At 69.8% G+C, this 55,124-nt stretch carries 58 protein-coding genes (2 of these 58 running past the window's edge); 38 read left to right on the top strand and 20 right to left on the bottom strand.

Features of this window, described 5'->3' with window-relative positions:
• The 9 genes from G406_RS0131550 to G406_RS0131595 form a co-directional block, all read left to right on the top strand.
• Nucleotides 1-188: the 3' end of an IclR family transcriptional regulator gene (locus G406_RS0131550; RefSeq protein ID WP_028936894.1), read on the top strand. 589 nt of this gene lie to the left of the window's left edge; 188 of the gene's 777 nt are visible here — the last part of the coding sequence; its start codon lies beyond the left edge, outside the window; the stop codon is at nt 186-188.
• Nucleotides 189-352: 164 nt separating this feature from the next.
• Nucleotides 353-988, top strand: a complete 636-nt coding sequence (locus G406_RS0131555) for a cytidylate kinase-like family protein (RefSeq protein ID WP_028936895.1) — start codon at nt 353-355, stop codon at nt 986-988.
• A 58-nt stretch (nt 989-1,046) separates the two neighbouring features.
• On the top strand, nt 1,047-1,739 hold the full coding sequence (locus tag G406_RS0131560) for a sugar transferase (RefSeq protein ID WP_245607284.1): 693 nt from the start codon (nt 1,047-1,049) through the stop codon (nt 1,737-1,739).
• A 286-nt stretch (nt 1,740-2,025) separates the two neighbouring features.
• Nucleotides 2,026-3,084, top strand: a complete 1,059-nt coding sequence (locus G406_RS0131570; protein WP_028936897.1) for a LacI family DNA-binding transcriptional regulator — start codon at nt 2,026-2,028, stop codon at nt 3,082-3,084.
• The gene (locus G406_RS51100) at nt 3,078-4,355 is read left to right on the top strand and encodes an MFS transporter (protein WP_051342946.1); all 1,278 of its coding nucleotides are present in this window, start codon (nt 3,078-3,080) and stop codon (nt 4,353-4,355) included. The genes G406_RS0131570 and G406_RS51100 overlap by 7 nt, the downstream gene beginning before the upstream one ends.
• The gene (locus G406_RS0131580; protein ID WP_028936898.1) at nt 4,352-5,545 is read left to right on the top strand and encodes a CaiB/BaiF CoA transferase family protein; all 1,194 of its coding nucleotides are present in this window, start codon (nt 4,352-4,354) and stop codon (nt 5,543-5,545) included. The genes G406_RS51100 and G406_RS0131580 overlap by 4 nt, the downstream gene beginning before the upstream one ends.
• Nucleotides 5,546-5,556: 11 nt before the next feature.
• Nucleotides 5,557-6,462, top strand: coding sequence for an HpcH/HpaI aldolase/citrate lyase family protein (locus tag G406_RS0131585; protein WP_028936899.1), 906 nt, complete (start codon nt 5,557-5,559; stop codon nt 6,460-6,462).
• Between the two features lie 12 nt (nt 6,463-6,474).
• Entirely contained in the window at nt 6,475-7,821 is a 1,347-nt protein-coding gene (locus G406_RS0131590; protein WP_028936900.1) for an LLM class flavin-dependent oxidoreductase, read from the top strand.
• Nucleotides 7,822-7,856: 35 nt separating this feature from the next.
• Nucleotides 7,857-8,795, top strand: a complete 939-nt coding sequence (locus G406_RS0131595) for an LLM class flavin-dependent oxidoreductase (RefSeq protein ID WP_028936901.1) — start codon at nt 7,857-7,859, stop codon at nt 8,793-8,795.
• On the opposite strand, the gene G406_RS0131600 is transcribed toward G406_RS0131595, so the two are convergent.
• Together G406_RS0131600 and G406_RS0131605 are read right to left on the bottom strand one after the other, a co-directional pair.
• Nucleotides 8,785-9,225, bottom strand: coding sequence for an SRPBCC family protein (locus tag G406_RS0131600; protein WP_028936902.1), 441 nt, complete (start codon nt 9,223-9,225; stop codon nt 8,785-8,787). The genes G406_RS0131595 and G406_RS0131600 overlap by 11 nt on opposite strands.
• Nucleotides 9,226-9,421: 196 nt before the next feature.
• Nucleotides 9,422-11,488 (bottom strand): SpoIIE family protein phosphatase, encoded by a 2,067-nt coding sequence (locus tag G406_RS0131605; RefSeq protein ID WP_028936903.1) that lies wholly within the window; start codon nt 11,486-11,488, stop codon nt 9,422-9,424.
• A gap of 152 nt (nt 11,489-11,640) precedes the next feature.
• Here G406_RS0131605 and G406_RS0131610 point away from each other — a divergent pair, with 152 nt between their 5' ends.
• Nucleotides 11,641-15,237: a HAMP domain-containing protein gene (locus G406_RS0131610; RefSeq protein WP_028936904.1), complete on the top strand. Its 3,597-nt coding sequence runs from the start codon at nt 11,641-11,643 to the stop codon at nt 15,235-15,237.
• The gene (locus G406_RS51105) at nt 15,234-15,791 is read left to right on the top strand and encodes a response regulator (RefSeq protein ID WP_051342947.1); all 558 of its coding nucleotides are present in this window, start codon (nt 15,234-15,236) and stop codon (nt 15,789-15,791) included. The genes G406_RS0131610 and G406_RS51105 overlap by 4 nt, the downstream gene beginning before the upstream one ends.
• A 15-nt stretch (nt 15,792-15,806) precedes the next feature.
• Here G406_RS51105 and panE read toward each other — a convergent pair whose 3' ends face one another.
• Both panE and G406_RS0131625 read right to left on the bottom strand, forming a co-directional pair.
• Nucleotides 15,807-16,730: a 2-dehydropantoate 2-reductase gene (panE, locus tag G406_RS0131620; RefSeq protein WP_028936905.1), complete on the bottom strand. Its 924-nt coding sequence runs from the start codon at nt 16,728-16,730 to the stop codon at nt 15,807-15,809.
• An 11-nt stretch (nt 16,731-16,741) separates the two neighbouring features.
• Nucleotides 16,742-17,101, bottom strand: coding sequence for a winged helix-turn-helix transcriptional regulator (locus tag G406_RS0131625; RefSeq protein WP_211241328.1), 360 nt, complete (start codon nt 17,099-17,101; stop codon nt 16,742-16,744).
• Nucleotides 17,102-17,177: 76 nt separating this feature from the next.
• On the opposite strand from G406_RS0131625, the gene G406_RS0131630 reads away from it, so the two are divergent.
• Complete coding sequence (locus G406_RS0131630) at nt 17,178-18,194, top strand: zinc-binding alcohol dehydrogenase family protein (protein ID WP_037079452.1); 1,017 nt, start codon at nt 17,178-17,180, stop codon at nt 18,192-18,194.
• A 211-nt stretch (nt 18,195-18,405) separates the two neighbouring features.
• Here G406_RS0131630 and G406_RS51110 read toward each other — a convergent pair whose 3' ends face one another.
• Nucleotides 18,406-19,584, bottom strand: coding sequence for an acyl-CoA dehydrogenase family protein (locus tag G406_RS51110; protein WP_051342948.1), 1,179 nt, complete (start codon nt 19,582-19,584; stop codon nt 18,406-18,408).
• 70 nt (nt 19,585-19,654) lie between these two features.
• On the opposite strand from G406_RS51110, the gene G406_RS59460 reads away from it, so the two are divergent.
• The gene (locus G406_RS59460) at nt 19,655-20,677 is read left to right on the top strand and encodes an acyl-CoA dehydrogenase family protein (RefSeq protein ID WP_028936908.1); all 1,023 of its coding nucleotides are present in this window, start codon (nt 19,655-19,657) and stop codon (nt 20,675-20,677) included.
• 38 nt (nt 20,678-20,715) lie between these two features.
• Here the strand turns inward: G406_RS59460 and G406_RS0131645 are convergent, their stop codons facing one another.
• Nucleotides 20,716-21,774, bottom strand: coding sequence for an aldo/keto reductase (locus tag G406_RS0131645; protein ID WP_028936909.1), 1,059 nt, complete (start codon nt 21,772-21,774; stop codon nt 20,716-20,718).
• An 80-nt stretch (nt 21,775-21,854) separates the two neighbouring features.
• Between G406_RS0131645 and G406_RS51115 the strand changes: the two genes are divergently transcribed.
• Nucleotides 21,855-22,709, top strand: a complete 855-nt coding sequence (locus G406_RS51115) for a helix-turn-helix domain-containing protein (protein ID WP_051342949.1) — start codon at nt 21,855-21,857, stop codon at nt 22,707-22,709.
• Between the two features lie 49 nt (nt 22,710-22,758).
• On the opposite strand, the gene G406_RS0131655 is transcribed toward G406_RS51115, so the two are convergent.
• The 3 genes from G406_RS0131655 to G406_RS0131665 form a co-directional block, all read right to left on the bottom strand.
• Complete coding sequence (locus G406_RS0131655; RefSeq protein WP_028936910.1) at nt 22,759-23,811, bottom strand: LLM class flavin-dependent oxidoreductase; 1,053 nt, start codon at nt 23,809-23,811, stop codon at nt 22,759-22,761.
• Nucleotides 23,811-24,332: an SRPBCC family protein gene (locus G406_RS0131660; protein ID WP_028936911.1), complete on the bottom strand. Its 522-nt coding sequence runs from the start codon at nt 24,330-24,332 to the stop codon at nt 23,811-23,813. Before G406_RS0131660 ends, G406_RS0131655 begins: the two co-directional genes overlap by 1 nt.
• A 77-nt stretch (nt 24,333-24,409) precedes the next feature.
• A complete protein-coding gene (locus tag G406_RS0131665; RefSeq protein WP_028936912.1) occupies nt 24,410-24,907 on the bottom strand; it encodes a winged helix-turn-helix transcriptional regulator in 498 nt (165 codons plus the stop codon).
• Nucleotides 24,908-24,973: 66 nt separating this feature from the next.
• Here G406_RS0131665 and G406_RS0131670 point away from each other — a divergent pair, with 66 nt between their 5' ends.
• The 3 genes from G406_RS0131670 to G406_RS0131680 are packed head-to-tail and all read left to right on the top strand — an operon-like array spanning nt 24,974 to nt 28,041.
• Nucleotides 24,974-25,297, top strand: a complete 324-nt coding sequence (locus G406_RS0131670) for an ArsR/SmtB family transcription factor (RefSeq protein WP_028936913.1) — start codon at nt 24,974-24,976, stop codon at nt 25,295-25,297.
• Nucleotides 25,290-25,742: an SRPBCC family protein gene (locus G406_RS0131675; protein ID WP_028936914.1), complete on the top strand. Its 453-nt coding sequence runs from the start codon at nt 25,290-25,292 to the stop codon at nt 25,740-25,742. Before G406_RS0131670 ends, G406_RS0131675 begins: the two co-directional genes overlap by 8 nt.
• Nucleotides 25,743-25,746: 4 nt before the next feature.
• Nucleotides 25,747-28,041 carry a WS/DGAT domain-containing protein gene (locus G406_RS0131680; protein ID WP_028936915.1) on the top strand — a complete coding sequence of 765 codons (2,295 nt, stop codon included), beginning with the start codon at nt 25,747-25,749 and terminating at the stop codon, nt 28,039-28,041.
• A 1-nt stretch (nt 28,042) separates the two neighbouring features.
• Here G406_RS0131680 and G406_RS0131685 read toward each other — a convergent pair whose 3' ends face one another.
• Nucleotides 28,043-28,825, bottom strand: coding sequence for an enoyl-CoA hydratase/isomerase family protein (locus G406_RS0131685; protein WP_028936916.1), 783 nt, complete (start codon nt 28,823-28,825; stop codon nt 28,043-28,045).
• 91 nt (nt 28,826-28,916) lie between these two features.
• Here G406_RS0131685 and G406_RS0131690 point away from each other — a divergent pair, with 91 nt between their 5' ends.
• From G406_RS0131690 to G406_RS51120, 3 genes are read left to right on the top strand one after another with little or no spacing between them, the layout of a single operon-like run.
• Nucleotides 28,917-29,369: a TIGR03618 family F420-dependent PPOX class oxidoreductase gene (locus G406_RS0131690; protein ID WP_028936917.1), complete on the top strand. Its 453-nt coding sequence runs from the start codon at nt 28,917-28,919 to the stop codon at nt 29,367-29,369.
• 9 nt (nt 29,370-29,378) lie between these two features.
• Complete coding sequence (locus G406_RS0131695) at nt 29,379-29,855, top strand: hypothetical protein (RefSeq protein ID WP_028936918.1); 477 nt, start codon at nt 29,379-29,381, stop codon at nt 29,853-29,855.
• Nucleotides 29,856-29,859: 4 nt separating this feature from the next.
• Nucleotides 29,860-30,519, top strand: a complete 660-nt coding sequence (locus G406_RS51120) for a DUF1345 domain-containing protein (protein ID WP_037079455.1) — start codon at nt 29,860-29,862, stop codon at nt 30,517-30,519.
• Here the strand turns inward: G406_RS51120 and G406_RS0131705 are convergent.
• Nucleotides 30,503-30,994, bottom strand: a complete 492-nt coding sequence (locus G406_RS0131705) for a DUF2127 domain-containing protein (protein ID WP_028936919.1) — start codon at nt 30,992-30,994, stop codon at nt 30,503-30,505. The genes G406_RS51120 and G406_RS0131705 overlap by 17 nt on opposite strands.
• A gap of 118 nt (nt 30,995-31,112) precedes the next feature.
• Entirely contained in the window at nt 31,113-31,301 is a 189-nt protein-coding gene (locus G406_RS0131710) for a helix-turn-helix domain-containing protein (protein WP_028936920.1), read from the bottom strand.
• A 316-nt stretch (nt 31,302-31,617) separates the two neighbouring features.
• On the opposite strand from G406_RS0131710, the gene G406_RS0131715 reads away from it, so the two are divergent.
• The gene (locus G406_RS0131715; RefSeq protein WP_028936921.1) at nt 31,618-32,070 is read left to right on the top strand and encodes a winged helix-turn-helix transcriptional regulator; all 453 of its coding nucleotides are present in this window, start codon (nt 31,618-31,620) and stop codon (nt 32,068-32,070) included.
• Between the two features lie 5 nt (nt 32,071-32,075).
• Here the strand turns inward: G406_RS0131715 and G406_RS0131720 are convergent, their stop codons facing one another.
• Entirely contained in the window at nt 32,076-33,014 is a 939-nt protein-coding gene (locus G406_RS0131720) for a cupin domain-containing protein (protein ID WP_051342950.1), read from the bottom strand.
• A gap of 220 nt (nt 33,015-33,234) precedes the next feature.
• Between G406_RS0131720 and yczE the strand changes: the two genes are divergently transcribed.
• Nucleotides 33,235-33,888 carry a membrane protein YczE gene (gene yczE, locus G406_RS57430; RefSeq protein WP_037079803.1) on the top strand — a complete coding sequence of 218 codons (654 nt, stop codon included), beginning with the start codon at nt 33,235-33,237 and terminating at the stop codon, nt 33,886-33,888.
• On the opposite strand, the gene G406_RS0131730 is transcribed toward yczE, so the two are convergent.
• A complete protein-coding gene (locus tag G406_RS0131730) occupies nt 33,863-35,389 on the bottom strand; it encodes an FAD-dependent monooxygenase (RefSeq protein WP_028936924.1) in 1,527 nt (508 codons plus the stop codon). The genes yczE and G406_RS0131730 overlap by 26 nt on opposite strands.
• A gap of 47 nt (nt 35,390-35,436) precedes the next feature.
• Between G406_RS0131730 and G406_RS0131735 the strand changes: the two genes are divergently transcribed.
• On the top strand, nt 35,437-35,976 hold the full coding sequence (locus G406_RS0131735) for a TetR/AcrR family transcriptional regulator (protein WP_028936925.1): 540 nt from the start codon (nt 35,437-35,439) through the stop codon (nt 35,974-35,976).
• A gap of 9 nt (nt 35,977-35,985) precedes the next feature.
• Here the strand turns inward: G406_RS0131735 and G406_RS51125 are convergent, their stop codons facing one another.
• Entirely contained in the window at nt 35,986-37,299 is a 1,314-nt protein-coding gene (locus G406_RS51125) for an MFS transporter (protein WP_064743104.1), read from the bottom strand.
• Between the two features lie 71 nt (nt 37,300-37,370).
• Here G406_RS51125 and G406_RS0131745 point away from each other — a divergent pair, with 71 nt between their 5' ends.
• Entirely contained in the window at nt 37,371-38,324 is a 954-nt protein-coding gene (locus tag G406_RS0131745) for a GlxA family transcriptional regulator (protein ID WP_028936926.1), read from the top strand.
• Here the strand turns inward: G406_RS0131745 and G406_RS51130 are convergent.
• Nucleotides 38,286-39,209, bottom strand: coding sequence for a LysR family transcriptional regulator (locus tag G406_RS51130; protein WP_037079457.1), 924 nt, complete (start codon nt 39,207-39,209; stop codon nt 38,286-38,288). The genes G406_RS0131745 and G406_RS51130 overlap by 39 nt on opposite strands.
• 74 nt (nt 39,210-39,283) lie before the next feature.
• On the opposite strand from G406_RS51130, the gene G406_RS51135 reads away from it, so the two are divergent.
• A complete protein-coding gene (locus tag G406_RS51135; protein ID WP_051343047.1) occupies nt 39,284-40,225 on the top strand; it encodes a DMT family transporter in 942 nt (313 codons plus the stop codon).
• On the opposite strand, the gene G406_RS0131760 is transcribed toward G406_RS51135, so the two are convergent.
• Complete coding sequence (locus G406_RS0131760) at nt 40,178-40,558, bottom strand: VOC family protein (RefSeq protein WP_028936927.1); 381 nt, start codon at nt 40,556-40,558, stop codon at nt 40,178-40,180. The two genes, G406_RS51135 and G406_RS0131760, sit on opposite strands and share 48 nt — an antisense overlap.
• A gap of 188 nt (nt 40,559-40,746) precedes the next feature.
• On the opposite strand from G406_RS0131760, the gene G406_RS0131765 reads away from it, so the two are divergent.
• From G406_RS0131765 to G406_RS51145, 9 genes are all read left to right on the top strand, one after another.
• On the top strand, nt 40,747-42,246 hold the full coding sequence (locus G406_RS0131765) for a CoA-acylating methylmalonate-semialdehyde dehydrogenase (RefSeq protein ID WP_028936928.1): 1,500 nt from the start codon (nt 40,747-40,749) through the stop codon (nt 42,244-42,246).
• Nucleotides 42,247-42,252: 6 nt separating this feature from the next.
• Nucleotides 42,253-43,404, top strand: a complete 1,152-nt coding sequence (locus tag G406_RS0131770) for an acyl-CoA dehydrogenase family protein (RefSeq protein WP_028936929.1) — start codon at nt 42,253-42,255, stop codon at nt 43,402-43,404.
• Nucleotides 43,401-44,462 carry an enoyl-CoA hydratase/isomerase family protein gene (locus tag G406_RS0131775; RefSeq protein ID WP_028936930.1) on the top strand — a complete coding sequence of 354 codons (1,062 nt, stop codon included), beginning with the start codon at nt 43,401-43,403 and terminating at the stop codon, nt 44,460-44,462. Before G406_RS0131770 ends, G406_RS0131775 begins: the two co-directional genes overlap by 4 nt.
• The gene (mmsB, locus tag G406_RS0131780; RefSeq protein ID WP_028936931.1) at nt 44,459-45,358 is read left to right on the top strand and encodes a 3-hydroxyisobutyrate dehydrogenase; all 900 of its coding nucleotides are present in this window, start codon (nt 44,459-44,461) and stop codon (nt 45,356-45,358) included. The genes G406_RS0131775 and mmsB overlap by 4 nt, the downstream gene beginning before the upstream one ends.
• A complete protein-coding gene (locus G406_RS0131785) occupies nt 45,345-46,145 on the top strand; it encodes an enoyl-CoA hydratase (protein WP_037079459.1) in 801 nt (266 codons plus the stop codon). Before mmsB ends, G406_RS0131785 begins: the two co-directional genes overlap by 14 nt.
• Nucleotides 46,146-46,263: 118 nt before the next feature.
• Nucleotides 46,264-47,037: a precorrin-6A synthase (deacetylating) gene (gene cobF, locus G406_RS0131790; protein ID WP_028936933.1), complete on the top strand. Its 774-nt coding sequence runs from the start codon at nt 46,264-46,266 to the stop codon at nt 47,035-47,037.
• Nucleotides 47,024-48,211: an ABC transporter substrate-binding protein gene (locus tag G406_RS0131795; RefSeq protein WP_028936934.1), complete on the top strand. Its 1,188-nt coding sequence runs from the start codon at nt 47,024-47,026 to the stop codon at nt 48,209-48,211. Before cobF ends, G406_RS0131795 begins: the two co-directional genes overlap by 14 nt.
• Nucleotides 48,208-49,263 carry a FecCD family ABC transporter permease gene (locus G406_RS58560; RefSeq protein ID WP_037079461.1) on the top strand — a complete coding sequence of 352 codons (1,056 nt, stop codon included), beginning with the start codon at nt 48,208-48,210 and terminating at the stop codon, nt 49,261-49,263. Before G406_RS0131795 ends, G406_RS58560 begins: the two co-directional genes overlap by 4 nt.
• Nucleotides 49,260-50,039 (top strand): ABC transporter ATP-binding protein, encoded by a 780-nt coding sequence (locus tag G406_RS51145; protein ID WP_051342951.1) that lies wholly within the window; start codon nt 49,260-49,262, stop codon nt 50,037-50,039. The genes G406_RS58560 and G406_RS51145 overlap by 4 nt, the downstream gene beginning before the upstream one ends.
• A gap of 342 nt (nt 50,040-50,381) precedes the next feature.
• Here G406_RS51145 and G406_RS0131810 read toward each other — a convergent pair whose 3' ends face one another.
• The 3 genes from G406_RS0131810 to G406_RS0131820 form a co-directional block, all read right to left on the bottom strand.
• Nucleotides 50,382-51,008, bottom strand: a complete 627-nt coding sequence (locus tag G406_RS0131810; RefSeq protein WP_051342952.1) for a sugar transferase — start codon at nt 51,006-51,008, stop codon at nt 50,382-50,384.
• Between the two features lie 238 nt (nt 51,009-51,246).
• Nucleotides 51,247-52,230: a LacI family DNA-binding transcriptional regulator gene (locus G406_RS0131815; protein ID WP_028936936.1), complete on the bottom strand. Its 984-nt coding sequence runs from the start codon at nt 52,228-52,230 to the stop codon at nt 51,247-51,249.
• A 93-nt stretch (nt 52,231-52,323) separates the two neighbouring features.
• Nucleotides 52,324-52,554: a helix-turn-helix domain-containing protein gene (locus G406_RS0131820; RefSeq protein WP_028936937.1), complete on the bottom strand. Its 231-nt coding sequence runs from the start codon at nt 52,552-52,554 to the stop codon at nt 52,324-52,326.
• Between the two features lie 301 nt (nt 52,555-52,855).
• Here G406_RS0131820 and G406_RS59890 point away from each other — a divergent pair, with 301 nt between their 5' ends.
• The 4 genes from G406_RS59890 to G406_RS0131835 all read left to right on the top strand — a co-directional run.
• Complete coding sequence (locus tag G406_RS59890) at nt 52,856-52,918, top strand: putative leader peptide (protein ID WP_425414653.1); 63 nt, start codon at nt 52,856-52,858, stop codon at nt 52,916-52,918.
• Between the two features lie 107 nt (nt 52,919-53,025).
• Nucleotides 53,026-53,874, top strand: coding sequence for an ABC transporter permease (locus tag G406_RS0131825; protein ID WP_028936938.1), 849 nt, complete (start codon nt 53,026-53,028; stop codon nt 53,872-53,874).
• Nucleotides 53,847-54,560 (top strand): ABC transporter ATP-binding protein, encoded by a 714-nt coding sequence (locus G406_RS0131830; RefSeq protein WP_028936939.1) that lies wholly within the window; start codon nt 53,847-53,849, stop codon nt 54,558-54,560. Before G406_RS0131825 ends, G406_RS0131830 begins: the two co-directional genes overlap by 28 nt.
• A 13-nt stretch (nt 54,561-54,573) precedes the next feature.
• Nucleotides 54,574-55,124 carry the start of an LLM class flavin-dependent oxidoreductase gene (locus tag G406_RS0131835; protein ID WP_028936940.1) on the top strand. The gene runs 568 nt beyond the window's last position, so 551 of the gene's 1,119 nt are visible here — the first part of the coding sequence; the start codon lies at nt 54,574-54,576; its stop codon lies off the right edge, out of view.

Consider the following 55,124-nt stretch of genomic DNA (forward strand, 5'->3'; position numbering starts at 1 on the left):
GTGAGCTGGAACTCGGGGTGCGCTGTGTGGCGGTCGCGCTGGACGGCGGACCCGGCCGCACCGCGCTGTCACTGTCCGGGCCGAGCACCCGGATGACGGACGACCTGGTGGACCGCGCCGTACCTCACTTGCGTACCGCCGCGAGCGGCCTCGTCGCTGAACTAGACCAGGCCGGTGTCGGAGAGTAATGATCCGATTGTATTTCAGTGGCCTGAATTAATTCTTGTTCCCGGCTGAAGGTTACGATTTCATTTCTTCTCGGCCGTTCGGGTTTTCTGTACCGGCTGGGCCGGGCGCGCGGAGGGTCTTCGGTTTAGCCTGTGTCACATTGATTTCCCGATGGGAGTCAGCCATGAAGGTCGTGACACTGTCAGCGGCATTCGGCGCGGGCGGCAACATCGTCGGCCCCGCCGTCGCCGAGCGGCTCGGCGTGCCGTTCATCGACCGGGCCATCCCGGTCAAGGTCGCCAGTGACCTGGGCTGTTCGCTCGACGAGGTGCTCGCCCGTGACGAGAAGGTCAAGGGCTGGTTGCACCGGATGCTCGTCGCGGCGGCCCCGCTGTCCACCGACTACATGCTCAGCCCTGACCTGCCGAGAATGGCCCTGCGGCCGGACGCCGAGGTAGTGGCCAGTACGGAGACAGCGATCCGCGAGACCATCAAGGAGCGCGGCGGGGTGATCCTCGGCCGCGCCGGGGCCATCGTCCTGCGCGACCATCCGGGCGCGCTGCACGTGCGGCTGGACGGCCTTCCGGAACGCCGGGTCCGCCGGGCGATGCACGAACTGGAGGTCACCGAGTCTCGCGCCCGGGAGATTCTCGACCAGAACGATCAGGCGAGGCTCAGTTACGTCCGACACTTCTATCGGGCCGACGCGACCGACCCCAGCCTCTATCACCTGCTGGTCGACAGCACCGTTCTGCCGCTCGAAACATGTATAGATATCATTCACGCTGCGGCAAAGGCGGAAGTCCGCCCGATTGGGTAACACCCACTAGTCGGGCGGCGATACCCAGGATGCCAACGAGCACTCTGGGAGAGCGTGAATGAGTACCCTCGGTTACGGGGCCGCTGACATGGGGACACAGGACCGGTTGACCCCGGTCGTCACTGTGCCCACATGGGAAGCGGTTGCCCGACGCACCGTGGATGTCACGCTGTCAGCGCTGGCCCTGATCGTGCTGGCCATTCCGCTGCTGGTGATCGCGCTTGTGGTGCGATGGACCAGCAACGGGCCGGCCCTCTTCCAACAGAGCAGGGTCGGGCTGGGCGGCAGGTCGTTCACGATGTACAAGTTCCGCACCATGCGCACCGGCGTCGGTGACGAGATGCTGAAGCAGCTGATCGCCGCCGAGCTGCGCGGCGAGGACACCTCCGTCGACGGCAGCTACAAGCTCGACGGCGACCCCCGGGTCACTCCCATCGGCGCGTTCCTGCGCAAGACCAGCCTCGACGAACTGCCCCAGCTGATCAACGTGCTGTTCGGCGACATGTCCCTGGTCGGGCCCCGGCCCTGCCTGGAGTGGGAAGCGCGGATGTTCCCCGCCGAGTTCCAGCCGAGGTTCTCCGTGCGTCCCGGCCTCACCGGCCTGTGGCAGGTCAGCGGCCGCTCCACCATGGGCACCCTCGAGATGCTGCACCTCGACCTGACCTACGTCCGCACCCGCAACCTCGCGGGAGACCTGTCGATCATGATCCGCACCGTGCCGTCGATGCTGCGGGACCGCAGCGCGAAGTAGGCACGCCCGAGACCGCACTCGCCGTCGGCCGAGAACGTCGGCGGCGAGTGCTCCCCTTCTGTCGCGTCGGTTTTCATGATCACCACCGTCTGGCGGCTGTTTTTGGGCCGCAAAACAGCCATGAGGCGGTGGTGATCATGAAACTGCCCCCGGAGTTGCCGGGGGTTCCGCTCGGGACGCGGCACTTCCGGAACGACAGCCTTGCCGGAGCGTGGGCTTTCGTGGTGTACTCGATAAGCAGGTAATGTAATCGTTTACATCGCGAATGTAAAGGTTTTCAGGGCGTATGGGTGCGCGTACACGGCGAGGCGAGGTCGGGGTCGTCGACCTCGCGCGGGAGCTGGGTATCTCCACCGCGACCGTCTCGCGGGCGCTCAACGGCAGCTCGGCTGTGCGGCCGGAGCTGGCGCAGCGAGTGCGGGAACACGCCGAAGCGCGAGGGTACGTGGCGAACCGCCTGGCCAGGGCGCTGTCCGCCAACACCAGCCGTGCGTTCGTCGGGTTCGTGATCCCGTACGTCGACACACCGGCGTACTCGGCGGTCGCGGCCGAATGTGCCCGGCTGCTGTCCCGGGACGGCACGCAGATGATCCTGACGATCACCGAGAACGATCCGGAGCTGGAGCATCGGCAGCTGCGTGAGCTGCTGGCCAGCAGGGTCGCCGGGCTGATCGTCTCGCCGAGCACGCACATCCTCGACGCGAGCAAGCAGCTGCTCACGAGCGTCCCGGTGGTGCAGCTGCACCGGTCGTGCGGGATCGAGGCACCGGGTGTGTTCAGCGACGACGAGCAGGCGATGGCCGAATGTGTCCTGCATCTTGCCGCGCTGGGGCACCGGCACATCGCCTACCTGGGCACTCCCGTGGCGTTGTCCAACGGTGCCGTGCGGTTGCGGGGCGTGCGCCGGGGAATCGAACTGGCCGGGCTCAACGAGGACGACGTGACGATGAGTCTCGTCGAGCCCACTCAGCAGAACGGGCATCAGGCCACGCTCGACCTGCTGCGGGAGAAACCGACCGCGCTGATGATCGGCGGCGGTTCGCTGTCGGTGGGGGCGGCGCACGCGGTCAGGGAGCGAGGGCTTCGGCTGCCGGACGATCTGTCGCTCGTGGCCTACGGCGACCCGAGCTGGTTCGCGTTGAGCGAGCCGCCACTGACCACCGTCGCGGTGTCCTACCAGGCGCTGGCCGAGACCGCGGCCGAGCTGCTGCTCGCCCGGCTGGACGAGCGTCACCGGAGCCCGGCCACCACCCACCTGATCCCGCCGCAGCTGCGGCTCGCCGGTTCGACCGGACCTCGCAACCCAGGGGAGCACAACGGAGTGCCAGGAGGAAATGCATGTTGACCAACCGACGGCGGTGGGTAGTCGCCACCTTCGTGATGATCATTACCGCGATCGCGTACATCGACAGGGTCAACCTGTCGGTCGCGGCGCCGGTGCTCACCAAGGAGTTCCACACGAACGCCGCCGTGATGGGGCTGTTGCTGTCCAGCTTCACCTGGACCTACACACTCCTGAACGTCCCGGCCGGCATGATCGTCGACCGGGTCAAGACCAGAGTCGTCTACTCCGCCGCGCTGCTGATCTGGTCGGTGTGCAGCTTCCTCACCGCGCTGGTCAACTCCATCGGCGCGCTGTTCGGGCCCCGGCTGCTGCTGGGTATCGGCGAGGCCCCGTTCGCGCCCGCCGCGATCCGCACGCTGTCGGACTGGCTGCCCAAGTCCGAACGTGGCATGGGCGGCAGCATGTTCATCTCCGGCGTCGCACTCGGTTCGGCGATCGGGCCGCCGGCGCTGGCCTGGCTGGTGAGCGAGCACGGCTGGCGCAGCTGCTTCATCGCGTCCGGTGTGCTGTCGCTGCTGGTCGCGGTGATCTGGTACCTCTGGTACCGGCACCCGATGGAGGACAGCAAGCTCTCCGACACCGAGCGGGAGCTGATCCTCGCCGACCAGGAGCCCTACCAGCAGGAGGGCCGCGCGCCGTGGGGCGTGATCGTCCGGCAGCGTGACATCTGGGCGATCACCAGCGGGTACTTCTGCCTGCTCTACATCCTGTACACGTTCATCACCTGGGTGCCGAGCTACCTGGTGCAGGACCGGCACATGACGATCCTGAAGTCCGGGTTCGCCACGTCGATCCCGTGGATCTGCGCGTTCCTGGTCGGGATCCTGGCCGGACGCGCCTCCGACATCGCACTGCGCCGAGGCGTGTCCACGCTGAACGCCCGCAAGATCGTGCTGGTCAGTGGCATGGTCGCGGCGCTGGCGATCTTGGGGACCGCCTTCGCGAGCAGCGCCACAGTGGCGATCATCTGCCTGTCGATCTCGACCTCCGGGATCATCTTCGCCAACGGCGCCGTCTGGGCCGCGACGCAGGACGTGGTGCGCAGCCTCAACCTGTCGGGCTCGGCGACCGGGTTCGTCAACGCACTGGGCAACATCGGCGGCATCCTCGGCCCGATCGTCACCGGCGCGCTCGCCTACGCGACCGACTCGTTCGTCGTGCCGCTGGTTGTGGCGGCCGGATTGGCGCTGGTCGGGGCATTGGCGTGGCTGTTCGGTATGCGCGCCCGGCCGGTGGTCGAGGTGCCGGAATCAACCATGGAGCGCACATGACGGGTCCTCTCGACGGGATTCGGGTGATCGACGCCGCCACGCTCGCGGCGGGCCCGCTGATCGCCACCTGGATGGCCGAGTTCGGCGCCGAGGTGATCAAGATCGAGCAGCCGGACGGCGGCGACCCGCTGCGCCAGTGGGGCGCGCAGCGCGACGGCGTCGGGCTGATGTGGAAGAGCCTCGGCCGCAACAAGAAGTCGGTGACCCTCAACCTGCGTGAACCGGCGGGCCGCGACCTGCTGCGTGACCTGGCGAGCAAGGCCGACGTGCTGGTGATGAACCTCAGACCGTCCACCCTGGCCCGCTGGGAACTGACCCACGACGACCTCAAGGCGGCGAACCCGGGGCTGGTCATGGTGCACGTCACCGGGTTCGGAGCGGGCGGGCCGAAGAGCGACCGGCCGGGGTTCGGCACGCTCGGTGAGGCGATGAGCGGGTTCGCGCACCTGACCGGCCATCCGGAGGGCCCGCCCACACTGCCGTCGTTCATGCTCGCGGACGGCGTCGCGGCGCTGACCGCCACCTACGCGGTGATGATGGCGCTGTACCACCGCGATGTGCGCGGCGGACCCGGCCAGCTGATCGACATCAACCTGATCGAACCCCTGGCCCGGCTGATCGAACAGCCCGTCCTGACCTATGACCAGCTCGGCGCCATCCCCGGCCGCACCGGCAACCGATGGGACATCAGCGCGCCGCGCAACACCTACCGTACGAAGGACGGGCACTGGCTGGCGATGTCCGGCAGCGCGCCGACCATCGCGATGCGGGCACTGCGCGCCGTCGGCAGGGCCGATCTGACCACCGACCCCCGGTTCGCCGAGGCACAGCAGCGGTTGACACACGCGGCCGAGATCGACGCGGTGATGGCCGACTGGATCGGCCAGCACACCCTCGACGACGCGATGGCGGTGTTCGAAGAGGCCGAGGTGGCGGCCGCTCCGGTCTACAACGCTGAACAGCTCCTCGCCGACCCGCAGCTTGAGGCGCGCGACGTCTATCCCAGCTTCCCGGACCCCGACCTCGGCCGGATGCGCGTGCAGGCGCCGGTGCCGCGCTTCTCCGAGACGCCCGGCGCGGTGCACCACCTGGGTGCCGCGCTGGGCGAACACACCACCGAGGTCTACCGCGACCTGCTCGGGCTGGACGACGCACGGCTTGCCGAGCTGCGCGCGTCCGGCGTCATCTAGGAGGTACCCACGTGTCCGTACGACCCAGACGTTCCGAGCTGGCCACCCCCGCCAGCAACGAGTGGATGTTCGCCAAGTCCGCCGCGTCCGACGCCGACCTGGTGTTCCTCGACCTGGAGGACGCCTGCGCGCCGGCCGAACGGGAGGCGGCCAGGGGCAAGGCGGCGAAGGCGTTGCGTGAGCTGGACTGGGGCCGCACCACCCGCGCGATCCGGATGAACGGCGTCGACACCCGCTGGGCACACGGCGACGTGATCGAGGTGGTCACCGAGGCGCGCGACGCCCTCGACGTGATCATCGTGCCGAAGGTGCGCGAGGCGCGGGACGTGTGGTGGGTGGACGTCCTGCTCACCCAGCTCGAACAGACCCTCGGCATGACCAAGCGCATCGCGCTCGAAGTGCTCATCGAGGAGACCGAGGGACTGCAGAACGTCGCCGAGATCGCCCGCGCCAGCACCCGGCTCGAAGCGATCATCTTCGGTGTCGGCGACTTCTCCGCCTCCCAGGGCGCCCGCGTCGACACGAACTTCGACCCGATCGTCGACTACCCCGGCGACATGTGGCACTACGCACGGGCCAGGGTCGTCGTCGCCGCTCGGGCCGCCGGCATCGACGCGATCGACGCCCCGTTCCCCAACTACCAGGACCCCGCCGCCTACCGCACCGCGTGCGAGCGGGCGGGCGCGATGGGCTATGTCGGCAAGTGGGCCATCCACCCCAGCCAGATCGAACCCGCCAACGACGTCTTCGCGCCGACCGACGCCGAGATCGACCATGCCCGCAGAGTCGTCGCCGCCTACCGCGACGCGGAGGCGACGGGGAGGGGCGCCACCGGGCTCGATGGCATGTTGGTCGACGCCGCCCACCTGCGTCTGGCCGACAACATCACCCGCAAGGCCGAACTGCTCGGCCGGTAAGGAACGCTGACGATGAGCGACCGACAGATGACCCTGGTCGGCTTCATGCAGGCCGGGAACGTGACCGTGTACTCCGGTTCGTGGCGCTACCCGTCCGCCGAGCTGGGCTTTCTCGACCTCGACTACTACACGAAGATCGCCCGCACACTCGAGGAAGGCACGTTCGACCTGGTCTTCTTCGACGACCGGCTGGCGATGCCCGGGGTCTACGGCCGTTCGGTCGCCGACGCGGTGCGTTACGGCGCCCGGCCGGTGAAGCTCGACCTGACCGCGGTGCTCGGCGGGATCATCGGCGCCACCAGCCGCATCGGCGTCGGCGCGACCTACTCCACGACGTACTACGACCCGTTCCACGTGGCGCGCACGTTCGCCACGCTGGACCACCTGTCCAAGGGTCGCGCCGCCTGGAACGTCGTGACCTCGGTCAACGACTCCGAGGCGCAGAACTTCGGGCTGGAGCAGCACCTCGGTCACGACGAACGCTACGACCGCGCCCAGGAGTTCCTGGAGGCGGTCACCGCACTGTGGGACTCGTGGGCGGACGACGCGCTGGTGATGGACCGGGAGAGCGGCATCTTCGCCGACCCGGACAAGGTCCGGGAGATCAACTTCGAGGGCAAGTGGTTCAAGGTCCGCGGCCCGTTGACCGTGCCCCGCACGCCCCAGGGCCATCCGGCGTTGCTGCAGGCGGGTTCGTCGGGCCGGGGCCGCGAGTTCGCCGCCGAATGGGCGGACCTGATCTTCACCGCCGACCCCGGACTGGCCGTCGCCCGCCAGCACTACGCGGACCAGCGGGAACGGATCGGTGCCGCGGGCCGGAACCCGGACCAGGTCAAGATCCTGCCGATGGCCTACGTCGTGGTCGGGGAGACGCAGGCGATCGCGGAGGAGAAGGAGCAGCTGTTCCTCCACAGCTACGTCCATCCGATCGCGTCGCTGACGCTGCTGTCCGAAGTGCTGAACTACGACTTCGCCCAGCACGACCTCGACGACCCGGTGACCGACGCGATGATCGAGGCGAGCTCGGGCATCCGGGGCCTGTTCGAGGGCGTCAAACGCCATCTCGGCCGGGACGACCTGACCGTGCGGGACCTGGCCGCGCACCGCGCGACGCTGCTGCAGGGGCCCCGGTTCGTGGGGACCGCGCAGCAGGTGGCCGACCAGATGGAGGAGTGGTTCACCACCGGTGCCTGCGACGGTTTCGTGCTCGCCGCGACCCACCTGCCCGGCGCGTTCGAGGAGTTCGTCCGCATGGTCGTGCCGATCCTGCGCGCCCGCGGCCTGTTCCGCACCGAGTACACCGGAACGACGCTGCGCGACCACCTCTCGCTGGAACGCCCGGCATTACCCGCGAGGTAATCGACCCGCGCGATGCGCGCGGAGACCATTGCGGTGTGAATAAGTTCAGTGAGCAGACCCAGGTTGGGCTGCTGTTGCCCAGCCGCGAGACCGCGATGACCGGGCGGCACGACGCCGCCCGGCTCGTCGAACTGGCGGTACTGGCCGAGCAGGCCGGATTCGACTCCGTGTGGACCGGCGACTCACCGCTGGCGCGTACCCGGCTCGACCCGATCGCGCTGCTCTCCGCGGTGTCCGCGGTGACCGAACGGGTCCGGGTGGGCACCGCGACCCTCGTCGCGGCGCTGCGTCACCCGGCGCTGGCGGCGCACTCGCTGTCGTCGGTGGACCAGCTCTCTGGCGGCAGGCTCATCACCACGGTCGGAGGAGGTTTCCCCAACGCGGAGACCGAACGCGAGTTCGGCTCGGTCGCGGTGCCGTTCACCGGTCGGGTCGGCGCGCTGGATCGGGCGGTGCAGGCCTGGCGGGCGGGCTGGGCGGCGCCCAGGTCGACCGACCCGTTCGTGCCGCTGCCCGCTGTCCGGCAGGGCGGTCCGCCGGTGTGGCTGGCGGGCAGCGACACCCCTCGGGTGATCGAGCGGGTGGCGAGCCGCTACGACGGCTGGCTGCCGTTCCTGCCGGACGTCTCCGCGTACGAGGTGGCCTGGAAGGCGATCCGGGCGCGGGCGTCGGAACTGGGCCGCACCGTGACACCCGGGATGTTCGCGACGGTCCTGCTCAGCTCGGATCCGGTTCGGGCACAGCGCGAGCTCGACGAGTACGCCCTGGCCTACTACCGGCGCCCGGTGGCCGAGATGAGCACGTTCCAGGCCTACCGAGCCGGAACGGCCGAAGAACTGGTCGCCTGGCTGGGAGACTACGTACGGGCCGGCGCCCGCCATCTCGTGCTGAGGGTCGGCTCGTTCGAGCCGACCGCTCAGATCGAGAGGCTTGCCGAGGAAGTACTGCCGGCGTTGAGGCGGCTCAGCCCTTGAAGTGAGTGACGAGTGCCTCGATGCCGGCGCCGTACACGCCCGCCGCGAACGTGTTGGTCATGTCCTGCTCGACGTCGGCGTCGGAGTCGAACCAGGCCCACCACTCGACGAACGCCTCGCCGGTCGCGGTGATCGGCGCGACCCGCACGGTCGAGCGGTAGCTGCGGACCGGCAGCGGGCCCGGGTCGGTGAACGCGTAGGTGTAGCTGCGGTCGTCGTCGTCGAGGATGAGCAGCCGCTCGGACACCTGGGCGCCGTCGGCGAGCGTGAGGTTACGGACGGCGCCCGCCTCCTGGGCGGTCCTTCCGTCCTCGATCTCGCTCTCGGTGATCATGGGGTGCCAGCTGGGGAGTCCGTTGAACTGACGGACGATCTCCCAGACGTCGTCGGCTGACGCGGGGACGACACCACTTGCGTAAGGGCGGGGCATGGGGGGTCCTTCCTGGTTCGGCGGTGAAGCAGGTTGCGGTCAGTCCTACCGGTGACGGGGGTTACCCGCTAGTCGGGGTTCGTGACCAGTGGGGTGCCGCTGCCGACTTTGCACATCCACGTGCTGCGTCGCACATGTCCGGACGTGTGCGACGCAGCACGTAGGTGCGCACAGTGCCGGTGATGGGGCGGGAGACTCACGGGCTGGCGCGAACCGCCAACAGCGCGATGTCGTCCCGCCGAGGCCCGGACGAGAACGCCTCGACAGCGGATCGGACGGAGGCGATCACATGCCGCCCCTCCCCACCGGCGGTGGCCGAGGCGGCGGAGAGCAACCGCTCGGACCCGAACTGCTCACGTCCCCGGCGACGCTCGGTCACCCCGTCGGTGTAGGCGAGCAGAGTGTCCCCGGCGTACAGCCGATGCTGCGTGGCGACGAGCTTGAGCTGCGAGGTCAGCCCGACGGCTGTTCCGTACGAGCCGATGAACTCGGCAGTCCCGTCAGAACGTGCCAGCACGGCCCGAGGATGACCGGCCAGGATCAGCTCGACGGTCAACCCGGGCGGCTCACCGGGCGGCGGGCGGGAGATCAACGCGGCCGCGAGGGTGCAGAACTGCGAGGGGTCCGCCGCATCCATCATGACCTCGTTGAGGATCTCGATGGCGCGGGTCAGCGAGCTGCCCTCGCGGATGAGGACGCGCAGGACGTCGCGCACCATGCCGGTGCGCGCGGCGGCGCGGGCGCCCTTGCCGCACACGTCGCCGATCGAGGCGAGCCACTGCTGCGGGCTCAGGGTCAGGACGTCGTAGAAGTCGCCGCCGACGTCGCTTCCCGCGCTGGCCGGCAGGTACTCGGCGGCGAACTCGATGCCGGGTTCCCTCGGGAGCGCCCGGGGCAACAGGGCCTGCTGCAACGCCTGCGACGTGGCGATGTGCGCGGCGGTGGTCTGGGCGTTGTCGATCGCCAGCGAGGCCCGGCGCGCGATGTCGCCGATCAGGGCGACGTCCTCGGGTGTGTGCGAACGGCCGGCGGGGCGCCCGACGAGCAGGACCCCGATGGGCTGGGCCCTGGCGGTCAGGCCGACCGCGACGCCGTCGGTCGGTTCGCTGAACCAGCCGGGCGCGGCACTGCCGTCGAGGATCTCGTCCAGCTGGTGGCGCAGGTCGGCTGGCGGTGTCGGGTCCAGCGCCGCACGCAGGTCGGGGATGGTCTCGTCGTCGGCGTGGGTCAACGCGGACAGCCGCAGCTGGCTGGTCTCGTCGAGCAGGAGGACCGCGCACCACTGGCCGAGCCGGGGGACCACGACCTGTGGCACCAGTGCCACGACCAGCGGCACCTCCATGGACTGGCCGAACAGCTCGCTGGCGTCCGCGAGGTAGGCCATCCAGGCGCGGCGGCGCAGGTCGGCGTCGCGCAGCCAGTCCTTCTCCACCGCGAGCGCAATCCGCTGCGCGGTCAGTTCCGCGATCTCGGTGTTGACGCTCGCGGTCGACTCGGTGCCCGCCGCCGGCAGGATGCGCAGCACACCGCGTAGCGGCGACGTGAGCGGCAGCCCCACCTCGACGAACGGGGTGCCGGGCAGTGCGGACGGGTCGGCGCCGTCGTGGGCGAGCGAGAACGCGCCGGAGCCGTCCCCGTGGTCCACGTCGACGCTGACGCCTTCGGCGCCGAGCACCTCGCGGAGCCTGCGGATCAGCTCGGCGACCAGCACCGGCATCTCCAGGCGCAGACCCAGCGACGTCGGGACATGCAGCAGCTGGCGGACCTGCTCGGTGTCCGGCCACTCGGCGACCAGGCTGGGCAGCTCGATCGCCTGCGGCGTCCCGTTGCGCGTCGCCGCGCTCGGCTCGCCACGCGCGATCGAGAACCAGATGCGGTGCGTGCCGTCCCGATCGTGGCGGGTACCCCAGGACGTGGCGAGCTGCTCGACGAGCATCAGCCCACGTCCGTGGCTGGCCGCTCTGCCGAACTTCGGCCGGGGACGGGACAGGTGCAGCTCGAGGGGGCCCGCGCCGTGGTCGGTCACCGCGACCATGATCTCGTCGGGCCGGATGCTCAGCTCGACCTCGAACTCGGTTCCCGCGTGCAGGGTCGCGTTGTCGCAGAGTTCGCTGGCCAGCAGCAACACCGTGTCGGCGAGTTCGTCGTCCCCGTCGGCCGATAAACTGGCATTACTCATCTCGCGGCGTAGCATCGCGCGGGCACGCCCCGAGGACGCGGCGTTGGGTGGCAACCGCAGCCACCGGTCCAGCCGATCTGTCACACGAGCAGTCTGCCAAGTGCACAACCGGTCGGCGCGGGCGCCCGTCTAGGTGGTGGGCAGATAGAGTCCTCGGGAGGGCGCGGCAACTGGTGGGGCGTGGTGGCCTGCTCGCTTGTGCGGCGGTCACCGGGCGAACAAGAGGGACGCCGATCATGACGAAGAGCAGTGATACCGCTGTGAGCGGGGATGAGGCATTGCTGCGCGATCTCGCGTCGGCGATGATCGCGGTGCAACGCGGTGAGCTGAAGGTCCGGCTACCCCGGCGGGTGGGGATGGCGGGCGAGGTCAGCGACCTGTTCAACGAGCTCGTCGTGATGCTGGAGAAACGCAACCGCGACCTGTTGCGGATCAGCCGGGTGGTCGGGCGCGAAGGCCGGATGCTGGAGCGGCTGGACGAGGACGCGGTGGACGGCTCCTGGGCCGAGGCCACCCACTCGGTCAACTCGCTGATCGACGACCTGGCCAGGCCCACCGCCGAGATCGCGCGCGTGCTCGCCGCCGTCGCCGAGGGTGACCTGTCCGAGCACATGGCCCTGGAGATCGAGGGACGGCCGCTGCGCGGTGAGTTCCTGCGGATCGGCCGCACGGTGAACAAGATGGTGAACCAGCTGTCGAGTTTCGCCGACGAGGTGACCCGGGTCGCCCGTGAGGTGGGTACCGAGGGCAAGTTGGGTGCTCAAGCCCAGGTCAAGGACGTCGCCGGTACCTGGCGCGACCTGACCGACAACGTCAACCAGCTCGCCGACAACCTGACCCGTCAGGTGCGCAACATCGCGCAGGTGACCACGGCGGTGGCGCGGGGTGACCTGTCGCAGAAGATCACCGTGGATGCGCGCGGTGAGATTCTGGAGCTGAAGAGCACGGTCAACACGATGGTCGACCAGCTGTCCAGCTTCGCCGACGAGGTGACGCGTGTCGCGCGTGAGGTGGGTACCGAGGGCAAGCTGGGTGGTCAGGCGCACGTCAGCGACGTGGCCGGTACCTGGCGCGACCTGACCGACAACGTCAACTACATGGCCTCCAACCTGACCGGCCAGGTGCGCAACATCGCGCAGGTGACCACGGCGGTGGCGCGGGGTGACCTGTCGCAGAAGATCACCGCGGACGCGCGCGGTGAGATTCTGGAGCTGAAGAGCACGGTCAACACGATGGTCGACCAGCTGTCCAGCTTCGCCGACGAGGTGACGCGCGTTGCGCGTGAGGTGGGTACCGAGGGCAAGCTGGGTGGTCAGGCGGAGGTCAAGGACGTCGCCGGGACCTGGCGCGACCTGACCGAGAACGTCAACCAGCTCGCCGACAACCTCACCGGCCAGGTGCGCAACATCGCGCAGGTGACCACGGCGGTGGCCAAGGGTGACCTGTCGCAGAAGATCACCGTCGACGCGCGCGGTGAGATGCTCGAGCTGAAGAGCACGGTCAACACGATGGTCGACCAGCTCTCCAGCTTCGCCGACGAGGTGACCCGTGTCGCGCGTGAGGTGGGTACCGAGGGCAAGCTGGGTGGTCAGGCCGAGGTCAAGGACGTCGCCGGTACCTGGCGTGACCTGACCGAGAACGTCAACCAGCTGGCCTCGACGCTGACCTCACAGCTGCGCGCCATCTCGGTCGTGTCCACCGCCGTGGCCCGAGGTGACCTGACCCAGCAGATTCAGATCGCCGCGATGGGTGAGGTCGCCGCGCTGCGCGACAACATCAACCAGATGATCCTCACCCTGCGCGAGACCACCAAGGAGAACGCCGAGCAGGGCTGGCTGGACTCGAACCTGGCTCGGATCAGCGCACTGCTGCAGGGCCAGCGTGACCTCACCGAGGTCAGCAAGCTGATCATGAATGAGGCCGCACCGCTGGTCAACGCCCAGGTCGGTGCCTTCTTCCTGCCCGCGAATCCGGTGACGACCGACCAGTCGGACAGCGGCAAGGACGACCCGATGCGCGAGGTCTGGCAGATGAGCGCCGGGTACGCGCTCAATCCCCAGGCCACGCCGCGCGGGTTCCGGGTGGGCGAAGGCCTGGTCGGGCAGGCCGCGGCGACGAAACAGGTCGTCCTGGTCACCCACATCCCCGCCGACTACCTGCCGATCGGCTCCGGACTCGGCACGATCTCACCGACGGCGATCGTCGTGCTGCCGGTGCTGTTCGAGGGGGAGTCGCTCGGGGTGATCGAGTTCGGGTCCGTGAGCACGTTCCCGCAGCTGCACCTGACGTTCCTGGAACGGCTCGCCGGGACCCTCGGTGTCACGATCGCGTCGATCCAGGCCAACAGTCGTACCGAGGAGCTGCTCGGTCAGTCCCAGCGGCTCGCGGTCGAGCTGCAGTACCAGTCCGCCGAGCTCCAGCGCACCAACGCGGAGCTGGAGGAGAAGGCGGCGCTGCTGTTCGAGCAGAACCGCAACATCGAGATCAAGAACATGGAGATCGACGCGGCCCGGCGCGGCGTCGAGGAGAACGCCCAGCAGCTGGCGCGGGCGAGCCAGTACAAGTCCGAGTTCCTCGCCAACATGAGCCACGAGCTGCGGACCCCGCTCAACTCGCTGCTGCTGCTGTCCCGGCTGCTCGCCGACAACGAGGAGCGCAACCTCACGAGCAAGCAGAAGGAGTTCGCGACCACGATCCACAACGCGGGCTCCGAGCTGCTGCTGCTGATCGACGACATCCTGGACCTGTCCAAGATCGAGGCCGGCCGGGTGGATCTGGACCCGCAGCCGGTCGCGCTGGCGCAGGTCCGGGCCTACGTCGAGCAGGCCTTCGTGCCGCAGGCCGAGGACAAGGGACTGGAGCTGCGGGTGCACATCGCGCCCGAGCTGCCGTCCACGGTCAGCACCGACGCGCAGCGGCTGCAGCAGATTCTGCGCAACCTGCTGTCCAACGCGATCAAGTTCACCGCCGAGGGCGAGGTGACGCTGTCGGTCGGGCCCGCTTCGCAGGGCGACGCGCCGTTCGGCGTTCCCGAGCTGGACGCCGCGCGTACCGTGCTGGCGTTCACCGTCCGCGACACCGGGATCGGCATCGTCACCGACAAGCTGGACATGATCTTCGAGGCGTTCCAGCAGGCGGACGGCACGACCAGCCGCAAGTACGGCGGCACCGGCCTCGGCCTGTCGATCAGCAAGGAGCTGGCCCAGATGCTGGGCGGCGTCATCACCGTGACGTCGGAGATCGGAACCGGTTCGGTGTTCACCCTGTACCTGCCGGACGAGCTGGTCACCTCGACCGTGACGCCGACGAACAAGGTGCCGCGCCGTGCGCCGGAGCCGTCCGAGATCCTCGGCGAACCGACCGCCAACGGCCGTGGCCCGATCCTGCGCAGCCACTCCGGGCCGCCTCGCGTCGACCGGCCGGTGACGGACCTCACCGGGGTCACGGTGCTGATCGTCGACGATGATGTCCGTAACGTGTTCGCGTTGACCAGTGCGCTGGAGCTGCACGGTCTGACAGTGTTGTACGCAGACAACGGGGCGGACGGAATCCAGCTGTTGACCGAGCATCCGGAGGTGGACATCGTGCTGATGGACGCGATGATGCCCGAGATGGACGGCAACGCGACGACGAAGCTCATCCGAGGGCTCCCCGGCGGTGCCGACCTGCCGGTAGTGTTCCTGACCGCGAAGGCGATGCCGGGTGACCGCGAGTCCAGCCTGGCCGCGGGCGCGACCGACTACGTGACCAAACCGGTCGACAAGGAGCTTCTGCTGTCCGTCATGGCGTCCTGGATCAGCCGAGCGCGGACGGCGGGTGTCCGCCCGTCATGACGCGCGACGCGAAAGTGCTTGCGGTCGACGACCGGTCGGAGAACCTGATCGCGCTGGAGGCGATCCTGCAGGGGCTCCCCGTCGAGATCACGTCGGTGACCAGCGGCGATGACGCGCTGAAGCGCTTATTGCTCGAGGACTACGCGGTGATCCTGCTGGACGCCCAGATGCCCGGCATGGACGGTTTCGAGACTGCCAGCCACATCAAGCAGCGGGAGCGCACCCGCCGGATCCCGATCGTGTTCCTCACCGCCGCGAACTACGACCCGCACCTCGCGTTCCGCGGCTACCAGCTGGGCGCGGTCGACTACCTCACGAAGCCGCTCGACCCGTGGGTGCTGCGCTCCAAGGTCCAGGTGTTCGCCGACCTGTGGAAGCTCAACACGGAGCTGGCCGCGCAGGCATCCGAGTGCACGGCGCTGCGGCGGGCGATCAGCGACACCCTGGAGCTGCTGGGTGGGCCCGGCGCGGTCGACGGCGACGCGAGTGCACTCATCGCCCGCGCCCGCGCACGCCTGGTGGCCGCCCAGGCATTCGAGGCCACGCGCAACTGACCCCGCTCCGGGCAGCTACCTGGCGAGCGACTGCTGGTAGACCGACAGATGGGTGTAGGCGAGGCGCACCAGTGGGGCCGGCACGTCGTGGGCCTCGGCGCGGGCCAGCAGGTCGCCGATGATGTGGTCGGCCTCGATGGGGTAGCCCTGGCTCAGGTCCCGGAACATCGACGCGGCGAACGTCGAGCCGGGAGTGGTGACCGTGGTGAGGGTGCGGTCGAGCTCGTCGGCGGGCATCGGGTGGCCGTTCGCCGTGGCGATCGCCGCGCACTCCGCGACGACCGACTCGGCGAACTGGGTGCCGCCGGGTGCCGCGACCACCTGGCCGATCGGGCCACGCATGAGGCAGGTGATCGTCGCCATGCTGGACAGGAACACCCACTTCTGCCACATCGACTGGATGATGTCCGGCGGCAGCGTCGTCGGGAACCCGGCGTCGCTGAACTGCTCGTGCACGGCCTGTAGCCGCGCGGAGCGTGGGTCCTTGCGGTCGCCGTAGGCGACGTGCTGCGGTTGCTGCGCGAGCTGGCGGATCGTGCCGTCGGCGTCGAGCGTGCCGGAGATCGCGCACAGGCCGCCGAGCACCCGGTGCTCGCCGAACCGCTCGACCAGCACGTCGAGGTGCCGCATGCCGTTGAGCACCGGCAGGATCATGGTCTCCGGGCCGACGGCCGGCGCGATGTCGGCGATCGCCTGGTCGAGACCGTAGGACTTGACCGTGAAGAACACCAGGTCGTAGTCGGCGCCCAGCTCGTCGCCGGTGACGAGCTTCGGAGTCAGCGTGACGTCGCCGTTCGGGCTGACGATCACCAGACCGTCGCGGCGCAGCTGCTGTGCACGGCGCTCCCGGACGAGGAACGTGACGTCCCGGCCGGCCTGCGCCAGCCGTCCGCCGAAGAATCCACCGGTCGCACCGGCGCCCACCACGAGGATTCGCATAATCGGGATCCTTACCCTCCGAGGGGGATGCGGTCGATGTTGGCTTCGACCCATTGACGCAGCGCGGTCAGCGGTACACAGGCGTCGCGCCCGAGCGGGGTCAGCGAGTACTCCACGTGCAGTGGCACGGCCGGGTAGACGACCCGGTTCACCAGGCCCAGCTCCTCGAGCCGGCGCAGCGTCTGGGTCAGCATCTTGGGGCTGATGCCCTCCAGCTTCGTGCGCAGCGCGCCGAACCGTTGAGGGCCGTCGTCCTCCAGCGCACCGAGCGCGAGCGCGCTCCACTTGTTGGCGAGAAGGTCGAGCACCTCACGGCACGGGCACGACGCGCTGTAGACGTCTCGCGGACTGAGCGCATCGGTGGCCGACATGTCCCGCATCCTCCAGTATCTTTTGGGTACTAGCAAGCCTTGCAGGTAACTAGGGCTGTGGGGATACCGTCGTCTCATGAGCAACACGATGCGCGCGGTCGGATACCGCAAGAGCCTGCCGATCGACGACCAGGAGAGCCTCGTCGACCTCGAACTGCCCGTCCCTGCGCCGGGGCCGCACGACCTGCTGGTGCGGGTCGAGGCGGTCTCGGTGAACCCGGTGGACACGAAGGTCCGTAGTGGTGTCGATCCGGACGGCGAGCTGAAGGTGCTCGGGTACGACGCGGCCGGCGTCGTCGAGGCGGTGGGGGACGAGGTGACCCTGTTCGCCGTCGGTGACGAGGTGTACTACGCGGGCAACATCGCCCGCGCCGGCACGAACTCCGAGTACCACCTGGTGGACGAGCGGATCACCGGGCACAAGCCGACGAGCCTGGACTTCACCGACGCGGCCGCGTTGCCGCTCACCACGATCACCGCGTGGGAGACCCTGTTCGACCGTTTCAAGCTCGGTGCGGACAGCACGGGGACGCTGCTGGTCACCGGGGCCGCCGGTGGGGTCGGCTCGATGGTGGTCCAGCTGGCCCGCGCGCTGACCGGGCTGACCGTGATCGGGACGGCGTCGCGGCCGGAGTCCCGGCAGTGGGTGACCGAGCTGGGTGCGCACCACGTGGTGAACCACCACGGCGATCTGGTGAAGAACACCCGGGAGGTGGCGCCGGACGGCGTCGACTACATCTTCTCGCCGTTCTCAGCCGGCAAGGTCGAGCAGTTCGCCCAGCTGATCCGGGTCGGCGGGCAGGTCACCGCGATCGACGAACCGGAGGGGCTGGACACCCTGCCGCTCAAGGAGCGCAGCGGTGCCTGGCACTGGGAGCTGATGTTCAGCAAGCCGCTGTTCGCCCCGGAGGACACCAGCCAGCACGAGCTGCTCGACCAGGTCGCCCGGCTCGTCGACGCCGGCACGCTGCTGGGAACCGCGACGCAACGCTTGCGCCCGATCTCGGCCGACACCCTGCGCGCCGCGCACCGGATGGTCGAGGAAAGCGGAATGATCGGCAAGGTCGTACTCGGCGGCGGATTCGGCTCTTGAGTTCTGACCGGTTCCAGCCGATAGAACAACCGGGTCGGCGTCGTGCACGGGGGACGGCGCCGACCCGGTGACTGGAAGTAGTACCTTCACTCGTTCGAGTGGTCCGAAAGATCGCCAGGTTTGGCTACGCGCCTCCCCGGGCATCAATAGCGCAGCACAGTCTTCGCCATTGGTTCACTGGGGAGCGGACGGGTGGCTACGTGGGCCGGAGTTACCGCCTCGGGGCGGGCTCCGGCCCCTTTTCTGTGCGCGGGGGCTTGGGCTCCTTCGGTAGGCCGAGCAGCAGCTCGCCCACGATTCCCCGCTGCACCTGCGACGAGCCGGCGTAGATGGTCCCGGCACGCGCGTTCAGATAGACACTGGTCCACGACGCCGACGAGTTCGGGGCGCCGGGATCGTCGGTCTGGTACCAGTTCGGGGACGGCCGCCCGGTCGGCGTGAGTGCATCCAGGCCGAGGACGTCCATGGCCAGCTCGGTGACCACCCGGTGGTACTCGCTCCACAGCAACTTGAACGCGGCGGCCTCCGCGCCGGGCTCCTGGCCCGCGATGAGCTTCGCGGCGGTCCGTTCACCGTGCGCGCGCAGCTGCTCCACCTGGACGTGACACCACGCGACCCGCCGCCTGATGTCCGGATCGGTGTGCAGGTCCCGTTCGCGGACCAGCTCGATCAGGCGCCGAAGCTCGCCGGCGAACCGGATCGGCGCGTGCAGCGCGGTCTCACCCCGTTCGAAACCGAGCAGCGTCATCGCGACCGACCAGCCCTGATCCACGCCGCCGACGACCAGCTCGCGCTCGGTGCGCGCGTCGTCGAAGAACACCTCGTTGAAGTCGGTGTCGCCGGTCAGGTTGCGGATCGGCCGGACCTCGACGCCGGGCTGGTCCAGCGGGACCAGCAGCATGCTGATGCCCCGGTGCGGCGCCGCGTCCCGGTTCGTCCTGGCGAGTACGAACATCCAGTTCGCCCGATGTGCACCGGATGACCACAGTTTCTGGCCGTTGAGGACCCAATGGTCGCCGTCCAGCTCGGCGCGCAGCGCGAGGCCGGCAAGGTCCGAGCCGGCGCCGGGCTCGGAGAAACCCTGCGCGAACACGTACTCGCCGGAGACGATCTTCGGGAGGAACCGGGCGCACAGCTCGGGAGTGGCGCGGCGCAACATCGTGTTGCCCAGCATGCTGATCCCGAACGCGTCGTTGTCCGAGCCGAACGGGATGCCCGCCCCGGTCATCTCCTCGACCAGCACGACGACCTCGCGGGGGCTCAGGCCCGCGCCGCCGTACTCGGTCGGCCAGGCCGGTGCGAGCCAGCCCCGGTCGCCCAGTGCGGCCCTGGTGTCGCCAGGGCCCAGCTGCTGGATGAAGTTGCGGACCTCGGCGCGGAACTCGTCCACCGGCTACCTCCTCGTATGCCTCTGAGCACCAGGGTTGCGTAGATAGACCCACTTGGTCAATGCTTCTCGCATGGACGGGTTGACTGCGGAGCAGCGTGAGCTCGACGGTATGGCCGCGAAGCTGCTGGCCGATGCCGAGGCGAAGAACCCGCTGCCGCCGGCCTGGGAGGCGCTGCCGCTCCGGCTGGACCGAGCGCTGTGGGCGTCGTTCGCGGACGTCGGGTTGCTGGGGCTCACCGCTCCGGACTCGGGGGCCGGGCTGCTCGAACTGCTGCTGGTGGCCGAACGGATGGGCGCCTCGGTGCCGCCCGTGCCGTTCGTGGGCGCGTCGGCGGTCGCGGTGGTGCTCGCCCGTGCCGAGCACGCAGCGCTCGACCCAATGGTGTCCGGCGAGCAGGTGATCGTGCCAGCCTGGGAGACCTGGCCCGTCTCGGTCGTGCCGGGCAGACGGGCCGATGCGCTCGTGTCATCGGGACCGTCGCAGGTCACCGGGGTGCTGCGGGCCGTTCCGTTCGGGCTCGACGCGGATCAGGTGCTGGTGTTCCTTCAGGACGGCTCCGCGGCGTTGGTCCCGCTGGCGGGGGCCGAGCGGACCTCGGTCGACTCGCTCGACGTGATGGAGCCCCTCGCCGAGGTGTCGCTGCGGGACGCACCGAGCGTGCCCGTGTCCCTCCCGGTGTTTCCGCTGGCCGAGGTGTTGCTCCTGGTCGCGGCCGAGCTGGTCGGTGTCGGTCGGCGGGCGCTGGACGGGGCCGTCGAGTACGCGGGGCAACGGCGTCAGTTCGGTCGTCCCATCGGCTCGTTCCAGTCGATCAAACACATGCTCGCGGACCGGTTCGTGCAGCTGGACGCCGCGCGGATGCTCGTTCGCGCGGCCGATGCCTCGGAGATCGCGGCTCGCACCGCACTGGTCGCGGCGTCCGACGCCGCCGACGCCGCGACCGCCGACGCCTTGCAGGTGCACGGCGGGATCGGGTTCACCTGGGAGCACGTGTCGCACGTGCTGCTCAAACGCTCCCGCGCCCGCCGCGTCCTGCTCGGCTCCCAGGCTCGCCAGCTCGACGCACTGGCGGATCACCTGCTCACCCCGTGAGTGCCGCGGCCGCCTATAGGAGGCCGCGGCGCTCACGGTCATGACCTGCTGATGGAGACGCCGCCGAAGATGACGTCCCTGGTCATCGGCTTGGTCAGGAAATCGTGCGGGAAGCCCAGCTCGACCGCGCTCGCGGCGTCCAGGACCGCCAGCTGGTCGTCGGTGAACTCGACGTCCAGCGCGCCCAGGTTGTCGTTCAGCTGGGCGAGCGTGCGGGCGCCCACGATCGGCGCGGCCACCGCGGAGTTGCGCAGCGTCCAGGCCAGCGCGACCTGCGAGGGTGTGGCGCCCAGCTCGGCCGCGACCTTCTTCACGACGTCGGCGATACCCAGGGTCCGCTCGGTGAGCGAGCCGTTCGCGGCGGCCACGTTCTTGCGGGTGCCCTGAGCCTGGGCGACGCCGCCGCCGTGATCGAGATCGGCGTGGCTGTACTTGCCGGTGAGCACCCCGCTGCCCAGCGCGGACCACGGCATGACGCCAAGGCCCATCTCCTTGGCCATCGGGATCAGTTCGCGCTCCACGGTCCGCTCGATCAGGCTGTACTCGATCTGCAGCGCGATCAGCGGCGACCAGCCGCGCAGGTCGGCGATCGCCTGCATACGGGACACCTGCCACGCCGGCGTGTCGGAGATGCCCACGTAGAGCACCTTGCCGGAGCGCACCAGGTCGTCCATCGACCGCAGCACCTCCTCGGCGGGGGTGGTGTAGTCCCAGGCGTGCAGGTACAGCAGGTCGATGTAGTCGGTGTTCAGCCTGCGCAGGCTCGCCTCGACCGAGCGGGTCATGTTCTTGCGGTGGTTGCCGCCCGAGTTCGGGTCCGGAGCGCCGGTCGTCAGCGTGTACTTCGTCGCCAGCACCACACGGTCGCGGCGATCGGCCATGAACTCGCCGAGGAACTTCTCGGATGTACCGTTGGTGTAGAAGTCGGCGGTGTCCACGAGGTTGCCGCCTCGGTCGAGGTAGGTGTCGAAGATCGCGCGAGCCTCGTCCTTGTCGGTGCCCCAGCCCCAGTCCGTGCCGAACGTCATCGTGCCCAGTGCGAGCGGCGAGATGCGCAGTCCGGAACGTCCGAGCAAACGGTAGTGATCCATCTTCATACCGACAGCCTGCGCCGGGGCGGTCGGTGCGGTAAGGGAAAGCCTTTCCTGGGACCGGCTGTCCTAGGCAGGATCGAGAGGTGACGGTGGATACGACCCAGGAGCTGGCGGCATTCCTGCGGACCCGACGTGAACGCCTCGCTCCGGAGGGACGGGTGCCCGAGCGCCGCGCGAGACGCACACCGGGGCTGCGGCGCGAAGAGGTCGCGGAGCTGGCCGGGGTGAGCGTCGACTATGTGGTGCGCCTGGAGCAGGGCCGGGGCCTGCGGCCCTCGCCGGAGGTGCTGGAGGCGCTGGCGACCGCTCTGCGGCTCAGCGAGGACGAGCGCGCCTACCTGTTCGACCTCGCTCGGCAACGGTCGGTGAACGCGCCCCGGGTCAGCGAGCACGCGGCGCCGCCGGTCGCGCGACTGGTCAACGACCTGTCGCCGCTGCCGTCGATGCTGCTCAACCACCGGTTCGACATCCTGGCCTGGAACCCGGAGATGGCCGCGCTCATGATCGACTTCGGTGCCATGCCCGAGCTGAATCGCAACACCCTGCGGCTGTGCCTGCTGCATCCGGGGCTGCGCGACTTCTACCTGGACCGGGAGCGGACGGTACGGGAGAGCATCGCCGACCTGCGCGCCGCGTGGGCGGCCCGCCCGCACGACACCGCGCTCGCGGCTCTCGTCGACGAGCTCCGCTCGTCCAGCGCGGAGTTCGAGCGGCTGTGGGCACTGCGCGACGTGCAGATCAACGGGCGCGGCCAGAAACGCCTGTGCCACCCCGAACATGGTCCGCTCACGATCGAGTACGAGGCACTGGTCCCGCTGCAGGACCCGGACCAGCGCCTCGTCGTCTACCGAGGCGCCGACCCCTCATCGCAACAAATCCTGGACACGCTAGCGACCGACTGCCGCAACAACACACAGCCCATGATCACCACCGCCTGAGGGCTGTTGTGAGGCCCGCGAACAGCCCTCAGGCGGTGATGATCATGGTTCAGGTGTCGTTGAGGGTGCGGACCATGTCCAGGGCGCGGCCGAGTGTTGTCAGCTTCGCGTCGAGTGAGTCGCCGGCGGGGTAGAGGCGCACCGTGTCCACGCCGGCGTCGCTCCAGACCTTCAGACGGTCGCGGACCATCGGCTCGGTGCCGATCAGGGTCGTGCCCAGCACCATGTCGTCGGTGACCAGGCCCGCCGCGCCGTCGCGGTCGCCGGACTGCCAGCGCTCGCGCACCGCCGCGGCGACGTCGGCCCAGCCCTGGCGGCTGTAGGCACCGTTGTAGAAGTTGGTCTGCGCCGAACCCATGCCGCCGAGGCTGAACGCGAGCTCCTTCTTGCGGCTCGCCACCATGTCCCGGAGCGCGTCCTCGTCCTCGGCGAACGCCACCTCGGCGCCCTGGCAGACGTCCAGGTCGGCGCGGGTGCGGCCGGCCTCGGCCAGCCCGGCGTCCAGCGGCTCGAAGTAGGCGCTCGCACCCTCCGGCACGAAGCTCGTACCCAGCCAGCCGTCGGCGATCTCGCCGGTCAGCCGCAGCGTCCTCGGCGAGATGGTGGCCAGGTAGATCGGGATGTCGGGGTTCGCGTTCATGGACAGCCGCATGGGCTTGCCCTCGCCGTCCGGCAGCGGGATCCTCAGCTGGCTGCCCGAGTACGACACCTTCTCACCGGCGAACACCTGCCGGATGATGTCGACGGTCTCGCGCATCCTGGTGAGCGGCTTGGCGAACGGCACGCCGTGCAATCCCTCGATCACCTGCGGACCGGACGCCCCGAGCCCGAGCAGGAACCGGCCCTCGGACATCTCCGCCAGGGTCAGCGCGGTCTGGGCCAGCGCGACCGGGGTGCGGGTGCCGAGCTGCATGATGCCCGAGCCGAGCAGCATGCGGTCGGTGCGCGCGGCGTAGAAACCCAGCGCGGACGGCCCGTCGGAGCCCCACGCCTCGGCGACGAAACACACGTCGAGGCCGAGTTTCTCGGCTTCGACGACGAAGCTCAGCGTGTCGCGCCAGCTGCCCCGGTTGGACGCCTCGACCGTAGTCGCGGTGCGCATCAGAGTGCCGCCGCTGCCGACTCGACCCGTTCCTTGATGGCGGCCACTGTCGCGGTCATGCTGGCCTCGAACTCACGCAGCCGCACGAAGACGATCTTCTGTTCCTTCTCCGGCATCCGGTCGATCGCGAAGCTCAGCCCGGAGCGACCCGGCCCCATCCGCATCCACTGGCGCAGCGTGGTGCCGCCGTCACCGGGTTCGAGGGTGAACCGCCAGGTCGCGGACGGCACGTCGTCCGCCATGACCGCCCAGGTGAACACCTTGGGTTCGTCGTACTCCAGCACGGTCGACGTCGAGTTCCACTCACCCAGCGCGGGGTGCTTGCTGTATCCGACGAAGGTGGCGCCGACCGACGGACCCGTCGCGCCGTCCTGCCACTCGATGCGCTGCAGCTCGGAGCTCATGGACGGCATCTGCTCGACGTCGGCGACCAGCGCCCAGATCTGCTCGGGCGAGGCCTCGATGAACGTCTCGACCTCGACGATCGGCTTGTCGGCGTACCGGGCTCCAGTCCATTCCATCGCGCTGCGCATCTCCTCGCCGTTGGGGGTCCTGAGCACCAGAGTTGCGTAGATAGACCTAGATGTCAACGAGCATGTCACCGAGCGAAGCGGCGCACCACGTCCGGTCGCTCGGCCAGCCGGGCCGGGTAGCCGGGCCCCATGCGGGCGACCGTGTCCTCGGCGCGCATCGGCTCACGACAGTGGGCACAGACGACCTCCGCGTGGGTGTCGTGGCCGCAGCTGGTGTGGTGGAACGTGATCGGTGGACCGGCCTCGCCCGCGAGCCAGTCGTCACCCCAGCGGGTCATCGCCAGGATGACGCTGAAGAAGTCGCGCCCCTTCGCGGTGAGCACGTAGTCGTAGCGCGTGGGTTCCGTCTGGTACGGCTGTTTCTCCAGCAGGCCTTCGTCGACGAGCCGGTGCAGCCGGTCCGACAGTGTGTTGCGCGCGATGCCGAGTCCGCGCTGGAACTCGTCGAACCGGCGGATGCCGTAGAACGCCTCGCGCAGCACGAGGGGCGTCCACCAGTCGCCGAGCAGGTCCATGGTTCGAGCCACGGAGCACGGCCAGTTGGCGAAGGAAGTCCGCTTCATGTACTCAGGATACGAGTGAATGTGCTTACCATTAACCTGGAAGCTAATTAACCAGGTGGTGAACCGGTGACGACCACGGACCAACTTAGCGCCACGTTCGCGGCGCTCGCCGACCCGACGCGGCGCGCGATCCTCGCCAGGCTCATCGGCGGTGAGGCCACGGTCACCGAGATCGCCGAGCCGTTCGAGATGAGCCTGCCCGCGGTCTCGAAGCACCTGGGCGTGCTGGAACGTGCCGGGTTGATCACCCGGGGGCGCAGCGCGCAGTGGCGTCCGTGCAGGTTGACCGCCGAACCGCTGGCCGAGGCCACCAGCTGGTTGTCCAGCTACCGGCGGTTCTGGGAAGGCGGCTTCGACCGTCTCGACGAACTGGTGCGTGAGGATGACTGAGCCGGAGACGGGTCACGAGCTGGTGATCACCCGAGTGTTCGATGCGCCGAAGGACCGGGTGTACCGGGCCTGGACCGATCCGGAGCGTGCCGCCCGCTGGTGGGGTCCGAGGGGTTGCACCGCGCCGAGCGAGGGCATCACGATGGACGTGCGCCCCGGCGGACGCTGGCGGATCGCGATGTACGAGCAGGACGGCACCGAACACCTCATGCGCGGGGTGTACCACCGGGTGGAGGAACCCGAGCTGCTGATCTTCAGCTTCGCCTGGGAGGACACCGACGGCACGGTCGGCGAGCTGACCATGGTGACGATCCAGTTGCTGGAGCGGGACGGCAAGACCGAGATGGTCTTCCGGCAGACCGGGCTCACGTCGCGGCGCGAGCGCGACAGCCACCACGACGGTTGGAGCAGCGCATTCGAATGTCTCGACGAGTTCGCGGGCTGACGGCGTGAGGGACCTCGTCTCGGTGGAGCCCGGTCCGCGCCGGCTGCTCGTGGTGAGCGCCACGCTGGGCGAGCGGTACGACGCCGCCGCCTCGGCGCTCGAGGAGCGGGCACGGCGGCTGTGGCCGGACTGCGAGATCCGCCGGGTGGACATGCTGGCGGCACTCGGTGGTGTGGTGGGCCGGCTGGTCGAGCGCCGGCCGTGGCTCGCGGAGCTGCCCGGCGGCGTCGTGTCGGCCGTCGCGGGACTGGCGTTGGCGCCGACCGTCGCCGGCTTCCGGCCCGATCTGGTGGTGTCGACCTATCCGCTGGGTGCCCGGGGCACGGGATGGCTGCGTCGACGCGGACGGTTGAGTGCGCCGACCACCGCGCTGCTGCCCGGGTTCGCGCCGCACCCGTCCCAGGCCCATCCGCAGATCGACCAGCACTACGTGGCAGGCGAACCGAGCCTGCGCGCGTTGTGGGACGCCAGGCCCGAGGTGCGGGGCGCGGTCGGGGCGCCACCGGTGATGGCCGCGTTCCAGCCGTCCGACCGGACAGCGGCCCGCCGCGCGCTCGACCTCCCGGCGGACGGTCCGGTGGTGGTGATCGCGGCGGGGGCACGGTCGCCCGAGTCGCTGGACAGGGCGGTGAACGCGACGCTGGTCGCGCACCGGAGCGTGTGGGTGGTGGTCGCGTGCGGTCGCGACGAGACGCTGCGGTCTCGGTGGGCGGCCAGGGACCGCGTCGTGGCGCTGGGGTGGACCGACCGGATGCCTCGCCTGCTGGCCGCCGCCGACATGGTCATCACCGACGCGGGGTCGGCGACCGCGCGGGAAGCGCAGGCCAGCGGCCGTGCGGTCCTGTGTTTCGAGCCGGCACCGGGCCAGGGCGTCGCCGATGCGCTGATGCTGCAGCGCGCCGGGCTGGGCCGGGTCTGTCCCGACGCGCTCACCCTCACCGCGACGCTGCACGAGCTGCTGTCCGACGAGCTGCGCCTGGCGGGACTGGAACGTGCGATCGCCGGGCGCGCCTCGGCAGCGGACTTCGACGCCGAGGTGGCCGGGATGCCGTTGCTGCCCCGACCGTTGACCAGCCGTCCGCTGGACGGAGCCGAGGCGGTGTTCCTCGACGCCGAGGCTGCGGGGCAGTGGGGCGCCGTGGTCATGCTCGGCGAGAGCGGTGGCGCCTCGGACCCGGAGCACGTCGCCGCCGTACTACGGGATCGGCTCGCCGCCCGGTCCGACAGCCTGGCGCTGCTGCGCCGCACACTCGTGACCAGACCGGGGCGACGCGCCCGCTGGGTCGACAACCAGCTGCCCGACCCCTCCACGCAGGTGAGCGCGCGAGCCGTCGACCAGGCTTCGTTCGCGGCGATCCGGGACTTCTTCGCCGAGCGCCCGCCGCTCGACCGTCCGCCGTGGCGGGTACAGGTTCTGCGCGGGCGGGTCGGGGGAACGGGGCGCACCGCGATCCTGATCTCGCTGCACCACGCGCTCGGTGACGAACGCGCGCTCACCGCGACGGTGTCGGCGCTGCTCGCCGACGACCCCGCGCCGAACCTGCGTCCGGTGCGTGACCTGCCCGGCAGGCTGGTCCCGGCGACCCGTCGGATCGCCGGGCTGGTGACGGGGTGGCGTGAGCTGGCGACCGCCGCCCGGACGGGTCCGTCGGCGACGGCCGTCGGGGTGCGACGGTATGCGCTGGCGACGCTGCCCGCGCACGAGGTGCGGGCGGTGGCGCGGAAACTGCGGACGAACAGCGGCGCGGTACTGCTCGGGGTTCTCGCCGAGGCCCTGTGCGGCCACAAGGTGCCTGCCGCCGCACCTCACGGCTGGCTGCGCACCTCGGTCGCCTCGGCGACGCTGGACCTGCCGGTGGCCTCGATGGACCCGATCGAACGGATCGCGCTGGTGACCGAGGCGCTGGCCGAGAGCAGTGGCTGGGGCCGCTCCTCGGCGTCGCGGCTCGTGGTCCGCGCGATCGGCAGGCTCCCGGCGGGCCTTCGAGCCGAGGCGGCGCGACGGCTCCACGACGCGCGGTCCGTCGGGCTGATCGCCTCGGTGCCACCGAGCAGACGGCGTGCACTGCGCGTCCTGGGCGTGCCGGTGAGCACGATCGTGCCGGTCCTACCGCTCACCGGCGGTGCCGGTCTCGCGGTCGGGTTTCTCAGCTGGGGTGACACGGTCGGCGTCGGGGTGACCTCGGATGCGGCCGTGTACCCGGACGCCGAGGGACTCGCGGACGCGATCGGTCGGGTGTTCGACGAGGTCGCGGCACGGGCCGACGCGCTGGGCGCGGTGCTGTCGCTCTCCGGCTGAGCTACGCGCCCTGGAACGGGATCTTGCCGATCACCTTCGTGCCGTTCTCCAGGAAGGTCGTGACACCGTGCTGCATGTCGGCCGTCTCGAACAGCGGGGTGGCGACGTCGAGTATCAGGCGGTCCGCCGCGCGCATCCCGCCGTCCAGGTAACCGCGCACGAGCGCTTTCCCAGCACCGAGCGCCCGCGTCGGCCCGGCCGCGTAGTTGCGGGCGAGCTTCTCGGTGAACGTGGTGAGCTCGTCGTCCGGGACGACATGGTTGACGATGTTCCACTCGGCGAACTGCGCGGCGCTGTACTGGGCGCCGTCGAACACGATCTGGCGGGCACGCGCGGCGCCCGCCCGCTCGGCGAGGCGCTGGGCGCCGCCGAGAAGTGTCGTCGTGCCGATGTGCCGTTCGACCTGGGCGAACCGGGCCGACTCGGCGGCGACGATGATGTCGGCGAACAGCACCGTCTCGAGGCCGGCCGCGAGGCACAGTCCCTGCGCGGCGGCCACGACCGGGATCGGCAGGTCCTCGATCCGCTGGAACGCCGGGAGCGCACGGGCGAACATCGCGCGCGCCCCCGCGTTGCTCACGCCCTTGAAGATCGAGACGTCCGCCCCGCCCATGAAGTGCGGGCCCTCGGCGCGGATGAGCAGCGCCCGGATCGGCGCGCTGCTCGCCTCGTTCACCGCGGCCTCGAGGTCGGTGATCATCTCGACGGACATGAGGTTGAGCGGCGGGTTGGAGAGCGTGATCGTGCCCAGGGCCGCATCGGTCTCGAACCGCACTGTCGTCATGGGGGTCTCCTCGGGTCGCCTCGTTGCGAAATGACCGTATCCAGCAGAGTCTCATTGTGCAACTCAACTGAACGAGTGGAAGGATGAGCCCATGCCGAACCTCGATGACGTCGTCGAACTGGCTCGACCGGAGAAGTTCCTCGCGGTGGTCTCGACCGTGCGTGCCGACGGCACCGTGCAGTCCTCGGTGGTCAACGCCGGGGTGCTCGCGGACCCTCGCGGAGGTGACGAACCGGTTGTCGGTTTCGTGACCTACGGACGCACCAAGCTGGCCAACCTGCGGGACCGTCCTTCGGTGGCGGTGACCTTCCGGGCCGGTTGGCAGTGGATCACCGTCGAGGGCACCGCCTGGATCGTCGGCCCCGACGACCCCCGCCCGGACTTCGACGCCGAACGGCTGCGGCTGCTGCTGCGCGAGGTGTTCGTCGCGGCCGGCGGCGAGCACGACAACTGGGAGGTCTACGACCGGACGATGGTCGAGGACGGCAGGGCGGCCGTGCTGGTGCGTCCCGTGCGGATCTACAGCAACAGACCACGCGACTAAGCTGATCAGGTGCTGCGTGATCGTGTGAAGTCCGGCCTGGTCATGGGTGTCTCGGCGCTGCTGCTGGCCGGTTGCGGCTCGTCGGAGCTGACCGCGGAGTCCGCGCCGAGCCAGTCGGCGGCCCGGCCCACGGCGACCCGGTCCGCGACCGCGGGCGTGGCGGGCGCGGTGACCAAGCTGCAGCTGATCAGCCAGGACAGCTGTCAGACCAAACCCGCCGAGCAGGTCTACCCGCTGTGCGACCGGTACATGGCGGAGCTGCGGTCGGCGGTCGCCACCGTCCAGAGCGGGGCCGATGGCCTGGCCAACTCGCAGGCCATCCGTACGACGTCGGCGCAGACCCTGGACAACCTCGCCGCGTTCGACCGGGACGGCTGCGGCGTCGGCCCGTACTCGGCGGGCCCGCAGGCCGCGCCGACCTGCGCGGCGGACCTGACCCGGATCCGCGAGGGCGTCAGCACGCTGCTGCAGCTCACCGCGACCTGATCAGATGACCACACCGGCGTGGCGGCGGAAGACCAGCGGCGAGCATCGCTGGCCGGTCACGATCGCCGTGGTGGTGACGATCGGGCTGCAGATCGCGCTGCCGGACAAGATGGTTCCGCAGTCCCGGTACCTGCTCCCGGCGCTGGAGCTGGTGCTGCTGCTCGGCCTGGTCGTGGCCAACCCGTACCGGCTCGACCGCGAGTCGGCCGTGCTGCGCGCGTGCGGGCTGGCGATGACCGGGCTGATCGCGCTGTCCAACGCCTGGTCGGCGGTGCTGCTGGTGATCGCGCTGGTCACCGGCAAGCCGAGCGGTCCGAGCGAGCTGCTGACCGCGGGCGCCACGATCTGGCTGACGAACGTGCTCAGCTTCTCGCTCATCTACTGGGAGCTGGACCGAGGTGGTCCCGCCGCGCGCGCCGCCGCGGTGCGGGATGCGCCGGACTTCCTGTTCGTGCAGATGCAGAGTCCCGAGCTGGCGGCGAAGGACTGGGAACCGGCCTACGTCGACTACCTGTACCTGTCGTTCACCAACTCGACGGCGTTCAGCCCGACCGACGTGATGCCGCTGTCGCGGTGGGCGAAGCTCGCGATGATGGTGCAGTCGGCCGTCTCACTCGTCGTCGTGGCACTCGTGGTGGCCCGCGCGGTCAACGTTCTGGGCTGACCGTCTCGCTACGCAACAGCCGATATTCACGAATCACCAGGACGATGATCGCCAGGTCCAGTGCCGCGAGGAACGGCAGGAGGATTGAGTGCGTGTGCGCGGCCCGGTACACCTCGTAGATCACGAATAGCCCGAGCACCACGATCGCGGCCGGGTACGCGGGCAGCCATTTACGCAGCAGCGCGGCGACCAGCGCGAGCTTGAGCACGCCGTGCAACGCCAGGTAGACGATCGCGAACGTGCGATGCCCGGACGCGAACTCCGCGGTGCCGAGCACGAAGTGCCGCGACAGAGACCCGTCCGGAGGCCCGAGCAGGTCGTGGCTCACCACGTGGGCGATCACGCGCTGCACCAGGTCTCCGGACGCACATGCGAGCAGCGCGGCACCGATCAGCTCGGCTGCCCCGTCGATGCCCTTGATGACAAGGGCCACCTTGAACAGCCGCTCAGTGGTGCGCGCGGCGGACTCTCTCACATGGTCAGGCTACTGACGAGTGGCTGAGAGCCCGCCGTTCGCTCCGGACGGTCTCTGCCGGGTTGTGTGTCCTGCTGTACTGCTGACTGGGTCGGGGTTAGTCATACGTTTAACTAGATCAGACGTGAAATTGGTCGCCGTTGATACGGCTGCCCAGGATGCTGCGCACTGCGTCCGCGGGGATACGGAACGACCGGCCCACGCGGACGTGGGTCAGCTCACCGGAGTGCACCATGCGGTAGATCGTCATCTTGGAGACACGAAGCATGTTGGACACCTCGGCGACCGTCAGTAGTTCCGACCCCATAGGAAGTCGGTGGTCGCCCGCGCCGTACTCGATCTCTCCGGCCACCCTCTGCTCACCGAGACTCATGTCATCGCTGTCGCGTTCGTTCTGGCAGGTGTTACTCCTGAGCCGCGAAGTGACCCTGTAGTTCACCGCTACGGGTGGGACGACTTTCACGATTGGGTGAGTAGTTACTGTGCGTTATAGCAAGTGTTCCTGACCTGAACGGGCTGTTCAGCCACGGAAAAACCTGCGACATACCAGTGACGTTCGGCACCGTTGCTGACCCAGGTGTCCGAATATCCCGGACGGACTGTCACAGTCGTAGACTACGGGCATGGATGCGCAGGTGAGGGAGTGCTCCATCGCCAATGCGCTGGCGGTGGTGGGCGAGCGGTGGAGCCTGCTGGCGCTGCGCGAGATCCTGTTCGGGGTGCGGCGGTTCGACCAGATCCAGCGCAACACCGGCGCGAGCCGGGACATCCTGGCCACCCGGTTGCGCGCGCTGGTCGCCGCCGGCGTGCTGGACAAGGTCGAGTACGAGCGGCACCCGCCACGCTACGAGTACGTGCCCACTCAGGCGGGCGAGGACCTCCGTTATGTGCTGGCGGCCCTGATGGAATGGGGCGACCGGTACGTCACCGAGGGTGAACCGCCCACGGTGTTCCGTCACGTGTGCGGTGAGGAGCTTCAGGTCCGGCGGGTCTGCGAGCACTGCGACACAGAGCTTCGGCCGGGCGACATGACGCTGGAGCGCACCCGGTGGCGGGAGCCTGCCGGGCGCGCCTGAGTGGGTCAGATGGTGACCGCGGTGCGGTCCTTCTCGTCGATGAGCGCGCGGCCCAGCTCGGCGTCCGGGTCGATGCGGTAGCTCAGCACTCGTTTGTAGCTCTGCTTGCGCTGCATACCGGTGGCCCGCCACGCGGCGGTCAGCCCGGCCTTCGCCCAGAACGCGGGCCCGCTCATGGCGCGGGTCCGAGGCCGCCAGTGCAGCTCGCGGCGCAGGATTCCGTTGCCGTAGTTCATCGCGTACGAGCGGCGGATCTCGCTGGTCCAGTGTTCCGTGGTGAGCGAGACGTTGAGGACGTCATGGTTCTCCACCCGGTGCGGGCCGTTCAGCGCCCAGTGCAGCATGTCGCCCGGCTCCAGGTCGTAGGCCTGTGAGTGGTCGTCGAACCACGGCTCGTAGGGCACGTCCTCCTTGTCGAGACTGCGTGCGACGTTCTCGACGTTGGTCGGGCTGAGGAACGGCTCGCTCGGCGGGTAGATCCAGATCTTCTTGCGGCCGCGGATCTGCCACAGCGCCTGGCCCGGAACGTCGAAATGGTAGAAGACCTTCGCGCCGGGTGAGGAGATCAGCAATCCGAGCTTGCGCTTGAACGTGCGGAAATCGGGCAGCGCCCCTTCGAGCTCGGAGTACATCTGTTCCAGCAGCTCACTGAATCGCGGGTCGACCTTTTCGATCGCCATCATGTTCAGCCAGATTCGACCGTCTCGGATCGCCTCGAGCACGGTGGCGCCGCTGTGTCCGGCTCGATCGACATGACCCCAGGTAGTGACGTCGTCGCCCATTGTGCTGATGTCCATGTGTCGGGGATCGATGTTCTCGATCAGCGCGGCGAGGGACTCGTCGGAGAACATTTCCCGATTCGCCAGTGTGTGCCGCAGGGCGACCGTGTGACCACCCCAGAGTTTGATCTGGCGTTGGTCGATGTCCTCGAATACCTGCTGCACGGACCCTCCTGGTTCGGCTCATCCGATCGGGGGCGATCGGGCTCTCACAGGTTCAATGGATTCGGGAGAGCGGTAGTTCCTGAGATTGCCCTCAGTTTTCGTCACACTTACATAACGAGACACTCTTCCGAGGTCACCCGCTCGGGCGTCCAGTCCAATTGCTTCGGATTGGCTCTCGACAGCCAGGCCAATCGCGGCTGAAGCTGGAGCGGTGGCTGACCTGAAGGCAACAGTGGACCTCTCGCCCGTGTCGGTGAGGCATCGCCCCGCGACCCGGCTACCACAGCTGCTCGGCGGCCTGGTGCTCTACGGCGTGAGCATGGCGCTCATGGTGCGTTCCGACCTCGGGCTCGATCCCTGGGACGTGCTGCACCAGGGCCTGGCCCAGCGGGTCCACCTGAGCTTCGGCACGATCACCGCGATCACCGGGATCACGGTCCTGCTCGCCTGGATTCCGCTGCGCCAGCGTCCCGGTGTCGGCACGGTGGCCAACGTGGTGGTCATCGCGGTCGCGGTCGATACGGCACTGGCGTGGCTCCCGCACCTGTCGGCGCTGGCGCCGAGGATCGGCCTGATGGTCGCGGGCGTCGTGCTGAACGGACTGGCCACCGCCTGTTACGTCGGCGCGCGGCTGGGTCCCGGGCCGAGGGACGGCCTGATGACCGGCCTGCACGCGCGCACCGGCTGGTCCGTCCGCCTGGTACGCACCGGCATCGAGGTGACCGTCCTGGCCACCGGCTGGCTGCTGGGTGGGACCGTGGGGATCGGCACGGTCCTCTACGCGATCGCGATCGGCCCGCTGGCCCAGCTGTTCCTGCCCTGGGTGGCCTACCGCGACGAGCGCGAGGTCATGATCTCGGACCCAGCCAGGTGAGCAGAGCCGCCACCAGACCGTCCGGGTCGTCGGCGTCGGTGGCCCAGGCCACGTAGCCGTCCGGGCGGATCAGGAGCGCAGCCGCGGGCGGGTCCGGAGTACTGGCGGTGACCACATCCAGGCGGTCCCGCCAACCGTCCGGGTGGTCGTGCCGGCCGGGGGACAGGACGAGCAGGACCGGGCGGGCGGCCCGGAACAGCTCCGCGACCCGTGTGGTGCCGTTGTCCGTCGTCAGGGGCAGGTCGGGGACCCAGGTCCCGGTCAGCGGGTGGTCGCCGCCGGGCATCGGATAGCGGGTGTCCGCGCCGGTCAGCATGCGGGTGATGCGGCGTACGGCGGGCCCGTCGGCGAGCAGCTCGTCGACGACCTGGCGCAGTGCCGTGACGTTCGGGCCGGGCGCCAGCAGCGCGAGCTGAGCCCTGCTCTGCATCAGCACCCGGGCGCCCACGGGGTGGCGCTCGGAGTGATAGGTGTCCAGCAGCGTGTCGCCGCCGTGGCCGTTGCCCACCGCGGCGAGCTTCCAGCCGAGGTTGAACACGTCGAGCATGCCCAGGTTGAGGCCGGGCCCGCCGATTCCGGACTGCACGTGCGCCGCATCGCCGACCAGCAGGACCCGGCCGACGCGGTACTGCTCGGCCTGGCGCGAGTTGGTCCCGACCGTGCGACGGTGGACGACCGCGTCGGTCTCGCCGGCGGGGTAGCGCATCGGCAGCTCGGTGCCGAGCACCCGGCGGCAGGCCGACCGCAGCTCCTCGATGGGGAGCCGGTCCGTGGCGGTCGTCGGCGGCCTGCCCCACTCGTACAGCACGAACCGGTGGTCGCCGCCGGGCAGCGGAAGATGCGCGAACACACCGGTCTCGGTGCGGGTGAAACCGGGTGGAACCGGCCCGAGCCCGGGAATGTCGAGGCCGCCGGTGCTGGGGACCAGGACCGGCGGATCGAACACGACCTGTGCCGAGCGCGCGACGAACGAGTCGTCGGTGACGCCCTCGAACCGGACCCCCAGCGCCTTGCGGACGCTGCTGTGCGCGCCGTCGGCGGCGACGACGTACCGGGCGGCCAGCTCGTACTCCCCGCCCCCGCCCGCGACCTCGAGCTGTACCGCCGCCTCGTCCTGGGTGAGCGCGATGACCCGGTGGCCCCGGAGTACCCGTGCGCCGAGAGCGAGCGCGTGCTCCCGAAGGTGCTCTTCCAGGTGGGCCTGGGGGATGGCGATGCCGAGGAGCGCGGTGTCCGGCGCGAGCGACAGGTCCAGTGCGAGACCGCCGAACTGGAACAGCGGCGCGGGCGTGGGTGGCAGGTCGGAGCCGCTGAGCCGGGCGTACAGGCCTCGATGGTCGAGCGCGGCGACGACCTGGCCGATCAGCCCGTTGGCCTTGGGCAGCCGGGACGGTTCGGGCGCCTGCTCCAGAACGAGCGGACGTACCCCGTGCAGTGCCAGCTCGGCCGCCATCAGCAGCCCGTTGGGGCCGCCGCCGACGATGACCACGTCCTCAGGCATGGCGCCACGGTACCGGTTGGTGCCGAAACGGACGTAGACTGACGACCGTGCCGACCCAAGCCCGTGAACGTCTGGTGCGTGCCGCTCAGCAGCTCTTCCACGCCGAGGGGGTGCGCGCGGTCGGAGTCGAGCGGCTGCTCGCCGAGTCGGGGGTCGGCAGGGCCTCGTTCTATCGGCATTTCGCCAGCAAGGACGACCTGATCGTCACGGTGCTCCGCGGTTACGACGAGTCGTTCCGGGGCTGGTTGGGGCGATGGGTGGACGAGCACGGCGGCGGTCCGCTCGCCGTGTTCGACGCGCTCGCGGAGCGGTTCACCTCGGACAACTTCCGGGGCTGCACCTCGATCAACGCGATGGTCGAGATCGCCGACACCCAGGCCGTCGCCCATCAGGTCGCGGCGGCGCACAAGCTGGCCGTGATCGACTACTTCGACCAGCTGCTCGTCGCGGACGGCCGGGAGGACCACGCCGAGCTGGCCGAACAGCTCATGCTGCTGATGGACGGCGCGCTGGTGACGGCGCTGCGCGAACGCACCGCCGCCCCCGCGCTACGAGCCAGGGCGATGGCCGAGAAGCTCCTCGCCTGAGCTGGGTGCTCAGGCGCCCGACTCGGTGTGCTTACACGCCCGACTCGCCGGGGTGAGGGGCACCGTGCCCGCGCGAGTCGGGGACGAGGGCCCACCGAGTTGGGAATCTGAGCACACCGGCGGGTGTGCTGAGGCGCCCGACTCACTGTGCTGAGCGTCCCGACTCGCGGAGCGGGTCTGGAGGGTGGTCCAGGCCAGGGTGAGGAGGGACAGGACGGCCAGACCCAGCAGGAGGACCGGCGGGGTGGCCACGTCGTGCAGCGCGGCCAGTGGGTAGGGCAGGACCAGGCCCAGGTAGCAGTACGACTGGAAGATCGCCGTCATGCGCGCCAGCCGGTGAGGTGGGACGAGCCTGCGCACCTCACGCAGGCCGTACACCAGACAGCAGCCGTACCCGGAACCGAGCACGATCGCCGCCGGTACCACGAGAATCGGGAGCAGGGTGGCTGCGGTCAGCGCCGCGATCAGGGCGCCGAGGGTGACCAGGCCGAGCCCGGCGCTGAGCAGCCGCGTCGTGCCGGGGGCGTCGAGGCGGCGGGCCAGTGGCTGGATCACGATCCCGGAGCCCGCGGTGAGCACCGTGGCGACGGCACCGAGCATGACCGACAGCTCGGGTACCCGGGGCGCGAGCAGGCTGGGCAGATAGGCGAGTCCCAGGGACGCGGCGCCGAACACCCAGGGCGCCATCGGCAGCACCACCCTGACCAGCTCCGGCGCCCACGGCGTCCTCACCTCGCCCCGCGCGGGACGGTCGAGCGCCACCGGGTGCTCCCGAACGCCGAGGAGCAGCACGATCGACGCTGTGGCGAGCAGCAGGTGCGGCAGGTAGGCGAGCGTTCCGGGCCACGGCGCCCACTGCGCGATCGCGCCCGCGACGAGCGGCCCCAGCCCGAAACCGAGGGTCATCGCCACGGTCGCCCTGCGAGCACCGAGCCCGACCGGCTCGGCGGCGGACAGCTCGGCCAGCCAGGCCGCGCCCGAGCTGAAGGCCAGCCCACCCGCCGCGCCGGCGAGCAGGCGCCCGATGAACAGCCAACCGACACCGGACTGGCCGGCCACCAGCACCAGGCCGGACAGCATGGACAGCGCGCTCGCCGGCAGCAGGACCGCGCGACGGCCGAAACGGTCGGCGACCGGACCGCCGAACAACAGCCCGGGGACCAGGGCGAGGACGTAGCAGGCGAAGGTGGCCTGGGTGATCGAGGCGCTCAGTCCCAGCTCGACGCGGTACATCGGGAGCAGCGGGACGAACTGGTTGCCACCCCAACCGACCGCGCACACCGCGAGCGCCACGCGCAACCAGGACTTCGGTTCGAACCTCATGGCCTCCACTGTGCGGCGCGAACTCGACGAACCCCAGTGGCAGGATAGCCATAATTCGATAGAATCCTGACATGTCTCGGCACCTGGTCGCGCTCGCGGTAACCGCCAAGATGTCCATCTTCGAGCTGGCCGTGCCGTGCGAGGTGTTCGGCTACGACCGGCCGAACCTGACCGAGACCTGGTACGACTTCCGGCTGTGCGCGGCGCAGGGTGAGCCGGTGGTGGTCCAGGGCGGTTTCCGGCCGGACACCGCGTTCGGGCTGGGGACCTTGACCGAGGCGGACACCGTGATCGTCGCCGCGGGCCACCAGCCCGACCTCGAACCGGACGACGAGCTGGTCGCCTCGGTGCGCGCCGCCTACGACAACGGCGCCCGCATCGTCTCGCTGTGCACCGGCGCGTTCGTCCTGGCCGAGGCGGGCATCCTCGACGGGCGTCCCGCCGCCACCCACTGGATGCACGCCGACGACCTGGCCGCGCGCTACCCCAAGGTGCGGGTCGACTCCTCGGTCCTCTACATCGACGACGGTAACGTCCTGACCAGTGCGGGCACCGCCGCCGCGCTCGACCTGTGCCTGTACATCGTCCGGTCCGACCACGGCGCCGCGGTGGCCAACGCGTTGGCGAAGCGCATGGTCACACCCGCGCACCGGCTCGGCGGCCAGGCCCAGTACATCGACGCGGCGGTCGGCGTCAGCGACACCGACGCGCTCGGCCCGGTGCTGCACTGGGCACTCGAACGGCTGGACACGCCGCTGACCGTCGCCGCGCTGGCCCGGCGGGCGCAGCTGACCGAGCGCACGCTGGTCCGCCGGTTCCACGCCGCCACCGGTACCACACCGATGAAATGGCTGCAGGCCCAGCGGCTCAACCGGGCGCGCGAGCTGTTGGAGACCGACGACCGGTCGATCGAATGGGTCGCCGACGTCTCGGGGATGGGCAGCTCGGCGAACTTCCGGCAGGTGTTCCGGACGTCGACCGGGTTGTCACCGAGTGCCTATCGCAGGGCCTTCCGCCAACGCTGAGGCGACCCGCTCCAGCTCGGTGCGGAACGCCCGGACCACGGGTGTGTCCGCGGCGCCGGTGGTGGCGACGGCGAGTGTCCGGGTGAGGGTCGGCTCGCAGCGGACGAACACCACTCCCGGTGCGGACCGGGGCCGTCCGATGCGTGGCACCATCGCCACGGCCAGATTGGCGGCCACGAGCGCCAGCTGGGTTCCGTAGTCGACGACCTGGTAGCGGGACTCGGCGTCGATGCCGTGCTGGCGCAGCGTCTGCGCGACGGCGTCGTGCGCCTCGGTGCCGCGTCCACAGGTGGACCAGGTCTGTTCGTGCAGCGCGCTGATCGGGACGGACTCCCTGGTGGCCAGCGGGTTGCGCTCGCTGACCGCCAGCATGATGTCCTCGGTGAGCAGGTGGGTGATCCGCAGGCCGGGAGGGAGCTCGGTCGGCCTGCTGGTCCAGCTCTCCATGATCACCGCGTCCAGGCGCCCGGCGCGCAGTGCGGGCAGCAGCTCGACGACCTCGCCGTCGGACAGCCAGGTATGCAGTCGAGGATGGGCGGTGGCCAGTGCATGCAGCACGTCCGGCAGCAGTGTGCGGACGGCACTGGCGACCGAACCGATCCGCAGCGGACCGGCCACCAGCTCGTCGATCGTGGCGAGGTCCCGCTCGGCGGTCGCCGCGGTGGCCGCCATTTCCCGCGCGGAGGCGGCGAGCACCCGGCCCGCCGCGGTCAGCCGGATGCCCCGCCCGTCCGGTTCGACCAGTGGGCAGCGTGCCTCGCGTTCCAGTTTCCGCAGGTGCTGGGACACGGCGGACCCGGTGATGTGCAACGCCTCGGCCGCCGAGGTGATCGATCCGTACTCGGCGATCGCGGCGAAGACCCGCAGTCTGTCCCAGGTGAACATGCAAGCAAGGCTAAGTGGTTCGAGATAGAAATGCGAAGTTGTTCTGCACAGTGGCCGGTGGCAGTGTCGAGGACATGACCAGTGGTGAGAGCAGGAGCGTCGTCCCCGGACTGCTCGTGGCGGCCGGGGCCGGGTGTCTGTCCGTGTCGGCGATGTTCGTCAAGCTCGCCGGTGTGGACGCCGCGACGACGGCGTTCCTGCGCTGTGCACTCGCGCTCGTCGCGCTGGTACCGGTGGCGCTGGTCGAGCTGCGTCGCCACGGCCGTCTCGACCTGCGTCTGGTGCTCTGCGCGGTCGGCGCGGGGCTGCTGCTCGGGACCGACTACGTGATGTGGTCCGCGAGCATCTTCGCGGTCGGCGCCGGGATCGCCACGGTGCTGGTCAACGTTCAGGTCCTGGCCTTCCCGGTGCTTGCGCTGCTCTTCAGTGGCGTCCCGATCTCACGGCGGTTCGTGCTGGTCAGCCCCGTGATGCTGGGTGGTGTGGCGCTCGCCGGTGGAGTGGTCGGTGGTCACCCGGCCTCGGGCGACCCACTGGTCGGGACGCTGCTGGGGGTCGCGGCGGGCGTCGCCTACGCCGGGTACCTCTACCTGAACACGCTGTCCGGCAGGCGCAGCCCTCGGCACCTGATCACCCCGGTCGCCATCGCCACCGCGGCGGCCTGCCTCGCCTCCGGCCTGATCGGGGTGCTCGGGCTCGGCGGTACCCACATCGACCTGGTGCTCCCGATGCGGGCGTGGCTGTGGCTGGTCGTGCTCGCGCTGCTCGGCCAGGTGATCGCCTGGGTGCTGGTGGCGGCCGGGTCCGGGAGGCTGGCGCCCAACGTCACGGCGGCGCTCCTGCTGCTGCAGCCGGTCCTGGCGATCATCATCGGCATGCTGTTCCTGCGCGAGGCACCCACGACCGTCCAGCTGCTCGGCTGCGCGGTGGTGATCGCCTCGGTCTGGTACACCAGCCGTCGCGCCAGGTCATTCAGGCTCGGCGATCATCCACAGGTGACCGAACGGGTCGCGTAGCCGGCCGCCGCGCTGACCGTAGTCGTGGTCGGCGACCGGGAAGACCACGGTCGCGCCCGCCTCGGCCATTCGGTCGGCGACCGCATCCGCGTCGGTCACGTACAGCGCGATGATCACCGGTGAGCCGCCGTCCGCGGGGCTCGAGTCCACCTCGTCCGCGTCCTTCACCGCGAACCGCACCGGCCCGGCGGCGACCATCGCGTGCGCCACCTGACCGTGCTCGTCCGCGTAGCGATCCAGAACCGTGGCGCCGAACGCGGCGCCGTAGAACTCCAGCGCCGCGTCGGCGTCCGTCACGACCAGCCTCGGGTACATCCGCACGATTTCGCTCATGCGCTCATCGTCCCCGGTTCATGGGGCCCGGTCTTGGATGTTTGGGAACCCCTCCGGTCTTGCGAAGACCTCGCGAACATGTTTGCGAAGTTCTAGGAAGGTCGGACTTCCTATTGTATGGTACCAAATAGTCGGATATGTCATTTCAGCTCGCTGAGCTGCACGAATACCCATCTAAGGACTGTGCGATGACCCCTGCGCTGACTCATTTCGTCTCCGGCAAACCTGCTTCCGGTACCTCCGACCGCTGGGCCGACGTGTTCGATCCGAACAACGGGACCGTCCAGGCGCGCGTACCGCTCGCCTCGACCGCCGAGGTCGGCGCCGCGGTGGCCGACGCGGTGAGCGCGCAGCGCGAGTGGGCGCGGTGGAACCCGCAGCGCAGGGCACGGGTGCTGCTGCGCTTCCTGCGCCTGGTCGAGAACGAGATGGAGCCGCTGTCCCGGCTGCTGGCGTCCGAACACGGCAAGACGGTGTCCGACGCGCGCGGCGACATCCAGCGCGGCCTGGACGTCGTGGAGTTCGCCGCAGGCGCGCCGCACCTGCTCAAAGGTGAGTACTCCACCGACGCCGGCCCCGGTATCGACGTGTACTCGCTGCGGCAGCCGCTCGGCGTGGTCGCGGCGATCACCCCGTTCAACTTCCCCGCGATGATCCCGCTGTGGAAGCTCGCACCGGCGCTGGCCTGCGGGAACGCGGTGATCCTCAAGCCGTCCGAGCGAGACCCGTCGGTTCCGTTGCGGCTCGCCGAGCTGTTCGTCGAGGCGGGCTTGCCGCCGGGCGTGCTGAACGTCGTCAACGGTGACAAGGAAGCGGTCGACGCACTGCTGACCCACCCGGACATCGCGGCCGTCGGGTTCGTCGGTTCCACCCCGATCGCCCAGTACATCTACTCGACGGCGAGTGCGCACGGCAAACGCGCCCAGTGCTTCGGTGGCGCGAAGAACCACCTGGTCGTCCTGCCCGACGCCGACCTCGACCAGGCGGTCGACGCGCTGGTCGGGGCGGCGTACGGCTCGGCGGGAGAGCGCTGCATGGCGATCTCGGTCGCGGTCCCGGTCGGTGAGGCCGTCGCCGACGAGCTCGTCGCGCGTCTGGCGATGCGGACCAGGGCGCTGCGGGTCGGCACCTCGGACGACGAGTCGGCCGACCTCGGGCCGCTGGTCACCGCCGAGGCGCGCACGCGGGTACTCGGCTACATCGACGCCGGTGTCGCGGAGGGCGCGGAGCTGGTGGTCGACGGCAGGGACTTCACCCTGCCCGGTCACGAGGACGGCTTCTTCGTCGGCGGTTCGCTGTTCGACCGGGTCCGCCCGGAGATGTCGATCTACCGCGAGGAGATCTTCGGTCCGGTGCTGTCGGTGGTCAGGGCGGCGGACTACGAGGAGGCCCTCGCGCTGCCGAGCGAGCACGAGTACGGCAACGGCGTCGCGGTCTTCACCAGGGACGGTGACGCGGCCCGCGAGTTCGTCGCCAGGGTGGACACCGGCATGGTCGGGGTGAACGTGCCGATCCCGGTTCCCGTCGGCTACCACACGTTCGGCGGCTGGAAGGCGTCCGGTTTCGGCGACCTCAACCAGCACGGACCGGACGCGTTCCGCTTCTACACCAAGACCAAGACGGTGACCTCGCGCTGGCCGTCCGGTGTCCGGGACGGCGCGAGCTTCGTCATCCCGACGATGAGCTGAGCTGAAATGGGACAGAGCAGCGAATTGAGCACGGAACAACGAGCGCTCCAGGACACCGCGCGGGATTTCGCCGCCGAGTACCTGGCACCGCACGCGGTCGACTGGGACCAGCGCAAGCACTTCCCGGTCGACGTGCTGCGCAAGGCCGCCGAGCTGGGCATGGGCGGAATCTACGTGGCGGAGGACGGTGGCGGTTCGGCACTCGACCGGGCCGACGCGGTGCTGATCTTCGAGGCGCTGGCCACCGGATGTCCGTCGATCGCCGGCTACCTGTCGATCCACAACATGGTGACCTGGATGGTCGACCACTACGGCGACGCCGCGCAGCGCGCGAACCTGCTGCCCGGGCTGTGCCGGATGGACCAGCTGGGCAGCTACTGCCTGACCGAGCCGGACGCTGGTTCCGATGCCGCCGCGCTACGCACCACCGCCGTGCGCGACGGCGACGACTACGTCCTGACCGGAGTCAAGCAGTTCATCTCGGGGGCGGGCGCAACGGATGTGTATCTCGTGTTCGCCCGGTCCGGGGGCCCGGGCGCGCACGGAATCTCCGCGTTCCTGGTCCGCAAGGGCGCCGACGGGCTGAGCTTCGGCCCGAACGAGGCGAAGATGGGCTGGAACGCGCAGCCGACCAGGCAGGTCGTGCTCGACGGTGTGCGGGTGCCGGTGTCGCACCGGCTCGGCGACGAGGGCGAGGGCTTCCGGATCGCCATGTCCGGGCTCGACGGCGGCCGGCTCAACATCGCGGCCTGCTCGGTGGGCGGTGCTCAGTCGGCGCTGGACAAGGCCGTGGCGCACCTGCTGGACCGGGAGGCGTTCGGTGCGCCGCTGGCGAGCCGGCAGGCGCTGCGGTTCCGGATCGCGGACATGCACACCGAACTGGAGGCGGCGCGCCAGCTGCTGCGCAGGGCGGCGCGGGCGCGCGACGACGGTGAGGAGAACTCCTCGAGGCTGTGCGCGATGGCGAAACGGCTCGCCACCGACACCGGGTTCGAGGTGGCCAACCAGGCGCTTCAGCTGCACGGCGGCTACGGCTACCTGGCCGAGTACGGCATCGAGAAGATCGTTCGGGACCTGCGCGTGCACCAGATCCTCGAGGGAACCAACGAGGTCATGCGCGTGATCGTCTCCCGAGGTCTGGTGGGGGCGGAGTCATGAGCGACGTCATCGTGGCGCGGACAGGCATCCTCGGGCGGATCACGCTGAACCGGCCCAAGGCGATCAACGCGCTCACCCATGCCATGGCGGTCGAGATCGACGGGGTGCTGCGTGGCTGGGCCGACGACCCTTCGGTGGGTGCGGTGCTGATCACCGGCGCGGGCGAGCGCGGGCTGTGCGCGGGTGGCGACATCAGGGCGATCTACGACGACCTCGGCGCCGGCGGGACCGCGACGCTGGACTTCTGGCACGACGAGTACCACCTCAACGCGCGCATCGCCCGCTATCCCAAGCCGGTCGTGGCGATCATGCACGGGCTGGTCATGGGCGGCGGGATCGGCGTCTCGGCGCACGCGAGCCAGCGGATCGTCACCGACGGCTCGGTCCTGGGCATGCCGGAGGTCGGCATCGGCCTGGTGCCGGACGTCGGTGGGACCTGGCTGTTGGCGAGGGCTCCCGGTGAGCTGGGCACGCACGTCGCGCTGAGCACCGCCACGCTCGGGCCCGGCGACGCGATCGAGCTGGGCTTCGCCGACTGGTACGTGCCGGCCGACCGGCTGTCCGCGCTGGTCGCGGCGCTGGGCGACATCCCGGCGGGGGAGAGCGACGTGCCCGGAGCGGTGGGTGCAGCGGTCCAGTATCTCGCCGAACCCGCGCCGTGGTCGGAGCTGGCACAGCAGCGGTCGTGGATCGACCAGTGCTACCGCGCCGACTCGGTCGAGGAGATCCTGGCGCGGCTGGAGCAGGCCGGGCAGGACGCCGCGAAGCAGATCAGCGGAAAGTCACCGACCGCGCTCAAGGTGGCGCTCGAAGCGCTGCGCCGGGCCCGGGGCCTCGACAGCCTGGAGGAGGAGCTGAACCAGGAGCTGCGGGTGTCGACCCGCTGTTTCGCGGCCCCCGACCTCAGGGAGGGCATCCGGGCGCAGGTGATCGACAAGGACCGCGAGCCGTGCTGGACGCCCTCGACGCTGGAACAGGTGGGGCCGGACGACGTGGTGCGGTACTTCGAGCCGTTGGGTGAGCGAGAACTGGGACTGTCGAGAGGGGACACGGCATGACACGCGTCGCGGTGATCGGGCTCGGCAACATGGGCGGGCCGATGGCGGTGAACCTGGCCTCGGCCGGGCACCAGGTCCAGGGATTCGACCTGTCCGCGCCGGCCAGGGACGGCGTCGCGGGCCACGGTGTCACGATCGCGGCGGACGGCCGGGCCGCGGTCGCCGAGGCGGACGTGGTGATCACGATGCTGCCGGCCGGGGCGCACGTGCTGGCCTGCTACCAGGAGATCCTCTCGGCGGCGGCCCCGGACACGCTGTTCGTCGACTGCTCGACGATCGACGTCAGCTCGTCCCGGGAGGCGCACGCGCTGGTCGGCAAGGCCGGGCACCGGAGTGTCGACGCGCCGGTGTCCGGCGGTGTGGTCGGCGCGACGCAGGCGACGCTGACGTTCATGGCGGGCGGTGACGCCGGGGCGGTCGCGGCGGCCGAACCGCTGCTGACCGTGATGGGTAAACGCACCGTGCACTGCGGCGGGCCCGGCGCCGGGCAGGCGGCGAAGATCTGCAACAACCTGATCCTCGGCATCTCGATGATCGCCGTCGGTGAGGCGTTCGTGCTGGGGGAACGTCTCGGGCTCGACCACCAGGCGCTGTTCGACGTGGCGTCCACCGCGTCCGGCCAGTGCTGGGCGTTGACCACGAACTGCCCGGTACCCGGCCCGGTGCCGACCAGCCCGGCCAACCGGGACTACGCGGGAGGTTTCGCCAGCGCGCTCATGCTGAAGGACCTCGGGCTGGCACTCACGGCGGCGGGCGAGAACGGAGTGGATACGGTGCTGGGTAGGACAGCGGCCCAGCTGTACACCGAGTTCGTCGAGAAGGACGGTCCGTCGCGGGACTTCTCGGCGATCATCACCGACATCCGATCCGAGGAGCGTACGCATGGCCAGCACTGACGCCGGTACCAGCACGGAGTACGAGACGATCATCGTCGAGAAGCCCGCCGACCGGGTCGCGCTGATCCGGCTGAACCGGCCGAAGGCGCTCAACGCGCTGAACCTCACGGTCATGCACGAGCTGACCGCCGCGGCCAGGGAGCTGGACGAGGACGCGGGCATCGGCGCGATCGTGATCACCGGTTCGGAGCGGGCCTTCGCGGCGGGCGCGGACATCTCGCAGATGGCGCCGCTGAGCTACGCCGAGGTCGTCGAGGCGGACCTGTTCGCCGGCTGGGACGCGCTCACCCGTCTGCGCACCCCGCTGATCGCGGCGGTGTCCGGCTACGCACTCGGTGGCGGTTGCGAGCTGGCGATGCTGTGCGACCTGCTGATCGCGTCCGACACCGCGGTGTTCGGCCAGCCGGAGATCAAGCTCGGCGTCATCCCCGGTATCGGCGGTTCGCAGCGGCTGACCAGGGCGGTCGGCAAGGCCAAGGCGATGGACCTGTGCCTCACCGGCCGCAACATGAAAGCCGACGAGGCGGAGCGCGCGGGCCTGATCAGCAGGCTCGTGCCTGCCGACCAGCTGCTGACCGAGGCGCTGGAGGTCGCCTCGACGATCGCGGCCATGTCCGGCGCGACGGTCGCCGTGGCGAAGGAGGCGGTGAACCGCTCCTTCGAGTCGAGCTTGGCGGAGGGCATCCTCTTCGAGCGCAGGGCCTTCCACGCAACCTTCGCGACGGCCGACCAGAAGGAAGGAATGGCCGCCTTCCTGGAGAAGCGCCCCGCCAGTTTCAACAGCTGACCCCAGCCATGATCACCACCGCCTGAGGGCTGATTTTCGAGCGCGAAACAGCCCTCAGACGGTGGTGATCAAGCAGCTGCCGGGGGTGTGGTGGGGTGTGCTCTGTACGGTCTGGGACGTGCGTACCGTGTTGGCCATCGGCGTGGGAGCCGGGGATCCTGAGCTGCTGACTGTGCAGGCCGTCGAGGCGTTGAACAGGGTCGATGTGTTCTTCGTGTTCGACAAGGGCGAGTCGGGGGCCGACCTCGACGAAGCGCGGCGCGCGATTCTGCTGCGGCACGCCCCGGGTGAGAAGTACCGGGTGGTCGAGGTACCCGACCCCCGGCGGGACCGGCAGGCGAGCGCGTACACCGCCGCCGTGACGGACTGGCGCGACGAGCGGGCCGCGCGGCTGGAACGGGCGATCGAGACCGAGCTGACCGACGGCGGTGTCGGCGCGATCCTGGTGTGGGGCGACCCGGCGCTCTACGACGGCACCATCCGGATCCTGGACACGATCATCGAGCGCGGCGTCGTCGAGCTGGACCATCGGGTCATCCCGGGGATCAGCAGCATCCAGCTGTTGGCCGCGCACCATCGCGTCCCGCTCAACCAGGTCGCCGGGTCCGTCGTGGTCACACCGGGGCGGCTGCTGGCCCGGCAGCTCGCACGCGGCCTCGACGACACGGTGACCGACATCGTCGTGATGCTCGACGCCGAGCTCGTCTGCACCCGGCTGCGCGGGCAGGGTTTCACCATCTACTGGGGCGCCTACCTGGGCAGCGACGACGAGGTGCTGATCGCGGGAGAGCTCGACCAGGTCGTCGACGACATCGTCCGTACCCGGCGGGAGCTGCGTGAACGCAAGGGGTGGATCATGGACTCCTACCTGTTACGTCGTGCGCGGACCTAGGCTCGCCGCGTTCGTCTCCGCGCTGCTGCTGGTACTGGCCGGCTGCGGCGGCGCCGTCACGACCGCTCCGGGCGTCCCGGCGAACTGCATCGACCGGTTCGATCCGGCGCGGGACTACTTCCCGGTGCACTCGAGGATCGAGTACTCGCGCAACTTCAGCCTCCACTACGAACGCAGCTACCAGGTACTGACGGTCAACCAGCCGTACCCGGGTGGGCCGCCGCGGTCCTACGTCCTGCTGCGCTGCGGCGCGCCGACCCCTCAGCTGCCGCCCGCGCTCGCCGATGCGCCGGTCATCCCGGTACCGGTGCGCAGCATGTACTCGGCGTCCACGACGCAGCTGCCCTCCGACGTCGAGCTGGGTGTGCTCGACTCACTGACCGGGGTGTGGTCGCCTCCGGATGTGTCCGACCCGGCGATCGTCGCGCGGATCCGGTCCGGCGCGATAGTCGGGTTCGGCGGCCAGGGCCGCCTCGACGTCGAAGCCGTCGTGGCCGCCGCGCCGACCGTCGTGCTCAGCGAGGGCTACGAGACGGCGGGCTACGAGCCGGTGCGCGCGGCGGGCATCCCGGTGCTGCACTGGGCCGACTACCTGGACGGCAGCCCACTCGGCCAAGCCGAGTGGATCAAGGTCACGGCCGCGCTGACCGGCAAGGAGGCCGAGGCCGCCTCGGCGTTCGACCGGGTAGCGACCCGTTACCGGGAGGTCGCGGCGCTCGCCGACGGCGTCGCGCCGACGCCGGTGATCGTCGGCCAGCCCTACCAGGGCAGCTGGGCGGTGCCCTCGGGTGGCAGCACGGTGGGCACCGCGCTGCGCGACGCGCGCGCGACCTGGTCGGGCGCCGGCTCCTCCGCCACCGGCAGCCAGCCGAGGGACCTCGAGTTCGTGCTGGCCACCGACGGCCGCGCCCGGATCTGGCTGGCCAACGGACCGTGGCGGACGCGCGCCGACGTGCTGGCAGCGGACCCCCGGTTCGCCGGGCTCGGTGCCCTGCAGCCGGGTGGCCAGGTGTGGACCGGCGACAAACGGCTCGGGCCGGGCGGTGGCAACGACATCTACGAGCGTGGCGTCGCGCATCCCGACGAGGTCCTCGACGACCTCGTGGCGATCCTGCACCCCGAGCTGAGGCCCGGCCATCGGTTCACCTACTACCAGCGGGTGGCCGGTCAGTGATCCGGTCCACCGGCGTGCTCCTCGGACTCGCCGCGCTGACCGTGCTGCTGTTCGTCCTCGCCGTCGCGTCCGGCACGGTGGCGATCGCGCCCGGCGAGACCGTCCGCGCCCTGCTCGGCACCGGGGCCGGACCGCTCGACGCACTGATCCGGACCATCCGGGTGCCCAGGGCGATCACCGCGTTGCTCGTCGGCGCAGCGCTCGCCGCGGCGGGGCTGCTCATGCAGACCCTGTTCCGTAACCCCCTCGCGGACCCGTACGTGCTCGGCGTGAGCGCGGGCGCGAGCCTCGGCGTCGCGCTGTACATCGTGGCGTCCAGCTCCGCGATGGTCGGTGCCGCCGGCCTGGCCGCCGGCTTCGGCGCGGGACTCGTCGGGATCGGCAGGCTCGGTTCGGTCGTGGCGGCCGGGCTGGGCGCGGGAGGTGTCCTCGCGCTGGTGCTGCTGCTCTCACGGTGGGTCCGCTCGTCGGTGACGTTGCTGGTCATGGGCGTCATGCTCGGCTCGGCGACGACCGCGGTGGTGAGCCTGATCGTCGTGTGGAACGACCCGCGCACGGCGCAGCAGTTCCTGATCTGGGGGCTGGGCAGCGTCGACGGCGTGGCCTGGCCGGACCTGACGATCTTCGCGCCGATCACCGGATGTGCGCTGCTGGCGACCCTGTTGCTGGTCAAGCCGCTCGACGCGCTGCTGCTCGGCGACGACTACGCGCGCAGCATGGGCGCCCACGTCCGGCGGATCCGAGGCACGGTCATGGGCGTCGCGGCGGTTCTCGCCGGAGTGGTCACCGCGTTCTGCGGACCGGTCGGGTTCCTCGGGATCGCGGTTCCGCACCTGGCCAGGGTGCTGATCGGATCGTCGAGCCACCGGCTGCTCGTCCCGACGACGCTGCTGTCCGGCGCGGTCGCCGGGCTGGGCTGCGCGATCGCCGGCCACCCGCCGGGCCTCGGCACGGTCATCCCGCTCAACGTCGTGACCTCGCTCATCGGTGCGCCGGTGGTGATCGCGGTGCTGCTGCGCAGCAGACGGCTCGCGGCCGGGGCCGGGCTGTGAACGGGGTCGAGGTGCGGCACCTGGACGTCGGCTACCGGAAGACCGGGGCGGTGCTGACCGGCCTCGACGCGCGGGCGCGCCGAGGTGAGCTGACGATCCTGATCGGGTCGAACGGCGCGGGTAAGTCGACGCTGCTGCGCACGCTCGCGGGACTGCAGCCCGCGCTCGGCGGCACGATCACCCTCGACGGCGCCGACCTGCTCGCCGGGCCGGTGTCGGCGCGGGCCCGGCGACTCGCGGTCGTGCTCACCGACCGGGTGGAAGTGGGCCTGCTCGCCGGCCGCGAGCTCGTCGCACTGGGTCGTTACCCGTACACCGGCGCGGCGGGGACACTGCGCGAGGCCGACCATGCCGCGGTCGACGAGGCGCTGAGATCGGTCAAGGCGGAGCACCTCGCCGGCAGACGGATGCACGAGCTGTCCGACGGTGAACGTCAGCGGCTCCTGATCGCACGCGCGCTGGCACAGGAGCCGTCGGTGCTGCTGCTCGACGAACCGAGCGCGTGGCTGGACGTCTCGGCCAGAGTCGCGCTGCTCGGCCTGCTCCGCCGACTGGCGCGGACGCAGAACCGGGCGGTGGTGCTGTCCACCCACGACCTGGAGCTGGCGTTACGCCTGGCCGACCACGTGTGGCTCATCGGCGCCGGTAGGCGATTCGTCACCGGCAGCCCGCCGGACCTGATCGGTTCCGGCGCGATAGGCGAGGCCTTCGACACCGACGACCTGGCCTTCGACCCAGCCACCGCCACCTTCGCCCTAAACCCCCCTCGTGAGTGATGAGGCCGCCTACCCCGAAGGGGCGCCGCAGGCGTAGCCGGAGTGGGCACTCACGACAGCTTCATCGTCGTGAGGGTCCAGTCCGGCTATAGGCGGCCTCAGCACTCACGAGGACCCCGAGGCCGTGCACTCTGTGCACGCGGTCGGGACCACGGCCGTACCCGGCTTAGCCCGTGCCCGGCTTCAAGGCATCTCGGCTTCGCCGTCGACTCGTGAGTGGCAAGGGCGCCTATAGGCGCCCGGATCACTCACGACGGAAAAGCTGTCGTGAGTGCTCCGAGCGCCTACGCCTTCGGCGCCCCTCCGGGGTAGACGTCCTTGCCACTCACGATGGGAGGAGGGTCAGCGGGTTCCGGATGTGTGGAGCATCGAGGGGATTGTTCTGGCCAGGATGGACAGGTCGCCGAGGAGGTGGCGGCTTCGGACGTAGGTCAGGTCCATGTGCAGCATCTCCAGGGTGCTGACCGTGGAGCGGCCGCTGACCTGCCACAGGCCGGTGATGCCGGGGCGCACCGTGAACCGGGGGCGGAACTCGGCCGGGAACATCCGGGCCTCCCACTCCAGGCACGGGCGCGGCCCGACCAGCGCCATGTCGCCGAGCAGCACGTTGATCAGCTGCGGCAGCTCGTCGAGGCTGGTCTTACGCAGGAATGCCCCGATCGTGGTCACCCGGGGATCACTATCGAGCTTGTAGCTTCCGCCGACCGAGGTGTCCTCGCCGCGCAGCTCGGCCGCGATCAGCTCACGCAGAAGTCTGTCGTCGACACCGGGGCGCATCGTGCGGAACTTGTACATCGTGAACGTCTGTCCGCCGTAGCCGACGCGGAGCTGGTGGAACAGCGCCGGCCCCTTGCTGGTCACCCGGATGATCAGCGCGATGACCAGCATCGGAACGGCCAAGATCACCAACGCCAGCCCGGCCACCGATATGTCGATGGCTCGGCGGGCGAATGACTCCCAGGACGTCATGTTCTTCCTTCGGTGCCCGGTTCGGATTGGACTGGTCACCTCGGACGACTCCGCGGTCGGCACGAAGGTTGGGGCGTTATCCCATAGTGATGTCACTCTGCGCTCACGCCCTGTAGGTACCGCACCGCCACATGTCACACGAACAGGTATACATAGAGAACGAAGAGTTCTCAAGGTCGATACAAGCGAAACTCAACACAGCACCTCGACGTACGCTAAGAACTCTCAGAAAATGAGCTCAGCTGGTCGATCGTGCTACCAGTTCCGGTGGTAGGCGAACCTTTTCCGGGTGTGCCGGGACACTCGGGCCGAGCATCAGCTCCAGGGCCCGCTCCGCGATCGCGTCGAGCGGATGACGCAGCGCGGTGATCGGTGGGTTCATCAGCTCCAGCAGATCGGTGCCGTCGAAACCGGTGACCGCGATGTCGTCGGGCACCTTGACGCCTTCCTTCTGCAATGTGCTGAGCAGCCCGACGGCCAGGACGTCCGCGGTGCACAGTGCCGCGTCGGGCAGTGGGCCGTCGGCGAGTAGCCGCTGCGCCGCGTGATGGCCGGCCGAGGTCGAGAAGTGCGGCAGCAGGATCTCGCGGTCCCCGGGATGTGCGTGGGCGCGGAACGCGGCCAGTCGCTCGACGCCCGCCGAGGTGTCCTGGTCCGCGCCGATGTAGGCGATGCGTCGCCGTCCGTTCGACCTGAGGTGTTCGACCATGAGCCTGATGCCGGCCTCGTTGTCGACGCCGACGAACCCGCAGTCCACTCCGGCGGTCCATCTGTCGACCTGGACGACCCGGGTGCGTTCCAGCGCGCGGCGGATCGACGGACCGCTCGCGGTCACTGACGTGGGCACGACGGCCAACGCGTCGACCAGTGACTCCCCGAACGCGTCGATGCGGCGGGACTCCAGCTCGGGGTCGTCGCCGGAGTCGGCGAGCACCACGCCGAAGTGCGATCGGTTGGCGACCCGGGTGAACGCGTCGACCAGGTGGACGAAGTACGAGTTGCGGATCGACGGGACCAGAATCCCGACGTTGCCGGTCGACTGCCGGCGTAGCGCCCTGGCCACCGGGTTCGCGCGGTAGCCGAGCCGCTGGCTGGCTTCGAGAACGCGCTCGGCGAGCTGGGGGTCGACGTTGCGCAGCGTGCCGGTGAGTACCCGTGATGCGGTCGACCGCGAGACCCCGGCCTCGGTGGCCACGTCGAGCAGGGTCGCTCGCTGCTGCATGCCCGGCCTCTCGGATGCTCCTGAACCCTGCCCGCGTCGGACAGGGTCTACCGAGAGTAACGGACGCCGGAACGGCTCTCCGGCGACGGGAAACTAGGCGAGCCTGTCCGGGAAGGTGTGCAGGCGAACATGCTCACGGGCGTCACGCTGGAACACACGGAACGATCTTCCGACGCGCAGTGCGGGTAGCTTGCCGTCGCGGACCAGCCGATAGACCGTCATCTTCGACACCCGCCACTGCGCGGCCACCTCGGCCACCGTCAGTAGCTCGTCGTGGTCGATCGGGTCCTCGTGGTCGCTCGCTTCGACCCTGTCCAGTGACATGGTGGCTCCAGGCTGGTGACGTGACGCCGGGACCGTGAACGCATGGGTCGTCCACGGACGTGAGTCGGCAGTGCGGGATATGGGCACCGTCAACGTTCGGGGCGGCACGTACCCCTCGGTCTTCTCAGTGTGCCGGAAGACACTTTCGATTACACCTGTATCGCCTGATCAGGTGGCCGCGGATGAAATTTCTTGACCGCCGGGGGAGATCGATGGGGCGTGAACGTCCGATTAAACCCAACTCGATTGGTTGAGATTCTGGGCCCGGGCGGTTAGCGTCGTCGGCATGGCGGAACGAGGCATGCTGACGAAGCGGGGTCACATCGACCTGCTTCGCGTGTCCTCCGCGCTCTGTCCGCGCTGAATTCTCGGCACTCATCGCCCGTTTTCGCGGTGCCCGGGTCAGCGACGTCTCCGATCGGTCGTGCCCAGGGCCCGCGTGCCCAGCGCTCCCACCGTAGGAGAGACCCCATGACCCTGACCGAGGCCGATCCGCGCGCCGATCCTCGGCCGATCGAGGTCCAGACCGTGCGCACCAGCCGTGCACGGGGCGGCAACCGGATACCCCGCTGGCTGTTCAAGACGTTCTCGCCGATCGGCCTCGTGGTGCTGTGGCAGGTACTCAGCTCGACCGGGGTGCTCGCGCCCGACACACTCGCCGCACCGCTGACCGTGCTGCGCACCGCGGCCACGATGTGGGCCGACGGCCAGCTGCCGGACGCCGTGCTCACCTCGGTCGGCCGGGTGCTGTTCGGGCTGGTCATCGGTGCTGTCGCGGCCGTACTGCTGGCCACCGTCGCGGGGCTGTTCCGGCGCGGCGAGGACATCGTCGACGCACCCATGCAGGCACTGCGCACCATCCCGGTCATCGGCCTGATCCCGCTGCTGATCATCTGGTTCGGCATCGGTGAGCAGCCGAAGGTCGCGCTGATCTCGCTGGCCGTCATGTTCCCGCTGTACATGAACATCTACGGCGGCATCCGCAACGCCGACGCCGGTCTCGTGGAGGCCGCGCGCACCCTCGGGCTCGGCTGGTTCGGCCAGGTGAGGCACGTGATCCTGCCGTCGGCGCTGCCGAACGCGCTGGTCGGGCTGCGCTACGCACTCGGATCGGCCTGGCTGGCGCTGGTGTTCGGCGAGACCATCAACGCCACCTCCGGCATCGGCTACCTGATGAACAACGCCCGTGAGTTCTTCCAGACCGACGTCATCGTCGTCTGCCTGGTGCTCTACGCCGTCCTCGGACTGATCGGCGACCTCATCGTGCGGACCCTGGAGAGGGGGCTGTTGTCATGGCGACCGGCGTTCAGCGGCAGGTGAGTCCGGTCACGGTCTCCGGCCTCACCAGGCGGTTCGGTGACCGTGCCGTGCTCGACGGGCTCGACCTGGAGATCCCGGCCGGCCAGTTCGTCGCGCTGCTGGGTACCAGCGGGTGCGGCAAGAGCACGTTGCTCCGGGTGCTCGCGGACCTGGACCGGGACATCGAGGGTGAGGTACGGGTCGCGCGCCGCCGGGCCATCGCGTTCCAGGCGCCCCGGCTGATGCCCTGGAAACGCGTCTGGCGCAACGTGGCCCTGGGCCTGCCGGGCAAGCCGAACCGGAAGCGGGCTCAGGCGGCATTGGACGAGGTCGGGCTCTCCGCGCGCGGCGACGTGTGGCCGAAGACGCTGTCCGGTGGCGAGGCGCAGCGCGCCTCGCTGGCCAGGGCCCTGGTCCGGGAGCCGGACCTGCTGCTGCTGGACGAGCCGTTCTCGGCGCTGGACGCGCTGACCAGGCTGACCGCCCGGGAGCTCGTCGAACAGCTCTGGCAGCGCCACGGCTGCGCGGTACTGCTGGTGACCCACGACGTGGACGAGGCACTCGTCCTCGCCGACCGGGTGCTGGTGATGGAGGCCGGGCGGATCGGCTACGACGCCGAGGTCCCGCTGGACCGGCCGAGGAACGTGAGTGATCCGAGGTTCGCCGCACTACGCACCGAGCTGCTCGCGCGGCTCGGCGTGCACTGAGGGAGGAAACGGCGTGAGCGTCGAGTTCGTCGGCATGATCGGCACCCAGCACGTCTCGGAGATCCATCCGTCGGCGGGTCCGCCGGTGGATCGTGAGTTCGTCAGACGGTTCGCCCGTGCGCACGAGGACGCCGGGTTCGACAAGGTGCTGGTCGGCTACAGCTCAAGCACCCCGGACGGGTTGCAGGTCGCCGGGTACGCGGCCGCGCACACCGAGCGGCTCGGTTACCTGGTGGCACACCGGCCGGGCTTCGTCGCGCCGACTCTCGCGGCACGCACCTACGCCACGCTGGACCAGCTGTCCGGCGGACGGGTCGCGATGCACGTGATCAGCGGCGGCAGCGACCCCGAGCAGCGCCGCGACGGTGACTTCCTCACCAAGGACGAGCGCTACGACCGCACCGATGAGTACCTCGACGTCGTGGCGCGGACCTGGACCGCCGACGCCCCGTTCAGCCACCACGGCCGGTACTACCAGGTCGAACAGGTGCAGGCGGAGATCCGCCCCGTGCAACAACCACGCATCCCGATCTACTTCGGCGGTTCGTCCGCCGCCGCCTATCG

The sequence above is a fragment of the Actinospineispora spinosispora DSM 44797 genome (assembly GCF_000429025.1).
GTDB lineage: Bacteria > Actinomycetota > Actinomycetes > Mycobacteriales > Pseudonocardiaceae > Pseudonocardia > Pseudonocardia spinosispora.

What these genes read in the sequence shown, in the direction of transcription:
- G406_RS0131580 (WP_028936898.1), top strand. Translation starts at nt 4,352, where the DNA reads ATGACGGGTCCTCTCGACGGGATTCGGGTGATCGACGCCGCCACGCTC.
- G406_RS51130 (WP_037079457.1), bottom strand. Translation starts at nt 39,209, where the DNA reads ATGTTCACCTGGGACAGACTGCGGGTCTTCGCCGCGATCGCCGAGTAC.
- G406_RS0131560 (WP_245607284.1), top strand. Translation starts at nt 1,047, where the DNA reads ATGAGTACCCTCGGTTACGGGGCCGCTGACATGGGGACACAGGACCGG.
- G406_RS0131645 (WP_028936909.1), bottom strand. Translation starts at nt 21,774, where the DNA reads ATGAAGATGGATCACTACCGTTTGCTCGGACGTTCCGGACTGCGCATC.
- G406_RS0131820 (WP_028936937.1), bottom strand. Translation starts at nt 52,554, where the DNA reads ATGTCACTGGACAGGGTCGAAGCGAGCGACCACGAGGACCCGATCGAC.
- G406_RS0131665 (WP_028936912.1), bottom strand. Translation starts at nt 24,907, where the DNA reads ATGAAGCGGACTTCCTTCGCCAACTGGCCGTGCTCCGTGGCTCGAACC.
- G406_RS0131775 (WP_028936930.1), top strand. Translation starts at nt 43,401, where the DNA reads ATGAGCGACGTCATCGTGGCGCGGACAGGCATCCTCGGGCGGATCACG.
- G406_RS51125 (WP_064743104.1), bottom strand. Translation starts at nt 37,299, where the DNA reads ATGAGGTTCGAACCGAAGTCCTGGTTGCGCGTGGCGCTCGCGGTGTGC.
- G406_RS51105 (WP_051342947.1), top strand. Translation starts at nt 15,234, where the DNA reads ATGACGCGCGACGCGAAAGTGCTTGCGGTCGACGACCGGTCGGAGAAC.
- panE (WP_028936905.1), bottom strand. Translation starts at nt 16,730, where the DNA reads ATGCGAATCCTCGTGGTGGGCGCCGGTGCGACCGGTGGATTCTTCGGC.
- G406_RS0131785 (WP_037079459.1), top strand. Translation starts at nt 45,345, where the DNA reads ATGGCCAGCACTGACGCCGGTACCAGCACGGAGTACGAGACGATCATC.
- G406_RS0131730 (WP_028936924.1), bottom strand. Translation starts at nt 35,389, where the DNA reads ATGCCTGAGGACGTGGTCATCGTCGGCGGCGGCCCCAACGGGCTGCTG.
- G406_RS0131630 (WP_037079452.1), top strand. Translation starts at nt 17,178, where the DNA reads ATGAGCAACACGATGCGCGCGGTCGGATACCGCAAGAGCCTGCCGATC.
- G406_RS0131610 (WP_028936904.1), top strand. Translation starts at nt 11,641, where the DNA reads ATGACGAAGAGCAGTGATACCGCTGTGAGCGGGGATGAGGCATTGCTG.
- G406_RS51135 (WP_051343047.1), top strand. Translation starts at nt 39,284, where the DNA reads ATGACCAGTGGTGAGAGCAGGAGCGTCGTCCCCGGACTGCTCGTGGCG.
- G406_RS0131760 (WP_028936927.1), bottom strand. Translation starts at nt 40,558, where the DNA reads ATGAGCGAAATCGTGCGGATGTACCCGAGGCTGGTCGTGACGGACGCC.
- G406_RS0131765 (WP_028936928.1), top strand. Translation starts at nt 40,747, where the DNA reads ATGACCCCTGCGCTGACTCATTTCGTCTCCGGCAAACCTGCTTCCGGT.
- G406_RS0131655 (WP_028936910.1), bottom strand. Translation starts at nt 23,811, where the DNA reads ATGCGCACCGCGACTACGGTCGAGGCGTCCAACCGGGGCAGCTGGCGC.
- G406_RS59460 (WP_028936908.1), top strand. Translation starts at nt 19,655, where the DNA reads ATGGACGGGTTGACTGCGGAGCAGCGTGAGCTCGACGGTATGGCCGCG.
- G406_RS0131660 (WP_028936911.1), bottom strand. Translation starts at nt 24,332, where the DNA reads ATGGAATGGACTGGAGCCCGGTACGCCGACAAGCCGATCGTCGAGGTC.
- G406_RS0131815 (WP_028936936.1), bottom strand. Translation starts at nt 52,230, where the DNA reads ATGCAGCAGCGAGCGACCCTGCTCGACGTGGCCACCGAGGCCGGGGTC.
- G406_RS0131715 (WP_028936921.1), top strand. Translation starts at nt 31,618, where the DNA reads ATGGATGCGCAGGTGAGGGAGTGCTCCATCGCCAATGCGCTGGCGGTG.
- G406_RS0131810 (WP_051342952.1), bottom strand. Translation starts at nt 51,008, where the DNA reads ATGACGTCCTGGGAGTCATTCGCCCGCCGAGCCATCGACATATCGGTG.
- G406_RS51100 (WP_051342946.1), top strand. Translation starts at nt 3,078, where the DNA reads ATGTTGACCAACCGACGGCGGTGGGTAGTCGCCACCTTCGTGATGATC.
- G406_RS0131710 (WP_028936920.1), bottom strand. Translation starts at nt 31,301, where the DNA reads ATGGGGTCGGAACTACTGACGGTCGCCGAGGTGTCCAACATGCTTCGT.
- G406_RS0131625 (WP_211241328.1), bottom strand. Translation starts at nt 17,101, where the DNA reads ATGTCGGCCACCGATGCGCTCAGTCCGCGAGACGTCTACAGCGCGTCG.
- G406_RS0131685 (WP_028936916.1), bottom strand. Translation starts at nt 28,825, where the DNA reads ATGACGACAGTGCGGTTCGAGACCGATGCGGCCCTGGGCACGATCACG.
- G406_RS0131770 (WP_028936929.1), top strand. Translation starts at nt 42,253, where the DNA reads ATGGGACAGAGCAGCGAATTGAGCACGGAACAACGAGCGCTCCAGGAC.
- G406_RS0131590 (WP_028936900.1), top strand. Translation starts at nt 6,475, where the DNA reads ATGAGCGACCGACAGATGACCCTGGTCGGCTTCATGCAGGCCGGGAAC.
- G406_RS0131555 (WP_028936895.1), top strand. Translation starts at nt 353, where the DNA reads ATGAAGGTCGTGACACTGTCAGCGGCATTCGGCGCGGGCGGCAACATC.
- G406_RS0131600 (WP_028936902.1), bottom strand. Translation starts at nt 9,225, where the DNA reads ATGCCCCGCCCTTACGCAAGTGGTGTCGTCCCCGCGTCAGCCGACGAC.
- G406_RS0131690 (WP_028936917.1), top strand. Translation starts at nt 28,917, where the DNA reads ATGCCGAACCTCGATGACGTCGTCGAACTGGCTCGACCGGAGAAGTTC.
- G406_RS0131570 (WP_028936897.1), top strand. Translation starts at nt 2,026, where the DNA reads ATGGGTGCGCGTACACGGCGAGGCGAGGTCGGGGTCGTCGACCTCGCG.
- G406_RS0131675 (WP_028936914.1), top strand. Translation starts at nt 25,290, where the DNA reads ATGACTGAGCCGGAGACGGGTCACGAGCTGGTGATCACCCGAGTGTTC.
- mmsB (WP_028936931.1), top strand. Translation starts at nt 44,459, where the DNA reads ATGACACGCGTCGCGGTGATCGGGCTCGGCAACATGGGCGGGCCGATG.
- G406_RS0131830 (WP_028936939.1), top strand. Translation starts at nt 53,847, where the DNA reads ATGGCGACCGGCGTTCAGCGGCAGGTGAGTCCGGTCACGGTCTCCGGC.
- G406_RS51120 (WP_037079455.1), top strand. Translation starts at nt 29,860, where the DNA reads ATGACCACACCGGCGTGGCGGCGGAAGACCAGCGGCGAGCATCGCTGG.
- G406_RS0131745 (WP_028936926.1), top strand. Translation starts at nt 37,371, where the DNA reads ATGTCTCGGCACCTGGTCGCGCTCGCGGTAACCGCCAAGATGTCCATC.
- G406_RS0131825 (WP_028936938.1), top strand. Translation starts at nt 53,026, where the DNA reads ATGACCCTGACCGAGGCCGATCCGCGCGCCGATCCTCGGCCGATCGAG.